General features: G+C 60.4%; 54 protein-coding genes and 1 pseudogene (1 of these 55 running past the window's edge). 22 read left to right on the top strand and 33 right to left on the bottom strand.

Annotated elements, in window-relative coordinates:
- The 3 genes in view from rpsP to ffh are tightly spaced (at most 51 nt apart) and all read right to left on the bottom strand, a layout consistent with a single transcriptional unit that may run on beyond the window.
- Positions 1-246, bottom strand: partial view of a 30S ribosomal protein S16 gene (rpsP, locus tag AKU94_RS13350; RefSeq protein ID WP_050527749.1) — the 5' portion only. Its footprint begins 123 nt before the window's first position; only the first 246 of its 369 coding nucleotides appear in the window; the start codon lies at positions 244-246; the stop codon falls past the left edge of the window.
- Positions 247-297: 51 nt separating this feature from the next.
- The gene (locus tag AKU94_RS13345; RefSeq protein ID WP_050527783.1) at positions 298-594 is read right to left on the bottom strand and encodes a chorismate mutase; all 297 of its coding nucleotides are present in this window, start codon (positions 592-594) and stop codon (positions 298-300) included.
- A gap of 11 nt (positions 595-605) precedes the next feature.
- Positions 606-2,105: a signal recognition particle protein gene (ffh, locus tag AKU94_RS13340; RefSeq protein WP_050527748.1), complete on the bottom strand. Its 1,500-nt coding sequence runs from the start codon at positions 2,103-2,105 to the stop codon at positions 606-608.
- 269 nt (positions 2,106-2,374) lie between these two features.
- Here ffh and AKU94_RS13330 point away from each other — a divergent pair, with 269 nt between their 5' ends.
- Positions 2,375-3,256 carry a LysR family transcriptional regulator gene (locus AKU94_RS13330; RefSeq protein WP_050527746.1) on the top strand — a complete coding sequence of 294 codons (882 nt, stop codon included), beginning with the start codon at positions 2,375-2,377 and terminating at the stop codon, positions 3,254-3,256.
- 9 nt (positions 3,257-3,265) lie between these two features.
- Here AKU94_RS13330 and AKU94_RS13325 read toward each other — a convergent pair whose 3' ends face one another.
- The 7 genes from AKU94_RS13325 to AKU94_RS13295 form a co-directional block, all read right to left on the bottom strand.
- Positions 3,266-4,060 carry an amino acid ABC transporter permease gene (locus tag AKU94_RS13325; protein WP_050527745.1) on the bottom strand — a complete coding sequence of 265 codons (795 nt, stop codon included), beginning with the start codon at positions 4,058-4,060 and terminating at the stop codon, positions 3,266-3,268.
- Complete coding sequence (locus AKU94_RS13320; protein ID WP_050527744.1) at positions 4,060-4,839, bottom strand: transporter substrate-binding domain-containing protein; 780 nt, start codon at positions 4,837-4,839, stop codon at positions 4,060-4,062. Before AKU94_RS13320 ends, AKU94_RS13325 begins: the two co-directional genes overlap by 1 nt.
- Positions 4,840-4,872: 33 nt before the next feature.
- On the bottom strand, positions 4,873-5,925 hold the full coding sequence (locus AKU94_RS13315; RefSeq protein WP_050527782.1) for a HesA/MoeB/ThiF family protein: 1,053 nt from the start codon (positions 5,923-5,925) through the stop codon (positions 4,873-4,875).
- A gap of 51 nt (positions 5,926-5,976) precedes the next feature.
- The gene (dut, locus tag AKU94_RS13310) at positions 5,977-6,432 is read right to left on the bottom strand and encodes a dUTP diphosphatase (RefSeq protein ID WP_050527743.1); all 456 of its coding nucleotides are present in this window, start codon (positions 6,430-6,432) and stop codon (positions 5,977-5,979) included.
- A gap of 68 nt (positions 6,433-6,500) precedes the next feature.
- Positions 6,501-7,697: a bifunctional phosphopantothenoylcysteine decarboxylase/phosphopantothenate--cysteine ligase CoaBC gene (coaBC, locus tag AKU94_RS13305; protein WP_050527742.1), complete on the bottom strand. Its 1,197-nt coding sequence runs from the start codon at positions 7,695-7,697 to the stop codon at positions 6,501-6,503.
- Between the two features lie 81 nt (positions 7,698-7,778).
- Positions 7,779-8,594, bottom strand: a complete 816-nt coding sequence (locus AKU94_RS13300) for a ChaN family lipoprotein (RefSeq protein WP_050527741.1) — start codon at positions 8,592-8,594, stop codon at positions 7,779-7,781.
- Positions 8,594-9,469: an RNA polymerase factor sigma-32 gene (locus AKU94_RS13295; RefSeq protein ID WP_050527740.1), complete on the bottom strand. Its 876-nt coding sequence runs from the start codon at positions 9,467-9,469 to the stop codon at positions 8,594-8,596. Before AKU94_RS13295 ends, AKU94_RS13300 begins: the two co-directional genes overlap by 1 nt.
- Before the next feature lie 62 nt (positions 9,470-9,531).
- Between AKU94_RS13295 and cobU the strand changes: the two genes are divergently transcribed.
- Together cobU and AKU94_RS13285 are read left to right on the top strand one after the other, a co-directional pair.
- Positions 9,532-10,062, top strand: a complete 531-nt coding sequence (gene cobU, locus AKU94_RS13290) for a bifunctional adenosylcobinamide kinase/adenosylcobinamide-phosphate guanylyltransferase (RefSeq protein WP_232295768.1) — start codon at positions 9,532-9,534, stop codon at positions 10,060-10,062.
- Positions 10,059-10,616, top strand: coding sequence for a histidine phosphatase family protein (locus AKU94_RS13285; protein WP_050527738.1), 558 nt, complete (start codon positions 10,059-10,061; stop codon positions 10,614-10,616). The genes cobU and AKU94_RS13285 overlap by 4 nt, the downstream gene beginning before the upstream one ends.
- Here AKU94_RS13285 and AKU94_RS13280 read toward each other — a convergent pair.
- The 6 genes from AKU94_RS13280 to AKU94_RS13255 form a co-directional block, all read right to left on the bottom strand.
- On the bottom strand, positions 10,613-11,440 hold the full coding sequence (locus tag AKU94_RS13280) for a universal stress protein (RefSeq protein WP_050527737.1): 828 nt from the start codon (positions 11,438-11,440) through the stop codon (positions 10,613-10,615). The two genes, AKU94_RS13285 and AKU94_RS13280, sit on opposite strands and share 4 nt — an antisense overlap.
- A gap of 15 nt (positions 11,441-11,455) precedes the next feature.
- A complete protein-coding gene (locus AKU94_RS13275) occupies positions 11,456-12,964 on the bottom strand; it encodes a SulP family inorganic anion transporter (RefSeq protein WP_050527736.1) in 1,509 nt (502 codons plus the stop codon).
- Positions 12,965-13,121: 157 nt separating this feature from the next.
- A complete protein-coding gene (gene purN / locus AKU94_RS13270) occupies positions 13,122-13,709 on the bottom strand; it encodes a phosphoribosylglycinamide formyltransferase (RefSeq protein ID WP_050527735.1) in 588 nt (195 codons plus the stop codon).
- Positions 13,706-14,749, bottom strand: a complete 1,044-nt coding sequence (gene purM, locus AKU94_RS13265) for a phosphoribosylformylglycinamidine cyclo-ligase (protein ID WP_050527734.1) — start codon at positions 14,747-14,749, stop codon at positions 13,706-13,708. Before purM ends, purN begins: the two co-directional genes overlap by 4 nt.
- Positions 14,750-14,873: 124 nt before the next feature.
- Positions 14,874-15,326, bottom strand: coding sequence for a DNA polymerase III subunit chi (locus tag AKU94_RS13260; RefSeq protein ID WP_050527733.1), 453 nt, complete (start codon positions 15,324-15,326; stop codon positions 14,874-14,876).
- A 4-nt stretch (positions 15,327-15,330) separates the two neighbouring features.
- Positions 15,331-16,803 (bottom strand): leucyl aminopeptidase, encoded by a 1,473-nt coding sequence (locus AKU94_RS13255; RefSeq protein WP_050527781.1) that lies wholly within the window; start codon positions 16,801-16,803, stop codon positions 15,331-15,333.
- A 206-nt stretch (positions 16,804-17,009) separates the two neighbouring features.
- Between AKU94_RS13255 and lptF the strand changes: the two genes are divergently transcribed.
- The 6 genes from lptF (at position 17,010) to rsmA (ending at position 24,471) form a co-directional block, all read left to right on the top strand.
- On the top strand, positions 17,010-18,155 hold the full coding sequence (gene lptF, locus AKU94_RS13250) for an LPS export ABC transporter permease LptF (protein ID WP_050527732.1): 1,146 nt from the start codon (positions 17,010-17,012) through the stop codon (positions 18,153-18,155).
- Complete coding sequence (lptG, locus tag AKU94_RS13245) at positions 18,152-19,246, top strand: LPS export ABC transporter permease LptG (RefSeq protein WP_050527731.1); 1,095 nt, start codon at positions 18,152-18,154, stop codon at positions 19,244-19,246. The genes lptF and lptG overlap by 4 nt, the downstream gene beginning before the upstream one ends.
- Positions 19,243-21,378, top strand: a complete 2,136-nt coding sequence (locus AKU94_RS13240; protein WP_050527730.1) for an LPS-assembly protein LptD — start codon at positions 19,243-19,245, stop codon at positions 21,376-21,378. The genes lptG and AKU94_RS13240 overlap by 4 nt, the downstream gene beginning before the upstream one ends.
- A gap of 79 nt (positions 21,379-21,457) precedes the next feature.
- Entirely contained in the window at positions 21,458-22,657 is a 1,200-nt protein-coding gene (locus AKU94_RS13235) for a peptidylprolyl isomerase (RefSeq protein ID WP_050527729.1), read from the top strand.
- Between the two features lie 4 nt (positions 22,658-22,661).
- Positions 22,662-23,648 (top strand): 4-hydroxythreonine-4-phosphate dehydrogenase PdxA, encoded by a 987-nt coding sequence (pdxA, locus tag AKU94_RS13230; RefSeq protein ID WP_050527728.1) that lies wholly within the window; start codon positions 22,662-22,664, stop codon positions 23,646-23,648.
- The gene (gene rsmA / locus AKU94_RS13225; RefSeq protein WP_050527727.1) at positions 23,635-24,471 is read left to right on the top strand and encodes a 16S rRNA (adenine(1518)-N(6)/adenine(1519)-N(6))-dimethyltransferase RsmA; all 837 of its coding nucleotides are present in this window, start codon (positions 23,635-23,637) and stop codon (positions 24,469-24,471) included. Before pdxA ends, rsmA begins: the two co-directional genes overlap by 14 nt.
- Positions 24,472-24,734: 263 nt before the next feature.
- Here rsmA and AKU94_RS20470 read toward each other — a convergent pair.
- The 9 genes and pseudogenes from AKU94_RS20470 to hutI all read right to left on the bottom strand — a co-directional run.
- A pseudogene (locus AKU94_RS20470) lies at positions 24,735-24,964 on the bottom strand (hypothetical protein); the annotation flags it as partial.
- 149 nt (positions 24,965-25,113) lie between these two features.
- The gene (locus tag AKU94_RS13220; protein ID WP_050527726.1) at positions 25,114-26,664 is read right to left on the bottom strand and encodes a TRAP transporter large permease; all 1,551 of its coding nucleotides are present in this window, start codon (positions 26,662-26,664) and stop codon (positions 25,114-25,116) included.
- Positions 26,661-27,161, bottom strand: coding sequence for a TRAP transporter small permease subunit (locus tag AKU94_RS13215; protein WP_050527780.1), 501 nt, complete (start codon positions 27,159-27,161; stop codon positions 26,661-26,663). The genes AKU94_RS13220 and AKU94_RS13215 overlap by 4 nt, the downstream gene beginning before the upstream one ends.
- Positions 27,162-27,216: 55 nt before the next feature.
- Positions 27,217-28,305, bottom strand: a complete 1,089-nt coding sequence (locus tag AKU94_RS13210; protein ID WP_050527725.1) for a TRAP transporter substrate-binding protein — start codon at positions 28,303-28,305, stop codon at positions 27,217-27,219.
- Between the two features lie 364 nt (positions 28,306-28,669).
- On the bottom strand, positions 28,670-30,352 hold the full coding sequence (gene hutU, locus AKU94_RS13205; RefSeq protein ID WP_050527779.1) for a urocanate hydratase: 1,683 nt from the start codon (positions 30,350-30,352) through the stop codon (positions 28,670-28,672).
- Positions 30,353-30,365: 13 nt separating this feature from the next.
- Entirely contained in the window at positions 30,366-31,508 is a 1,143-nt protein-coding gene (locus tag AKU94_RS13200; protein ID WP_050527724.1) for an acyl-CoA dehydrogenase family protein, read from the bottom strand.
- On the bottom strand, positions 31,505-32,692 hold the full coding sequence (locus AKU94_RS13195) for a CaiB/BaiF CoA transferase family protein (protein WP_050527723.1): 1,188 nt from the start codon (positions 32,690-32,692) through the stop codon (positions 31,505-31,507). Before AKU94_RS13195 ends, AKU94_RS13200 begins: the two co-directional genes overlap by 4 nt.
- Positions 32,689-34,203, bottom strand: a complete 1,515-nt coding sequence (hutH, locus tag AKU94_RS13190) for a histidine ammonia-lyase (protein ID WP_050527722.1) — start codon at positions 34,201-34,203, stop codon at positions 32,689-32,691. The genes AKU94_RS13195 and hutH overlap by 4 nt, the downstream gene beginning before the upstream one ends.
- A complete protein-coding gene (hutI, locus tag AKU94_RS13185) occupies positions 34,200-35,396 on the bottom strand; it encodes an imidazolonepropionase (protein ID WP_050527721.1) in 1,197 nt (398 codons plus the stop codon). Before hutI ends, hutH begins: the two co-directional genes overlap by 4 nt.
- A 70-nt stretch (positions 35,397-35,466) precedes the next feature.
- Here hutI and AKU94_RS13180 point away from each other — a divergent pair, with 70 nt between their 5' ends.
- The 3 genes from AKU94_RS13180 to AKU94_RS13170 all read left to right on the top strand — a co-directional run bounded on the left by AKU94_RS13180 (position 35,467) and on the right by AKU94_RS13170 (position 38,519).
- A complete protein-coding gene (locus AKU94_RS13180) occupies positions 35,467-36,825 on the top strand; it encodes a formimidoylglutamate deiminase (protein WP_050527720.1) in 1,359 nt (452 codons plus the stop codon).
- Complete coding sequence (locus AKU94_RS13175; RefSeq protein ID WP_050527719.1) at positions 36,822-37,517, top strand: UTRA domain-containing protein; 696 nt, start codon at positions 36,822-36,824, stop codon at positions 37,515-37,517. The genes AKU94_RS13180 and AKU94_RS13175 overlap by 4 nt, the downstream gene beginning before the upstream one ends.
- A 222-nt stretch (positions 37,518-37,739) precedes the next feature.
- Positions 37,740-38,519, top strand: coding sequence for a Bax inhibitor-1/YccA family protein (locus tag AKU94_RS13170; RefSeq protein ID WP_050527718.1), 780 nt, complete (start codon positions 37,740-37,742; stop codon positions 38,517-38,519).
- Between the two features lie 640 nt (positions 38,520-39,159).
- Here the strand turns inward: AKU94_RS13170 and AKU94_RS13165 are convergent.
- The 6 genes from AKU94_RS13165 to AKU94_RS13140 form a co-directional block, all read right to left on the bottom strand.
- Entirely contained in the window at positions 39,160-39,894 is a 735-nt protein-coding gene (locus AKU94_RS13165) for a DUF4167 domain-containing protein (protein ID WP_050527717.1), read from the bottom strand.
- A 256-nt stretch (positions 39,895-40,150) separates the two neighbouring features.
- A complete protein-coding gene (gene prmC, locus AKU94_RS13160; RefSeq protein ID WP_050527716.1) occupies positions 40,151-40,987 on the bottom strand; it encodes a peptide chain release factor N(5)-glutamine methyltransferase in 837 nt (278 codons plus the stop codon).
- A complete protein-coding gene (gene prfA / locus AKU94_RS13155) occupies positions 40,984-42,036 on the bottom strand; it encodes a peptide chain release factor 1 (RefSeq protein WP_050527715.1) in 1,053 nt (350 codons plus the stop codon). The genes prmC and prfA overlap by 4 nt, the downstream gene beginning before the upstream one ends.
- Before the next feature lie 54 nt (positions 42,037-42,090).
- A complete protein-coding gene (locus AKU94_RS13150; protein WP_232295767.1) occupies positions 42,091-42,507 on the bottom strand; it encodes a DUF1499 domain-containing protein in 417 nt (138 codons plus the stop codon).
- 11 nt (positions 42,508-42,518) lie between these two features.
- Positions 42,519-43,484: an agmatinase gene (gene speB / locus AKU94_RS13145; RefSeq protein ID WP_050527713.1), complete on the bottom strand. Its 966-nt coding sequence runs from the start codon at positions 43,482-43,484 to the stop codon at positions 42,519-42,521.
- Between the two features lie 34 nt (positions 43,485-43,518).
- Complete coding sequence (locus tag AKU94_RS13140; protein ID WP_050527712.1) at positions 43,519-44,682, bottom strand: M20 aminoacylase family protein; 1,164 nt, start codon at positions 44,680-44,682, stop codon at positions 43,519-43,521.
- 61 nt (positions 44,683-44,743) lie between these two features.
- On the opposite strand from AKU94_RS13140, the gene mazG reads away from it, so the two are divergent.
- The 10 genes from mazG (at position 44,744) to AKU94_RS13090 (ending at position 54,251) form a co-directional block, all read left to right on the top strand.
- Entirely contained in the window at positions 44,744-45,574 is an 831-nt protein-coding gene (gene mazG / locus AKU94_RS13135) for a nucleoside triphosphate pyrophosphohydrolase (protein ID WP_157056547.1), read from the top strand.
- Between the two features lie 104 nt (positions 45,575-45,678).
- On the top strand, positions 45,679-46,686 hold the full coding sequence (locus AKU94_RS13130) for a Fe(3+) ABC transporter substrate-binding protein (protein WP_050527711.1): 1,008 nt from the start codon (positions 45,679-45,681) through the stop codon (positions 46,684-46,686).
- A 121-nt stretch (positions 46,687-46,807) separates the two neighbouring features.
- On the top strand, positions 46,808-47,749 hold the full coding sequence (locus AKU94_RS13125; protein WP_050527710.1) for a nucleoside hydrolase: 942 nt from the start codon (positions 46,808-46,810) through the stop codon (positions 47,747-47,749).
- A 189-nt stretch (positions 47,750-47,938) separates the two neighbouring features.
- Positions 47,939-48,745 (top strand): SPOR domain-containing protein, encoded by an 807-nt coding sequence (locus AKU94_RS13120; RefSeq protein ID WP_050527709.1) that lies wholly within the window; start codon positions 47,939-47,941, stop codon positions 48,743-48,745.
- A gap of 49 nt (positions 48,746-48,794) precedes the next feature.
- Positions 48,795-49,949, top strand: a complete 1,155-nt coding sequence (locus AKU94_RS13115) for a D-alanyl-D-alanine carboxypeptidase family protein (protein WP_050527708.1) — start codon at positions 48,795-48,797, stop codon at positions 49,947-49,949.
- Position 49,950: 1 nt separating this feature from the next.
- Positions 49,951-50,583: a dTMP kinase gene (tmk, locus tag AKU94_RS13110; protein ID WP_050527707.1), complete on the top strand. Its 633-nt coding sequence runs from the start codon at positions 49,951-49,953 to the stop codon at positions 50,581-50,583.
- Positions 50,580-51,719, top strand: coding sequence for a DNA polymerase III subunit delta' (locus tag AKU94_RS13105; RefSeq protein WP_050527706.1), 1,140 nt, complete (start codon positions 50,580-50,582; stop codon positions 51,717-51,719). Before tmk ends, AKU94_RS13105 begins: the two co-directional genes overlap by 4 nt.
- A 2-nt stretch (positions 51,720-51,721) precedes the next feature.
- Positions 51,722-52,507 (top strand): TatD family hydrolase, encoded by a 786-nt coding sequence (locus AKU94_RS13100; RefSeq protein WP_157056546.1) that lies wholly within the window; start codon positions 51,722-51,724, stop codon positions 52,505-52,507.
- Positions 52,504-53,322 (top strand): MBL fold metallo-hydrolase, encoded by an 819-nt coding sequence (locus AKU94_RS13095; RefSeq protein WP_050527704.1) that lies wholly within the window; start codon positions 52,504-52,506, stop codon positions 53,320-53,322. Before AKU94_RS13100 ends, AKU94_RS13095 begins: the two co-directional genes overlap by 4 nt.
- The gene (locus tag AKU94_RS13090) at positions 53,319-54,251 is read left to right on the top strand and encodes an AEC family transporter (RefSeq protein ID WP_050527703.1); all 933 of its coding nucleotides are present in this window, start codon (positions 53,319-53,321) and stop codon (positions 54,249-54,251) included. The genes AKU94_RS13095 and AKU94_RS13090 overlap by 4 nt, the downstream gene beginning before the upstream one ends.
- Before the next feature lie 2 nt (positions 54,252-54,253).
- On the opposite strand, the gene AKU94_RS13085 is transcribed toward AKU94_RS13090, so the two are convergent.
- A complete protein-coding gene (locus AKU94_RS13085) occupies positions 54,254-55,165 on the bottom strand; it encodes an ABC transporter permease (protein ID WP_050527702.1) in 912 nt (303 codons plus the stop codon).
- 7 nt (positions 55,166-55,172) lie between these two features.
- Positions 55,173-56,435, bottom strand: coding sequence for an ABC transporter permease (locus tag AKU94_RS13080; protein WP_050527701.1), 1,263 nt, complete (start codon positions 56,433-56,435; stop codon positions 55,173-55,175).
- Positions 56,436-56,497 lie beyond the last annotated feature (62 nt).

The following is a 56,497-nucleotide window of genomic DNA, read 5'->3' as shown; positions in this document are numbered from 1 at the left end:
AACGCCGGCCGCTTCGAGGAAACGTGCAACGCGGTCGGTCGGCTGTGCGCCCTGACCCAACCAGTACTGCACGCGCTCCATGTTCATTTTCACGCGGTCTTCGCTGTCTTTGGCCAAAAGCGGGTTGTAGGTGCCCAGCTTTTCAAGAAAGCGGCCGTCGCGTGGCATACGGCTGTCGGTTGCAACGATTGCGTAATGCGGACGTTTCTTGGAGCCACCACGGGCCAAACGGATTTTCATGGACATTTTGTCGTCTCCTTAGGTTTTGTCATTCCGGAAAAGACCCGGATATTTTGGTTATTTCTGTAGGTTTTCGTGATGCCTGATCACTTCCGAGATAATGAAGGTCAGGAATTTCTTGGCAAACTCGGGGTCGAGGTCCGCCTCTTTTGACAGCCATTCCAGCCGCTCGATCTGGCGGGCCTCACGGCTCGGGTCCGAGGGCGGCAGATCATGTTCCGCCTTCAGCTTGCCCACGGCCTGCGTCTGTTTGAAACGTTCGGCAAGCGTGTACAGCAGGATCGCATCCAGCCGGTCGATGCTGTCGCGGTGCTCTTTGAGCAGCGCCTGCGCGCGGGTCGCATCTGTCGTCATACCCGCCCCGCTCATTTCTTTTTCATCATGCCGGAGAGGCCCGGCGGCAGTGACATACCACCCCCCATGCCCGGCATTCCGCCACGGCCGCCGCCAAGCCCCTGCTGCATCCCGCGCGCGGCCTCTTCCATCTGCTCTGGCGTCATCTTGGACGGATCAGGCAAGCCCTTGCCGCCGATCATCTGCTTGATGGCTTGCTTCATGCCGCCACCCTTGCCCATTTTCTTCATCATATCGGCCATTTGCTTGTGCTGTTTCAGCAAACGGTTCAACTCCTGCACCTCAAGCCCCGCACCCTTTGCGATCCGCTTTTTGCGGCTGGCGGCCAGCAAGGAGGGGTTGGCGCGTTCCTTTTTGGTCATCGAGTTGATCAAGGCGATCTGGCGGCGCAGCATGGTATCATCAAAGCCCGCAGATTCGGCCTGTTTGGCCATTTTGCCCATGCCCGGCATCATGCCCATCAGGCCCTGCATCCCGCCCATCTTGAGCATCTGCTCGAGCTGGCTGCGCAGGTCGTTCATGTTGAACAGACCCTTGGCAAAGCGCTTGGCCATACGCTCGGCGGCTTCGGCCTCAAAGGTTTCTTGCGCCTTTTCAACAAGGGCAACGATGTCGCCCATACCCAAAATCCGGCCCGCAACGCGCTCTGCCTCAAAGGTTTCCAGCGCGTCCATCTTTTCGCCAAGGCCAACAAAACGGATCGGTTTGCCGGTCACGGCCCGCATCGAAAGCGCTGCACCGCCGCGCCCGTCGCCGTCCATCCGCGTCAGGACAACGCCGGAGATGCCAACCTTGCCGTCAAATTCGGTGGCCACATTCACCGCGTCCTGACCGGTCAAACCATCGACGACCAGCAAAGTCTCACGCGGTTGGGCAATATCGCGGACGGCCTGTATTTCGTCCATCAACACCTGGTCGATGTGCAAACGTCCCGCAGTGTCAAGGAACACCACATCATAGCCGCCCATCGCGGCTTGCGTTTTGGCACGTTTGGCAATCTCAACAGCCGATTGACCTTTGACGATCGGCAGGCTGTCAACGCCGATTTGCGTGGCCAAAATCGCCAACTGCTCCATCGCGGCGGGACGGTTGGTATCGAGCGAGGCAATCAGCACCCGCTTACCCATCCGCTCTTTGAGGCGTTTTGCCAGTTTGGCAGTCGTCGTCGTTTTCCCCGAGCCTTGCAGACCCACCATCAGGATCGTCGCAGGCGGGTTGTCGATCTTGAGCGCGTCTGCCTCACCCTCACCGGCCAGAACCTTGATCAGCTCATCATGGACGATTTTCACGACCTGCTGGCCCGGTGTCACCGATTTGGTGACCTGCTGGCCCGCCGCCTTGGCCTGTACCTTTTTGACAAAGTCACGCGCAACGGCCAGTGAAACATCGGCCTCCAGCAAGGCCACGCGCACTTCGCGCAGCGCGGTGGAGACATCATCCTCCGTCAGCGCACCTTGCTTGGTCAGCCGGTCAAAGACACCGCCGAGGCGTTCTGATAGGTTCTCGAACATGGGCTGCCCTCCGTCAGGCTGTTGCAAAAGGCCGGTATAAATGCCGGCGGCGAAAAAGCCAATGCAAGGCGGCACCCGTGGGCGCAACGCGCTGACGGATGGCGATCCCGGCAAAAGCCAAGGGACCGGAAGCTATATACCTCCGGGAATTGCCACGCTGATATGCGCGCAGGCACGCAGAGTCAAGCCTCTCTCCGTTTTGGCCTTTCACCTCGTCGCAATGACGCGCTAATCTGCAGCGAACCGCTGCTACCAAAAGGGTCTTTCCATTGGACAATTGGGACGAAATCAGAACCGCCTATCAGGTCGCGCGCGCAGGCACGGTTTCCGGCGCAGCAGAGGTTTTGGGCGTGCATCACGCCACCGTGATCCGCCATGTTGATGCACTGGAAAAACGGCTGGGCGAAAAGCTGTTTCACCGGCATGCGCGCGGCTATGCCACCACCGAAGCCGGGCGCGACCTGCTGACGGTGGCCCAGATCACCGAGGATCAATTCGCCCAGCTCGCCAACCGCATTCGCGGCAAGGGGGAAACCGTCAGCGGCGATCTGGCCCTCACCTCTATCGCAGATATCTCGGCGCAGATGGTGCAATGCATGGTGGCGTTCCAAACACTCTATCCCGAAGTAACTCCACGCTTTCTGACGGGGCAGCGGTTGTTCCGGCTGGATTATGGTGAGGCCCATGTTGCCGTGCGGGCCGGAGCCGCCCCCGCCCAAGCCGATTATGTCGTGCAACCCTTCATGGATCTGCGTCACGCGCTCTATGCCTCGGCCAGCTATGCCGCCGCCAATGGCCTGCCCGAAACGGATGCCGATCTGGCCGACCACCGCTTTGTTGTCAGCGATGAGACCAGCAGCCGCGCGCCCTATTCGCGCTGGCTGCAGGCGGTGACGCCAACACCCGCACTGCGGTTTCGGGCCTCGGACCCTGCGGCGATGTATCAGGCAATCAGTGCCGGTGCGGGGATCGGCTTCATCTCGCGGGTGGCGGCCAGCAGCTATCCCGATCTGATCGAGGTGATGCCCCCCCGCCCCGAATGGGACGTCCCGCTGTGGCTGGTCACCCATATCGACCTGCACCGCACCCTGAAGGTACAGCGGTTCCTGTCCCATCTGAAAGAGACCGCGGTCATCTGGCGGCGCCTGTGACCCGACGGGTTAGCGTTCCTGTCCGCGACGCATCCGTTTCTCCAATTGCCGCAGCAAAAGCGACAGCGTGATCGTCATCGTCAAATAGACCAGTGCCACAACGTTATAGGTCTCAAAATAACGGAAATTCCCCGCCGCCGTCACCTTGCCAAGTTGGGTAATATCGGTCACCCCCAGCACAGAGACAAGGCTGCTGTCCTTGACCATGGCCACGAAATCATTGCCCAAGGGCGGCAGGATCACCCGCAGGGCCTGCGGGAAAACCACCAGGCGGAACCGTTGCCAGCGCGACAGGCCAAGCGCCTCAGCGGCCTCGATCTGGCCCTGATCGACCGAGGCAAGCCCCGCGCGAAACACCTCGGCCAGAAAGGACGAATAGGCGATGGTCAGCGCAATCACCGCCCGCCACAACAGCGAGAAATCACGGTTGCGGACCGGATCAAACCCAAGGTTGCCCGCACCCCAATTCCACAGCGCCACCAACCCCGGCGCCAACACAAAGGCCACATAGAGCAGCAAGACGATGATGGGCACGCCGCGCACCACCTCGATATAAAGCCGTGCCGCCTGACGGATCACGATAAAGCGTAACCCGGCCGCCACCGCCAGCAACAGCCCCAAAACCGCCGCCATGCCAAAGCCGACAACTGTCACCATTACGGTCGTCCAGATGCCTTTGGACAGCGTCCTCAGGATATCTGCGTAAAGATCATCCGACACCACTTCCCAAAACAAATAGCCGCCAATCCCGATCAGGATCAGCAGCCAATAGGGGAAATCCGCCTTGTTACGCGCGGGCCGCATCAGCCGCCAAAGCTGAAATCAACGAACCATTTCTTGTTCAGCGCATCCATCGTGCCATCGGCCTGCATATCCGCAATCGCGGCATTGACCGCCGCCACCAGATCGGAGCCCTTGGGAAAAATAAAGCCGAAATCCTCGGCGCCAAGTTTCTCGCCCACGATCTTCAGCTTGCCCTCGCTTGCCGCGACATAACCCATGCCGCCGGTGCTATCGGTCAGTGCCAGATCGACATCACCGTTGCGCAGCGCCTGCACCCCTGCGCCAAAGGTCTCAAACATCTTGATCCGCGGATTCGCCTCATCCCCGTCCAGCACCTCATAAACGCCGACATAAAACGGCGTCGTCCCGGGCTGTGCGGCCATCAACAGGTCCGGATCGGCGGCAAAACCGGCGGAATCGGCAAAACGGTCTTCGTCGCCGCGCACCAGCATAACCATTTCCGACCGCATATAGGCATCGGAAAAATCGACCATTTCCTTGCGGTCATCGCGGATGGTGATCCCTGTCATCCCCATATCGAATTGCGCCTCAGACACGGCGGGGATCATCGCATCCCATGAGATCGTCTCATAGACCACCGTCAGGTTCAGCCGCGCCGCAATCTCGGCCAGCGCATCATATTCCCAGCCCATGGCCACACCGTCCTGCACGAATTGCAGCGGCGGATAGGCGTTTTCCGTGACCACCGTAACCTCCTTACCCGCCAGATCCGGCAAATCGGCAGCAAAGGCAGGGGCGGCAAGAACGGCCAGCAGGCCAAGGGACGCGGTCAGTTTCATGGAGGGCGCCTTTTGTTACAGGTTTGGACCAAATTAGCGGCTGGGGTGGGAATGTCCAGCGGATGCGGCGCCACAAACGGGGCAATCAGGGCGCGGCTTTACGCCAATCATACGCGCCTCGGCATAAAGCCCGTCATAGATCATCAAGCGCCCCCGAAGCCCCTCTCCCGCACCCGTCAGCGCCTTGACCGCCTCCATCGCCATCATCGACCCCATCACGCCGGGCAAGGGCGCGGCCACCCCCGCCTCGGCACAGCTTGGGACCATGCCCTCGGCCGGGCGGGTCGGAAAGACACATTCGAAACAAGGGCCGCCATGGGCCGGATCATACAGGCTGATCTGCCCTTCCCATTGGGTTATGGCCGCCGCAATCAAGGGCTTGCCCGCCGCCACACACAGCCGGTTGACCAGATAGCGCGTGTCGAAATTATCGGTCCCGTCAAGGATCAGGTCATAGCCCGCCAAAATATCCGTATCCGCGTCCAGACGTTGCTGATAGGCCTGCACATCCACAAAAGGGTTCAGCGCCCGCATCGCCACAAGCGCGGATTGCACCTTGGGCATGCCGATGCGGGCGTCGGTATGGATCACCTGCCGCTGCAGGTTGGAATTGTCGACCACATCATCATCGATCACCCCGATATGCCCAACCCCCGAGCCCGCCAGATACAGCAACACGGGGCTGCCCAGCCCGCCAGCCCCGACCACCAGCACCCGCGCATCCTTCAGGCGTTTCTGCCCTGTCCCGCCGATTTCGCGCAGCATGATATGGCGGGCATAGCGTTCCAGCTCAACAGGGCGAAAAGCACCGGGGGGGGGCGCAGGCTCTGCCCGCGCCAAAACCTTGCGACGCAGCGCCTGCAAGCCATAGCGGTAAGCTAGAACCGGTACTGCAAGGATGCCAAACAACAGCCACGCAATGAAATCCCCACCCAGAAAACCTGCCGCCGGATTAGGCTGCGGCATCAGCGGTGCATGGGCAAGCACCAGGATCCCCCACCAGAACAGCGCCAGCACGGCCATCAACCTTGGCGCGCCAAAGCGCCCCGCCACAAACAAAACGATGAACCCCAAAATGCCGATCATCTTTGCGCCAAATGCCAAAAATGGGGACGTAGCAGGCAGATGCACATAGGCTCAGCTCCCGGTTGACCCGAACCCACCGGCGCCGCGGGTGGTTTGTTCGGTAAATTCCTCGACAACCTCGAACGTCGGCCGAACAACGGGCACAAAGACCAACTGGCCAATCCGGTCGCCTGCGCGCACCTCGATCGGGGCAGATCCGACCGGATTTCGGTTCCAGACGCTCATCATGATCTCCCCCGAATAATCGGGGTCAATCAGGCCGACGGTATTGCCCAGCACCAGCCCCTTTTTATGGCCGGCACCCGATCTGGGCAACACAAGCCCCGCAACCGACGGATCCCCGAATGAAATCGCAATGCCGGATTTAATGAGGATCGCAGGGGCTTGGGCCTCAATCTGCACAACGCTTTTAACACAGGCAAAAAGGTCCACCCCCGCCGCGCCCTCGGTCTGGAACCGTGGCAGGCCCCAGTCATGCAACCGCGCATCCAACACTTTGATCTGCATCTTCGCTCTCCTATGGATTTACGCCGTTCTTAGGGGGCTGACCTGCCGGTTTCAAGCACGCAGCAGGCCTAGGCCAGTGCCGCGGCGATTTTCGCGGCCAGTCGCTGTGCTACGGCGGATTTACCCATGCGCGCCCAACTCTCTGCACCCTCGCCCGTGATCACCGTCACCGCGTTTTCCGCGCCCCCCATGATCCCCGTTGCAGGCGAGACATCATTGGCCACGATCCAGTCACAGCCCTTGCGCAGACGTTTGGCCGTGGCATTGGCGATCACGTCATCGGTCTCGGCGGCAAACCCCACGACAAGCGCGGGCCGTCCCTGTGACAGCCCCGAGACCTGCGCCAGAATATCGGGGTTTTGCGCGAACTCCAACGCGGGGGCCTTGCCCGATCCGTCCTTTTTCATCTTGGAGGTGGCGGCATTCACTACTCGCCAATCGGCCACAGCCGCCGCGAAAACCGCCGCATCCGCAGGCAGGGCCGCCTCTACTGCACCCAGCATTTGCGCCGCCGTTTCAACCCGCACCACATCCACACCGCTGGGCGGTGGCACACTGGCCGGACCGGTGACAAATGTCACCCGCGCGCCCAGATCGCGCAGGGCGGCCGCAATCGCCGTGCCCTGTGCCCCCGAGGACCGGTTGGCAATGTAGCGCACCGGATCAATCGGCTCATGCGTCGGGCCAGAGGTGACCAGAACATGCCTGCCCGCAAGCGGCCCTTTGGCAAATCCCGCCTCGATCGCGGCCAGGATCTCCATCGGTTCGGCCATCCGGCCGGGGCCATGTTCCCCGCAGGCCATATCGCCCGCATTCGGCCCGACAAAGCGGATCCCATCACCGCGCAGCGTGGCAATATTGCGCTGTGTCGCCGGATGATCCCACATCCGCACATTCATCGCAGGCGCCAGCAAAACCGGCGTATCCGTGGCCAGCAAAAGCGTCGAGGCCAGATCATCAGCACGGCCATGGGACATCTTGGCCATCAGATCGGCTGTGGCAGGGGCCACCACGATCAGATCGGCAGAACGCGACAGTTGGATATGCCCCATCTCGGCCTCATCGGTCAGGTCGAAAAGGTCGCGGTACAGCTTGGAGCCAGAAAGCGCCGCAACCGACAAGGGGGTGACGAATTGCTCCGCCGCGCGGGTCAGGACAGGGGTCACGGACGCGCCGCGTTCGCGCAACCTGCGGATCAGATCAAGCGATTTGAAGGCGGATATCCCCCCCCCGATCACAAGTAAAATACGCTTGTCTGACAGCATTCCGCACCCTTACCCTGTGGTTTGACCCAAGGCTATCCGGTTTACCGACCGAGGTGAACGCCTTTAACAGCAAAAAAACCTTTACGGTTTTGTAAAAGCCGCACAGGGGTCCTCGCGCGGGGTGGGGGCGGCGATGATCCACGCATCATAGGGGGCCTCCGCGCCGGGGTCGGATTCGGTCTGGCCGATGCTGAAAACTGTCGTTTGCGGTGCCGCCTTGGAGAGCGCTGCCGGTATCCCTCGCTGTTTATCCGCATGACCGGAACCGGTGATGACAACCACCGGCCCGCCGGTCTCAACCAAGGCTTGCAGTGCCGTGCGCGCGAATGCCGCGTCACGCAGACGTTGGGCCGCAACCATGCCCGGCAACATCTCGGGCGGAAGCGCATCGCAATGGGCCGCCATCTGGTCTGCCTCCCGCGCGGATTGCTCTGATACAGGCAGGGGGATATCGAGACCAAAGCGCGCCGACTCCGGGCCGAAAACCGCCGCGGCGCCTTCGACCATGGCGCGGCGAACATCGGCACGGTCAAGCGCGGCGCCATAGATCGCAGCCGCGCCAGACGCGGCGAAAATCGGGTGATAGAGGGTATAATCGGGCCAGCCACTGCCCTCCCACGCCAGCGCCTTTGCGATTGCGGCGGCATCCTGACGATCCGGCCCCACGGCAGCGGCCTGTTCAGGCGTCAGCATCTCAAACACCAGCGCCGCTGGGGACCAGCGCGCAACCAGTTCCGCCTGGATCAGGTGATGCGCAGGATTGTCATGCAGTTCGCCGATGATCACAATCTCTGCGGGTACTGCCTCTGGCAGATCAGCAAGGGTAACATCCTGCCCGCAGGCAATACCGCCCCCAAGGGTGCATGCAGCAAAAGTCAGGCGGAAAGCGTTTTTCATTACAAAAAATTATGCACTTCCCTCGCGTCGGTTTCAAGGCTGCGTTTGAGCTTTGCAAATGCAGCGACCTCTAGCTGGCGCACGCGCTCCTTGGAGAGCCCCAACTCTTGTCCCAAGGAGTCCAGCGTTCGCCCCTCTTCGCGCAGCTTGCGCTCGGTTATGATGAACCGCTCACGCGGGTTCAGCCCCGCAAGCGCTTCGACCAGCCATTTGCGCAGATGGGCGCGGTCATGGCGATCCTCAACCAGATCAGCCGCCTGCGCGCCTTCATCCTCCAGCGCGTCAATCCACTCGCGGCCCTCATCCTCGGATGATTGCGTCGCGTTGAGGGAAAAGTCAGAGCCGCCGAGACGACCGTCCATCATCTCCACATCTTTCAGCGGCACGCCGATTTCAATGGCAACCTGCGCGCGCATCTGATGGCCGTCCAATGTCTCGCCACGCTGACCTGCCTCGCGCTCCAACTGCGCCTGCACCCGGCGCAGGTTAAAGAACAGCGCCTTTTGGCTGCTGGTAGAGCCGGTGCGCACCATCGACCAGTTGCGCATGACGTATTCCTGAATGCTCGCCTTGATCCACCATACGGCATAGGTAGAAAAGCGCACACCGCGATCAGGGTCAAACTTGTCCGCGGCTTTCATCAGGCCCAAAGACGCCTCCTGGATCAGGTCGTTCATCGGCGCGCCGTAGCGGCGGAATTTGGCGGCCATGCTGATCGCAAGACGCATATAGGCAGTGATCAGACGGTGCAGCGCCGCCTCGTCGCGTTGATCGCGCCATGCATAGGCAAGGCGTAATTCGGTTTCGGCGTCCAACAACTCCGCCTTCATCGCTTGGCGTGACATGGTTTGATCGCTATATCCGGGTTGTGACATCTTTCTGCCCCCTGCTGCTGTCTCGATGAATACGCAGCGACACTTCGATTGGATCAAACTTGGTGACGCAAAAAATCCTTCCCCCGCTGACATTGGTGACAGGCGGCGCGAAATCGGGGAAATCCCGCTTTGCCGAGGGGCTGGTCACGGGCTCCGGCCTGCGGCAGGTCTATCTTGCGACGGCACAGGTCTGGGATGACGAAATGCGTGCCAAGGTCGATGCGCATAAGACCGACCGCGGAACAGGGTGGCATACCGTCGAGGCGCCGCGTGATGTTGTCGCCGCGCTGCACGGCGCCACTGCGGGCGATGTGATCTTGCTTGATTGCGCAACGATGTGGCTGAGCAATATCATGCTGGCAGAGGCGGATATCGAGTCCGAGACGGCGGCCCTGCTTGCCGCCCTCGCCGCCTGCCCCGCGCCGGTAGTGATTGTCACAAATGAGCTGGGCTGGTCCATCGTGCCCGACAACGCCTTGGCACGCAGGTTTCGCGATGCGCAAGGACGGCTGAACCAAGCGCTTGCCGCACAGGCGGGACTGGTCGTTGCGGTGATCTCGGGACTGCCCATGGTGTTGAAAGGCGCGCTATGACACGGTTTCACTGGGTCCGTCACGGGCCGACACATGCGCGCGCGATGGTCGGCTGGTCCGATCTGCCTGCCGATCTGTCCGATACTTCGGCCCTTGCGCGGCTGTCGGGCTTTTTGCCACAGGCGCCGGTCATTTCCTCAACCCTGTCGCGGGCTGTGACCACGGCGGATGCGATCATCGGCCCGCGAATGCGATTGCCACATGATCCCGACCTGCGCGAGATCAACTTTGGCGCTTGGGAATTACAGCGCGCAACCGAAGTCACGGACCAAGAACATATACGCCGCTATTGGGAGGAGCCGGGCGATATAGCACCCCCCGGAGGCGAAAGCTGGAACAGGATTTGCGCCCGTGTGAACCGCGCGGTGGACAGGCTTCTGGGGCACAGCGATATCATTATCGTCGCCCATTTCGGTGTTATCCTGACCCAAGTGCAGCGCGCCTTGGGCATCAGCGCCTATGACGCCTTTGCCCATAAAATCGACCCGCTTTCCGTGACCGAAGTTTCCTTTGACGGCGCATGGTCAGCGGGGCGGATCAACCACCGGCCCTAGCGCAGCAGCATCACCGGCACTTTGCACGACCGGATCATCTCGGTGGTGGTGGAGCCGATGATCAGGCTGCGGATACGGCTGTGGCCATACGCACCCATGACCAACATCTGGAATCCTTCTTCCTCTACCATCTTGGACAGCACCTTCTCCGGCTGACCCGGCACTTGCCGCGCCTCAACCGTCAGCCCCTCGGCCATCAGCTGTGCGGTTGCATCCTCTAGTCCGGCGGCACCGCCCTCACCCACGTTGACCAGGACCACCTCGCAGTCGGCAAAAAGCGGCGACCCTGCGATATGATCAACCGCACGGCGCGCAGATGGCCCGCCATCGAAGGCCACAAGAACGCGGGCCACAGGCGCAAAGGCGCGTGCCGCGACAAGCACCGGACCCTTTACCCCGCGCACGATCCGCTCCAGATTGGAGCCGAGATGACCCTTGGCATAATCCGCCGCCTCGCCACGTTTGCCCACCACGATCAGGTTATTATCAGTCCCGATTTCGGCCAGAAGGTCCCCTTGACGCATACGGGTTGTCACCTCCCCCACACCGGCAGCGGCCAGAATGGTCTTGGCATCCTCCAAAATCGCGCGGCCTTTCTGGGTGATCAGCTTGGCACGCGCGGCGTCCAGCTCTGCCAACTCCGCCAGCAACGCGGTTCGGGCACCAAGCCGGATGGCACCGGATAAATCCTGCTCACCCACCTCGCGCCGCCCCAGAACATGCAGCGCCTCGACGCCTGCCTCTAGGCGCACAGCAGCCCAGCCTGCCAACTCACAAACCGAACGGGCGTAGGCAGAACCGTCAACCAAAGCGATGATCTTCATACTGTCCACCTTCCTTTAATGAGCAAGCATTTTATCAAGCGCGCCGGGTTTATCGTGCAGCGCCAGTTCGTCCACAATCGTCTCAGAGGCCGCGTTCAAACCAACAACCTGCACCTCGGCCCCGTCACGACGGAATTTCAGCACCGCCATATCCAAGGCCGCAACCGAGGAAATATCCCATATATGCGCATTGGAGACATCGATCACCACGCGGTCCAAGACCTCATGGAAATCAAAGGATGCCATGAAATCCTCAACGCTGGCAAAGAAAAGCTGGCCCTCGACGTGGTAAACCCGCTCTGCGCCATCCGCCGACAGGCTGGAGGTGACACGGAAAAGCTGTGCGATCTTGCCTGCAAAGAAAATCCCCGAGAGCAGCACACCAACAGCAACCCCGATCGCCAGATTATGTGTGTAAACCACAGAGCCCACCGTCGCCAACATCACAATAGAGCTGGAGCGCGGATGCAGTTTCAGGTTCTTGATCGATGACCAGCTGAACGTCCCGATGGACACCATGATCATAATCGCGACCAAGGCGGGCATCGGGATCTGACGTACCAAATCGCCCAAGGCCACGATCAGGAACAACAAGAACACACCGGCCGCAAAGCAGGACAACCGCCCGCGACCGCCGGATTTCACGTTGATCATGCTCTGCCCGATCATGGCACAGCCCGCCATGCCGCCAATAAATCCGGTTGCCATATTGGCCACGCCCTGGCCGACGCATTCCTGATTTTTATCGCTGGGGGTATCGGTCAAATCGTCAATCAGGCTGGCCGTCATCAGGCTTTCCAACAGCCCGACCACCGCGATGGCCGAGGACACCGGCAGGATGATCCAGAAGGTTTCCATCGTCAGGGGGATATCGGGCAGCAGGAAGAACGGCAATGTATCGGGCAGCGCGCCCATATCGCCGACCACGCGGGTCTCAAACCCCAAGGCCATCGACAGCCCCGTCAGAATGACAATCGCCACCAATGGCGAAGGCACCGCCTTGGTCAGATAGGGCAGCAGATAGATAATCGCCAAAGCCGCGCCAATCAGCACAAAGGTCAGCATGGTCACGCCCTCATTGCGCAAATCCATCTCGGGTACCTGCGCAAGAAAGATCAGGATCGCCAGCGCATTCACAAAGCCGGTCATCACCGAGCGCGAGACAAAGCGCATCACCCGCCCCAGCTTCAACACCCCGGCAAACACCTGCAACACACCCGCCAGCACCGTGGCCGCCAACAGGTATTGCAAGCCCAGTTCCGGCCCGTAGGTATCGATCAGGGGTTTCATCAACACCGCCGTCGCCGCCGTCGCCGCCGAGATCATCCCCGGGCGCCCGCCAACAATCGCCGTGATCACCGCGATCGAAAAGCTGGCATAAAGCCCCACCTTGGGATCGACCCCCGCGATGATCGAAAAGGCAATCGCCTCGGGGATCAGGGCCAAAGCCACGACCAGCCCCGACAGCAGATCCGACCGGATGTTGCCAAACCACTGCTGGCGATAAAGATGTGCTGATATCATGAATCCCGCTTCCCCAAGCAAAAGGGCAACGCCCTGCCATCAAAACAAGGGCTCTCCCTACAGCGCGGACCACCTGTTGCCAACCCGTGACGGCAAATTCATCAATGCCCTATGGCCCCCAGACATCAAAGCGTACATCAAGGCAAACATCAAAGCATCAAAGTGCCAGCAAATCACGCTTGCCCGAAGCGAAGCGCCGCAAGACCGCCGGATAGAGCTTATGTTCCTGAACCAGAACTTTGGCGGCCAAAGTCTCGGGGGTTTCCCCCGCATCCACAGGCACCACGGCACGGCCCAGAACCGGCCCGTCATCCAGCACCGCCGTCACCTCATGCACCGAACAGCCCGCCTCGGTATCGCCCGCCGCAATGGCACGGGCATGGGTATGCAGACCGGGATATTTCGGCAAAAGGCTGGGATGGATGTTCAGCATCCGCCCCTCGAACCGCGCGACAAAGGCGGGTGTCAACACCCGCATAAACCCCGCAAGACAAAGGATATCGGGGGCTGCGGCAAGGATCGGTTCCAGCAAGGCGGCCTCAAAGGCGGCGCGGTCTCCCGAAAACTTGCGGTGATCAACGGCGGCGGTGGCGATCCCCATCGCCTCGGCACGGGCAAGCCCGCCTGCCTCCGGGTCGTTAGAGGCGACTAGCACCGGGCGGCAGGGGTGATCCCCCACCATATCCCGGCACAGCGCCACCATATTTGAACCACCCCCCGAAATCAGGATGGCAACACGCTTCACAGCAAGGACCCTTTGTAGATCACGCCCTCTCCGGGCACCACGCGGCCCATGGTAACCACGGTTTCGCCCGCATCGCGCAGCTCTTGGGCCAAAGCCTCGGCACGGTCGGCGCTGACCACCAGCATCATGCCGATGCCGCAGTTAAAGGTCTTGAGCAGCTCTTCTTCGGTCATATTTGCCGTTGTGGCCAACCAGCCGAATACCTTTGGCAAGGGCCAGGCCGAAAGATCGATCTCGCAGGCCAACCCATCAGGCAGCACGCGTGGCGGATTTTCCGTCAAGCCACCGCCGGTGATATGGGCCAGTGCATGCACCCCGCCCGCACGCACCGCCGCGAGGCATTGTTTCACATAAAGCCGTGTCGGCGCCAGCAAGTCCTGCCCAAGTGTGCCCGCGCCAAAGGGGCTGGGGGAATGCCAGTCGAGGCCCGACCGCTCCACCACTTTGCGCACAAAGGAATAGCCGTTGGAATGCACCCCGTTCGATGTCAGCCCCAGCAACACATCGCCTTCTGCCACGCCCTTGGGCAGGGTCTCGCCACGTTCCATCGCGCCCACGGCAAAGCCTGCAAGATCAAAATCACCGCCATGATACATACCCGGCATCTCGGCCGTTTCCCCGCCGATCAAGGCACAGCCGGAGTCTTCACAGCCCGCCGCGATCCCGTTGATGATGCGCTCGGCCTGATCCAGATCCAGCTTGCCGGTTGCGAAATAATCAAGGAAAAACAAAGGCTCGGCACCTTGGCAGACCAGATCATTGACGCACATCGCCACCAGATCGACGCCGATGGTGTCGACATTGCCGGTATCAATCGCGATCCGCAGTTTGGTGCCAACGCCGTCGGTGGCCCCCACGAGGATCGGGTCGACATATCCCGCGGCCTTCAGGTCGAACAGCGCGCCAAAGCCGCCAAGGCCCGACATGGTGCCGGGGCGGCTGGTGCGTTTGGCGGCGGGTTTTATCCGCTCCACCAGCGCGTTGCCTGCGTCAATATCCACACCTGCATCGGCATAGGTCAGCCCATTTTCACCCGTCATATCCGCCCCCGGCTTGTAAGGCCGCAACCGGCCCAAAGGATTCCCGACCCAGATAGACGATCCCCGACCGAGGCACAACAAATCCCGACGCAAAACATGAAACAGATGGCACAGGCGGTGGGTTTTAGCCCGCTTTCTTTTCCCAACTCCCGTTTTCCTCGGACCAATATTGCGCAGCCAGCCCTGCGCCGGTCAGGGTTTTCCACTGAACCCGCGCGGCGGCAACGGCCACATCGTCATGGCCGTTGAACAGGATGAACACACGCTCCAGCCCCCGGGCCTCATCGAGAGAGACCTCCGCGCCCTCAACCGCCATCAGGGCCTTTGCACCATTGGCAATCGCGCCAGTGCCCAGCAAGATGGGCTGTTGCGCGTCATGCGGACCACCGGCCAGACCGTGCGGCAAGAAACTCTCGGCCGGGCCTTGCCACAGGATTTGGTCGAGCCGCTCCAGACCCGCCGCATCCGTACCGCGCAACATCACCCGCCAGCCCGCTTGCAGCGAGCGGGTAAGCAAGGCCCGCGCCGTCTCCTCCATACCAGAGGCGGTGAGGTGATAGAACATCACCACCCCCATCAGATCAGCCCTCGAACTTGTCGCGGATCAAACGGTCAAGCGCCATCACGCCCCAGCCGGTCGCCCCTTTGGGGGCCAATGTGCTCTCGGTTTTCAACAAGGCCGTGCCCGCGATATCGAGGTGGCACCAAGGGGTTTCATCCTTGACGAACCGCTTGAGGAATTGCGCCGCCGTGATTGAGCCGCCATCGCGCCCGCAAGAGTTCATCATATCCGCCACACGGGATTTGAGCTTGGCATCATAGGCATCGCCCATCGGCAAGCGCCACGCGCCCTCACCCTCGGATTTACAGGCCTTGAGGAAGGCATCGCACAAGCCGTCATCATTGCTGAAAACACCGGTGTTTTCATGACCCAAGGCCACGATGATCGCGCCCGTCAGAGTGGCAAGGTTGATCATGCCGCAGGGCTTGAACCGTTCTTGCGCATACCACAGAACATCGGCCAGCACCAAACGGCCCTCGGCGTCGGTGTTGATCACCTCGATGGTGTCGCCTTTCATGGATTTCACCACATCGCCGGGGCGTTGTGCGCGCCCGTCCGGCATGTTTTCGACCAAGCCGACAAGCCCCACCACATTCGCCTTGGCCCGGCGCAGCGCCAATGTGCGCATGACCCCCGAAACAACCCCGGCGCCTCCCATATCCATGGTCATATCTTCCATGCCGCCCGCAGGCTTGAGGGAAATACCGCCGGTATCGAATACCACACCCTTGCCGACCAGCGCGAAAGGCGCCTCATCGCCGCCGCCGTTCCACTGCATGACCACAACCTTAGAGGGGCTTTCGGACCCTCTGCCAACCCCCAAGAGCGCGCCCATGCCCAGCTCTTCCAAGGCCTCTTCTTCGAGGATCTCCACCTCCAACCCCAACTCTTGCATCGCGGCAAGGCGGGCGGCGAAATCATCGGTGGTCAACACATTGGCAGGCTCGTTCACAAGATCGCGGGTAAAGAACACCCCCTCGGCCACAGCGGCCATCGGCTTGGCGGCCAGTGCCACGGCCTCGGGGTCCTTGACCATCATCGACACAGGGCCACGCAGGGTCGGTTCTGCGGTTTGATGGACCTCAAAATCATATGCGCGCAGCGCAAGACCAAGCGACAGATCGGCGGCGCGCTGCATGTTTCCGGCCAGAACCAGAACGCCGACCTTGCCAACCGATTTGCCAATCGCGGCACCGGCCTTGCGGGCCGTGGCCAAATCCGCGCGCCGGTCGGCCTTGACCACCTGCAACGCCTCGGCCGCCAGCCCTGCGGGCCAGGCCATATCGACCGAAGCGCCCTCTTTTACCTTTTCCCACGCATCCGAGGCCAGAAACCGGTTCAGCGCGCCTTTGGTCAGCTTGTTGATCCGCCGCGCGGCGGGGCTGCGGGCTGTGACCTCATCCGGGGCGGCGACCAACGCCAGACGCCCTGCGAATTCGGCAATCGCGTCGAGATCGGTTTCTTGGAACTGGATCGGCAAAGGATGTGTCATGGGTGCAATTTTCCGCTTTGATAAGATTGCAAGGCCGCCCGGCCCTGCCATTCGCGCAAAGACTAGCCGTTGCCACCAGCATTGACCAGACCCAAGCACAAGCCGTATTTCGCGCAGCCGGACCGGATTTTTGTCGATATATCAGTTTTCCCTGACCGCGATCTCGGCTAATGTCAGACGGGTGAGTGGTAAGAGGAAATAAGCGCGTGACCAGATTCGACAGATACCTACTGTCGCAATTCCTTGCGCTATTCGGGTTTTTCTCCCTTGTCTTGGTGCTGGTCTATTGGGTCAACCGCGCGGTGGGGCTGTTCGACCAGATTATCGGAGACGGGCAATCGGCGCTGGTCTTTCTGGAAATCTCCTTGCTGACGCTGCCAAATGTCATTCGCGTGGTTCTGCCCGTGTCGGCCTTTGCCGCCGCAGTCTATACCACCAACCGCCTGACCCAGGACGGAGAGCTGGTGGTAATGCAGGCGACGGGGTTTTCGGCCTTTCGGCTTGCACGCCCCGTGATTTACTTCGGGCTGTGCGTGACCTTGATGCTGGTGCTGCTTTATAATGTCATTGTGCCCGCCAGCCGCACCGTTCTTTCCACCCGTACTGCCGAGATCAGCGCCAATCTGACGGCGCGGCTGTTGGTTGACGGGAAATTCATGCATCCGACGGATGGCATCACCTTCTATATCCGCGAGATCAGCGATAATGGCGAGCTGCATGATGTCTTTCTGACCGATGACCGCAAGGACAGCTCACGCACCACCTATACCGCGCAGCGTGCGCTTTTGGTGCGCGGCGATGTGGAGCCCAAGCTGATCATGTTCGACGGGATGAGCCAAAGCTATAATCTGGCCAACCAGCGGCTCTCGGTTACACATTTTCAGGATTTCACCTATGATCTTGGCGGGCTTATAACGGCTGGTAAGGTCGCGAAACGCTCCCTTGACGAGATGTCGACGGCCGAGCTGCTGTTTCCGACCGAGGCCGTTCTGGCCGAGGCGCGTACAAGTCGCGCGGCCATGCTCGCGGATGGTCATGCGCGCATTGCCCAACCGTTTCTGGCGCTTGCCACGTCCCTGATTGGTTTTGCCGCACTGCTTTTGGGCGCGTTCAGCCGCTTCGGGCTGTGGCGTCAGATCATCGGGGCGATTGTTTTGCTGGTCGTGGTCCAGATGGTCAATAACGCCGGATCCTCGGCCGCGCAGCAATCGGCGATGATGTGGCCACTGGTCTATCTTGCACCGCTCTTGGGGGTGGCGATCTCTGGCGTGATGCTATGGGTTGCCCAACGGCCCCGCGCGCGCCACAATGCAGGCCCCGGCCCTATGAGCAGCGAAAGGGGCACCGCATGACGCTTAGCCTTTATTTCGTCGCCCGCTTCCTCAAGGTCGTGATGCAGGTACTTTTGGTGTTTTTTGGCATCCTGATGCTGACCGATATGGTAGAGCAACTGCGCCGTTTTGCCAGCCAGGGGATCAGCCTGACCGAAGCGGCGGTGCTGTCGCTGTTCAACGTTCCGGCAACCCTTTACACGATCCTGCCCCTGATCTTCATCCTTGCTGCGATTGCGCTGTTCCTGTCCTTGGCCAAAAGCAGCGAATTGGTGGTCGTGCGGGCGGCGGGGCGGTCGGGTTTGCGCTTTTTGATGGCGCCGGTCGGTGCCGCGCTGGTTTTGGGGCTGTTGGTCGTGGCTGTGCTCAACCCTTTGGTTGCGGCCACCTCCAAAGAATATGATCTGCTTTATGCGCGTCAGGCCAGCGGCAGCGAAAATGTTCTATCGCTGAATGATGATGCGCTCTGGTTGCGTCAGGGCAGCATCGAGGGGCAGACCGTGATCAAGGCCGCGCGGGCGGGGCATGACGGCACGCAGCTTTTCGGGGCCAGCTTTATTATCTTTGCTCCAGACGGCACCCCTTTGCAAAGGGTCGAGGCAGAGGAGGCACAGCTGGAGGCTGGCCAATGGGTGCTGACCCGCGCCAAATACTGGGATCTGACCGCCCCCAACCCCGAGCTTGCCGCGACATGGCAAGACAGCGCCACCCTTGCCTCCGAGCTGACCCCCGACCGCATCCGCGACGGATTTGGTGATCCTTCGGCCATCCCGATCTGGTCCCTGCCCAGCTATATCATCAAGCTGGAACAGGCAGGCTTTTCCGCCCGCGCTCACCGTGTCTGGTTGCAGATGGAAATGGCCCTACCGCTGCTTTTGGCCGCGATGGTGCTGGTTGCCGCCGGTTTCACCATGCGCCATGCACGGGGCGGCAAAACCGGCCAAATGGTGCTTTTTGCGCTTTGTGGCGGGTTTTCGATTTTCTTTTTGCGCAATTTCGCGCAAGTGCTGGGAGAGAACGGGCAGATCCCCGTTTCTCTCGCGGCATGGAGCCCACCTGTCGCCGCGGTTCTCTTGTCGCTGGGCCTTTTGTTGCATCTGGAGGACGGATGATACGCCGCTTCGCCCTTATTCTGTCGTTGTTGTTTGCGCCGGTTGCGGGGCATGGTCAGGGTTTGGCATCGCTGGTGGCCGACCGTGTGGCAATCGCGGGCGATGATACTTTGGTGGCCGATGGCAATGTCGAGGTATTCCACAAGGGCAGTCGCCTCAAGGCCAGCAGCATCACCTATGACCGCAGCGCCAACAGCCTGCGCATCAGCGGGCCGATTGTGCTGACCGATGATAACGGCACGATCATTCTGGCCGATCAGGCAGAGCTGTCATCTGATTTCGCCGATGGTGTGCTGCATAGCGCGCGGCTGGTGCTGGATCAGCAGTTACAGCTTGCCTCATCCGAGATGATGCGCATCGGCGGCCGCTATACCAGCCTTGGCAATACGGTGGTGTCATCTTGCAAGGTCTGTGCCAGCAACCCGACCCCGCTTTGGGAAATCCGCGCCAGCCGCGTGATCCATGACGAGCAGGAACGCCAGATTTATTTCGACGATGCCAGCCTTCGTGTCGCGGGGGTGCCTGTTTTCTGGCTGCCACGTTTACGTATCCCTGACCCGACGCTGGAACGTCAGGCCGGGGTTCTGGCCCCCTCATTCCGCACCACCAGCGACCTGGGGTTCGGGGTCAAGCTGCCTTATTTCATCCCGATCGGCGATGACAAGGATCTGACCGTCACCCCCTATATCTCCAGCAAAGAGGGGCGCACGGTTGAGCTGCGCTATCGTCAGGCGTTTGAGACCGGCGCGCTGCAAGTGACAGGGGCGCTGAGTCGGGATCTGTTGCTTCCCGATGAAACCCGCGGCTATCTGGAGGTCGATGGCGGGTTCATCCTGCCACGGGATTTTGTCCTGTCCTTTTCGGGGATTGTGGTCAGCGACGAGGCCTATCTGCTGGATTACGGGATTTCCTCGGCTGACCGTCTGGACAGCCGGATTGAAGTGGCGCGCACAAGGCGCAATGAATACATCTCTACCCGGTTGATCAACTACCGCTCTATCCGGGCGGGGGATGTGAACAGCACGCTGCCCTCTATCGTGACCGATATGACCTATCAGCGGCGGTTTTCACCAGATCTGATCGGGGGAGAGGGCGGGCTGCGTCTGCAAACCCACAGCCATTATCGCAGCTCTGACAATCCTGCTGACAGCGATGGCGACGGAATCGGCGACGGGCGCGATATGGCGCGACTTTCGCTGGCCGCCGACTGGCGACGCAACTGGGTCCTGCCTGTGGGCGTTCTGGGGGCGGTCACGACCGAGGTGAACGGTGATTTTTACCGCGTTCACCAGGACACAACCTATGCAGGCAGCAGCTTTCGCGGCACGGCGTCGGGCGGAGTAGAGCTGCGTTGGCCGTGGGTGCGCGCGGCGCAAAGCGGGGCCAGCCATGTCCTGGAACCGGTGGTGCAACTGATCTGGACCACGCGCAACACGACCAACATCCCGAATGAAGACAGCGCATTGATCGAATTCGATGAGGGCAATCTGTTTTCGATCAACCGTTTTCCCGGTGCCGATGCAGTTGAACGCGGTGCCTATGCCAATATCGGCATCGGCTATACCCGCTATGACCCGGCGGGCTGGTCGCTTGGCCTGACCCTTGGCCGCGTCATCCGCAAAGAGGATTACGGCCAGTTCAGCACCGCCTCGGGCCTGCAAGGCACGCATTCCGATTGGCTGGCCGCGACGCAGCTGTCGCTGGCCGATGGGGTCTCGATGACCAACCGGCTGGTGTTCGATTCCGACTTTGGGCTAACCAAAGGGGAATTGCGGCTGGAGCTGGACCGGGACGACTACAGCCTTTCGTCCTCATATGTGCGGATGCGCGCCGATGCGAGTGAAAGCCGCACCGATCCGGTGTCAGAGCTGACATTGGACGGCAGCTATCGGATCAACCCCAATTGGGAGGCAAGCCTGAATACACGCTATGATTTTGTGGCCGACCGCGCCGCCTCGGCGGGGGTCAACCTTGCATTTCGCAACGAATGCCTGAAGCTTGATCTGGCGATCTCGCGCCGCTTTACCGAATCCACCGCCGTTGATCCGACAACCGATTTCGGCCTTTCCATCGATCTTTTGGGATTTGGCGGCAAGGCCACGCGCGGCCGCGCCGCTGCCTGTAGCGGTTAGGGTGTTGCCATGACCCCGCCCCGCAGAGTACCACATACTGACCAGATCACCCGCTGATCCAAGCCGTGAGAAGAATACGATGATGCGCCCTGCTGTTTTTGCTATTGCCCTTTCCGCCCTTTTTCTGGGGTCCGCTCCGGTGCAGGCCCAAAACCTGTTTGCGCCGCGGATATATGTCAACGACCGTGCGATCACCGAATTCGAGGTGCAGCAGCGCATCCAGATGCTGCGGCTGTTCAACACCTCGGGCGATCTGGAAGAGCTGGCAACCAAGGCGCTGGTTGAGGACCGCCTGCGCATGGACGCCGCCAAGTCCTTGGGCCTTAAGGCCACGCCTGAACAAATCGCCGCCGGGATGGAAGAATTCGCCAGCCGCGTTGAGATGTCGGCAGAGCAATTCATAGCCGCTTTGGGGCAATCGGGTGTTTCCTCCCAAACCTTCCGCGATTTTGTGGAATCCGGTCTTTTGTGGCGCGAGGTCGTGCGCCGCCGCTACGCCGGCAAGATCTTTGTTTCCGATGCCGAGGTCGAAGAGGCGATTGCCCGCGCGGGCCAGAATTCCGCCATGCGCGTCCTGATCTCTGAACTGGTAATCCCGGCCCCGCCCGGTCAAGAGGCTGCTGTCATGGCCCGCGCCGAACAGCTGCGCGCCCGCATCAAGACCGAAGGCGGTTTTTCCGCGGCCGCGCGCGGCAATTCAGCGGCCCCCACAGCTGCTCGAGGCGGGCGTCTGGACTGGATGCCGCTGAAAAATCTGCCCGCACCCCTGGCCTCTTCCATCCTTGGCCTTGCGCCGGGTGAGGTGTCACCGCCGGTGCCAATGAACGGGGCTGTTGCGCTGTTTCAGTTGCGCGGTCTGGAAGAAATCAAGGGTCTGGGCCCGCAAGCCATCGAAATCGATTACGCCCAATATGTTTTGTCCGCCACGGGCGGCGTCGCTGCGGCGGCCAAGCTGCGCAGCGAGATCGACACTTGTGATGATCTTTACGGCATCAACAAGGGTAAACCGGCCGAAAACCTGATCCGGGAAACCAAGACCGCCAGCACCCTGCCTGCCAATATCGGCCGCGCGCTTGCTGATCTCGATCCCGGCGAAAGCGTGGATTACCCTGCCGGTGCCGCGCATATGTTCCTGATGCTTTGCGCCCGCACGCCGGTTCAGGAAACGCCCCCCGATGCGGATGCCGTGCGCGAACGGCTGCTCAATCAACGGGTCGGGGTTTTGGCAAATAGCTATCTCGAAGAACTGCGCTTCAACGCCATTATCCGCGAACCATAAGCGCATGGTACAGGCCCCCATCGCCCTGACCTGCGGCGAACCCGCAGGCATCGGGCCGGAAATTGCGGTGCTGGCACGCAAGGCACTGGGCGGTGATTTGCCGTTTTTTTGGATCGGGGACCCAAGGCACCTGCCTGCGGATACCAAAGTCCAGATCATCAACAGCCCGCAAGACGCCGGTGATGTGGCGGCGGATGTATTGCCCGTACTGTCCCACCCTTTTGCCAGCCCTGCCATCCCCGGCACCGCACGGCCTGAACATGCCAAGGATGTGGTTGCCGTGATCGCCCGCGCCGTGAACTTGGTTCAACAAGGGCAGGCAAGCGCGATCTGTACCGCCCCGATCCACAAAAAGGCACTCAAGGATGGTGCGGGCTTCGCCTTTCCGGGCCATACGGAATTTCTTGCGGATCTAGGCGGGGTGGACCGCGTGGTGATGATGCTCGCCTGTCCCGAATTGCGGGTGGTGCCGGTCACCATCCACATCCCGCTGGCAGAAGTGCCAAGCGCGCTGACGGACAAGGCGCTTGAGGAAACCATCCGCATTACCCACGCAGGGCTGCAACAGGATTTCGGCCTGCCCACCCCCCGCATTGCCGTGGCCGGGTTGAACCCCCATGCGGGCGAAGGCGGCGCGATGGGGGGTGAGGAGATCACAGGCATCACCCCCGTGCTGGAGCGCCTGCGCGCCCAAGGGATGCAGATCGCAGGCCCGCTTCCGGCCGATACGATGTTCCACGCCAAGGCCCGCGCGCAATACGATGTGGCGATTTGCATGTATCACGACCAAGCGCTGATCCCGATCAAGACCATCGATTTTGCGGGTGGCGTGAACCTGACCTTGGGCCTGCCGTTTATCCGCACCTCTCCCGATCATGGCACCGCTTTTGATATCGCAGGGCGTGGAATTGCAGATGCCACCAGCCTGATTGCCGCCCTGCGTATGGCGTATGAGATGGTAAATACGAGGGGCAAAAATGGCCGCGATTGACGGGCTCCCAAGCCTTTCCCAAGTGATCCGCACCCATGATCTGGTTGCCAAGAAACAGCTTGGCCAGAACTTCTTGCTGGACCTGAACCTGACGGCCAAAATTGCCCGTTCGGCGGGGGATCTGACGCAATGCGATGTGCTGGAGGTGGGCCCCGGCCCCGGAGGCCTGACACGTGGTTTGCTGGCCGAAGGGGCGCGCCGCGTGCTTGCCGTGGAAAAGGATGCGCGCTGCCTGCCTGCCTTGGCAGAGATTGCAGCCGCCTATCCCGGCCAGCTAGAGGTGGTGAACGCCGATGCGCTTGCGCTGGATGTTTCGGCCTATCTGACGCCACCGGTGCGGGTGGTGGCCAATCTGCCCTATAATATCGGCACCGAGCTTCTGGTGCGCTGGCTCTCGCCCGATGAATGGCCGCCCTTCTGGCAAAGCCTGACGCTGATGTTCCAAAAAGAGGTGGCGCAGCGCATCGTGGCCAAGCCCGGTGACAAGGCTTATGGCCGCCTTGCCCTGCTGGCCCAATGGCGCACCGATCCGCGTATTGTGCTGACCCTGCCGCCCGAAGCCTTTAGCCCCGCGCCCAAGGTCCATTCCGCCGTGGTGCATTTGACACGGCTTGACGCGCCGCGTTTTCCGGCCAATGCGGTGATGTTGTCGCGGATTACCGCGATGGCATTCAACCAGCGCCGCAAGATGCTGCGCTCCAGCCTGAAGGCGATGGGCCCTGATATCGAGGCGCGGCTAGAGGCCGTCGGCATCGCACCCACCGCCCGCGCCGAGGAAATTTCATTGGAAAAATTCTGCGCCCTATCATCGGGCTACGCCTAACCAGACGATGGGTCGGGACGAAAGAAACGGACATATTGCCCTCAGCGATACATGTAGAAAAGCCGCCTCGTCAACCTTGGCACCTTTTCAAGGATAATGGTTCCTTAATGCGCATTCATGCGCCAAGGCCCACCCTGATTTCAGCCAGATTTCTGTGCTACAAACCTCATCCTGGGCCGAATAACCTCGCATGAGATTTCCCTGATAGAGGCAAAAATCATGACGAGGAAACGCTCCGTTTTTCAAGGCGTTTAAAACTGGAACTACACCGCTATTTGGTGCTGGTTCAGTTTCATAGCGGGCGTGATGCCGCCGTTGCCCCATCGCCGGTCAACCGGTTGAGAGCAAACCGTAAGAGCGATATCTGGGCGATCATTGTCGTGAATCCATAGCCAATGTGGGCGTGATTTTGTACCTCTGAGCCTATATGAAAAATATGAGTTCCCAGCCATTCCTTGCGCGCAGCTCGATTGTATCGCTCTATACAAGCGTTCTAACGCGGCTTTTCCGGCCCGCACCTTTGTAAAATTCGTCCCCCTATTTGCATGGGTTGCAACAGCGAAGACTGATTATGTCGCTGATGCAGGGGCGGCAAAAAACCGCGACGGGTCCACCTTATGGAGTGCGTTATTTACGCGCCCCTTAAAAGATAAGTCTAGGCAACCATGTTGAAAGCGTGGGCAAGGCCCATATCAGCACCATCGCAACCACCTGCAGCACAATAAAGGGTGCCACCCCCTGATAGATCATGCCGGTTGTCACCTCCGGCGGGGCAGCCCCGCGCAAATAGAATAGCGAGAACCCAAAGGGTGGCGTCAGAAATGACGTCTGCAGGTTCACTGCGATCAACACCGCCAGCCAGATCGGATCATGGCCCATCAAAATCAGCGGCGGCACCAGAAGCGGTAGCAAGATCACCGAAATCTCGACGAAATCGAGAAAGAACCCGAGGATAAAGATAAAGGCCATCGCAAAGAACAACGCCCCTGTCGGCCCACCGGGAAGCGATTCCAGAATATCGGCGACGCGGTGCTCTCCGCCAAGGCCAACAAAGACAAGGCTAAAATAGGACGCCATCAGGATCGTCGCAAAGATCATCGAGGTAACGACCATCGTCTGCCCCATCGCGGCAAACATGATCCCCTTGCGAAATGTCGCCTGCAAGGCCGCAACGATTGCCGCAATTCCGATCAGTGCCAGCAATACATAGGCCAAAGCCATCGCATATTCCAACGGTCCCGCATCGGACCTTTGTAACCGCACGGGCGCAAGCCCTGCCGCAAAGGCAAGAACCAACAACGCCGCCGCCCCTGCAAGGATCAGTTTGCGCGGCGCACCCTGACGCATCCCCGCCAGCAAGATCGCCCCCACCGCCCCGACCGAGGCGGCCTCATTCGGGCTGGCAACCCCGCCCAGAATTGCGCCAAGCACGGCAAAGATCAACAAGACCGGCGGGGCGATAGCGCCGAAAATCTCTGCGGCCGATGGCTTTAGGGCCTGCTCACGCATCGCGGGGGCATCGCCCGGAACCAGCCAGGCACGCCCGAGGATATAGAGGATATAGATCACCATCAATAAAAGCCCCGGCACAATGGCCGCGGCAAAGGTCTGGCCAACGGAAATCGTTTCAACCGAAAACTTGCCCTGTTCGTATTGCGCTTGCTGGAATGCCGATGACATCACCTCGGCCAGAATGATCAGCAAGGTGGACGGCGGGATGATCTGACCCAAAGTGCCCGCCGTGGCCACCATTCCCGATGCAAGCCGCGGGTTATACCCGTTGCGCAACATCGCAGGCAGCGCAATCATCCCCATGGCAACAACCGTGGCACCCACAATCCCGGTCGAGGCCGCCAGCAGCGCCCCCACCAGCATCACCGAGACCCCCAAGCCGCCGCGCATAGAGCCGAACAGACGCCCCATGGTTTCCAGCAGTTCCTCAGCGATACGGGATTTTTCTAGCACCACCCCCATCAGCACAAACAAGGGGATTGCCGTCAAAACCGGATTGGTCATCACCCCGAAAAACCGCTGTGCCAAGGCCCCCATCAGCCCAAGGTCAAAAACCCCCAGCGCGGAACCGAGCAGCGCAAAGCCTGTGGCAACCCCTGCAATGGAAAACGCCACCGGATAACCCATCAGGATCACGATGATCAGGGCGGCAAACATCATCAGGTCAAGCGGCAGGGTCATGCTTTATCTCCCAAGCGGATCAAATCCCGCAACAGCGCCGACAGGCCCTGGATCAACAGTAAAATACAAAACGCCGGGATCAGGGTCTTGAGCAAGAAGGACGCAGGCACACCGCCCACCGAAATCGGCCCCTCCATGATCGACCACGACCGTCGCACCGACGGCCAGCTGTAATAAAGCAAAATCCCGAGCGACGGCAGTAACAGGCAGAGGTGGCCGAAGATATCTATCAGCGCCTTCTTGCGCTGGGACAGCGGGGCATAAAAGATATCAACCCGCACGTGGCCATTGACCAAAAGCGTATATCCCGCCCCCAGCATGAACAGGGTGGCATGCAGGTAGAGCACCGATTCATTGATGAAAATCGAGGTGTAACCAAAGACATAACGCAGCATCACAATGCCAAATTGCGCCAAGACCATGATCAGCGCGGTCCACATGACAATGCCCCCAACGCCACGATTTATCAGGTCCAGCCTGTCTGCAAAACGGTCCATCACACCCCCAGAACAAAAGGCGGCCCCGGCAAAAACCGGGGCCGCTGTTTCCAAATCAATCGCCGTAATTGAAAGCAAGGTTACGGGCGTTCATCTGGCCGTTGTCGGCCCATGGCATATATTCCACCATCAGCTTGCGATAGGCGAGGAAGCTTTCAGTGATGCGCTGAACCAGCTCATCGTCCGAATTGCGTAGCTCGTTAATCACCTCGCCCATTGCATTGCCCATGGCGATGGTGATTTCCTCGGGCCATTCGCGCAGGGTAACGCCGTGATCGGCAACCAGCGCGCGCAAGGCAAGCGCGTGTTTGGTGTTATACTCGGTCAGGACCGGGTTATACATCGATTGCGCCGCGGCCTCGACAGCCTGTTTCAGGTCATCGGGCAGATCGTTCCAGGAATTGAGGTTGATGCCACATTCCTCAGCCGAGGATGGCTCCCCCACGCCGGGACCGTAGTAATTGCTGGCAACCTGATAAAGGCCAAGCGCACTATCGCTCCAGGGGCCAATAAACTCACCCGCGTCCAGGGCGCCTGATTGCAAGGCCTGGAACATGGCCGGGCCGGACATCGCCTCAACCGCGACACCAAGTTTGGACATCACCTCGGAATTGAGGCCCGTGGTGCGGTATTTCAACCCCTTCAGGTCATCAAGCGATTTGATCTCATTGCGGAACCACCCCGCCCATTGCGGGCCCGAGTTGCCTGTCAGGAAGGGCTTGAGGTTAAAGCGCGCATACATCTCATCATAAAGCGCTTGTCCGCCGCCATGCAGCATCCAGCCGTGCTGTTCGATCGCGGTCAGACCCAGAGGCTGGCTGCCAAACAGCAAGATACCCTTGGATTTGCTGCCCCAATAGGCAGGAACGGCGTGGTAGATGTCTGCCGTGCCTTCGCTCACCGCGTCAAAGACGCCGGGACCGGGGACGATCTCACCGGCGGCAAACAACTCTACCTCGATGCGGCCGCCTGACAGTGCGGTGATGCGGTCAGCCAAGATCTGGGCGGCCACACCGGGTCCGGGCAGGTTTTTGGGCCATGCCGAAACAAGACGCCATTTGCGAACATCTTGCGCGATGGCAGGGCTGGCAAGGGCCGCGGCCCCCACGCCAGCAGCGGCGGTGATAAAATTACGTCTTTTCATTGCTCTCTCCTTGTTGAATTCGGATCATCACATTCTGTGTTATTCAACCCGGTCCCGGCAGCCTTGCCGGAAATGGGGATGCACCTCCCGACCCTATCCGAAATGCTGTCCTAACCGGAATAGCCCCCCTGTATGAAGAGCCGTTTTTTAAAAAACATCCTTTCCCAATGGGCGCTATTTCAGCACTCAAACCCCGAATGTGCATTCCTTGATCAATGACCAAACCAGCCCCGTCCTGCAAGGAAAAAATTGTTCTTAATCAATCATGTAATACATGTTTCCCTTTGACGATACCGAGGCCGCCCGGGGGAACGTATTGCCCCCCGAACCACAACGGTTTTCACATCGGTATCACCCGTGTTGGTTACTTCAAAATCCCCGGCAGATTCAGGTCATGTTCGCGCGCACAATCCAGCGCAATATCATAGCCCGCATCGGCGTGGCGCATCACGCCCGTCGCCGGGTCATTCCACAACACGTTGTTCAAACGGCGTGCCGCATCCTCGGTCCCGTCGGCGCAAATAACCATGCCCGAGTGCTGCGAAAAGCCCATGCCAACGCCGCCACCGTGATGCAGGCTGACCCAGGTTGCCCCAGAAGCGGTGTTGAGCAGCGCGTTCAGCAATGGCCAATCCGACACCGCATCCGATCCATCCTTCATGGCTTCCGTTTCCCGGTTGGGCGAGGCCACGGAACCCGAATCAAGATGGTCACGGCCGATTACGATCGGGGCTTTCAACTCACCTGAGGCGACCATTTCGTTGAACTTGAGGCCCGCTTTGTGGCGATCCCCCAGCCCGATCCAGCAAATCCGCGCAGGCAGACCCTGAAAATCAATCCGCTCGCGCGCCATATCCAGCCAGTTGTGCAGATGCTCGTTCTCGGGGAACAGCTCTTTCATCGCCTGATCGGTTTTATAGATATCCTCGGGATCACCCGAAAGCGCGACCCAGCGGAACGGCCCGATCCCCTTGCAGAACAAGGGCCGGATATAGGCAGGCACGAAACCGGGGAAGGCAAAGGCGTTCTCCAGCCCTTCTTCCTGTGCAACCTGACGGATGTTATTGCCGTAATCCAGCGTCGGCACACCGGCATTCCAGAAATCGACCATTGCAGCGACATGGGCCTTCATGCTGGCGCGCGCGGCTTTTTCCACGCCTTTAGGATCGGATTCCTGTTTCGCACGCCATTCGGCGACAGACCATCCCTGTGGCAAATAGCCATGCACCGGATCATGCGCAGAGGTCTGATCCGTCACCATATCGGGGCGCGGGCCACCGGCCTTCATGCGGGCATAAAGTTCCGGAAACACATCCGCCGCATTGCCGATCAGCGCCACAGACTTCGCCTCACCGGCCTTGGTCCATTTGTCGATCAGGGCCAATGCCTCATCCAGCGTATGGGCCTTTTCGTCGCAATAGCGGGTGCGGATACGGAAATCGGCGCGGGTTTCGTCGCATTCCACCGCCAAACAGCAAGCCCCCGCCATCACTGCCGCAAGTGGTTGCGCGCCGCCCATGCCGCCAAGCCCTGCGGTCAAGATCCATTTGCCTTTCAGGTTGCCCTCATAATGCTGGCGACCAGCCTCGGCAAAGGTCTCATAGGTGCCCTGAACGATGCCTTGGGTGCCGATATAGATCCACGATCCGGCGGTCATCTGGCCGTACATCGCCAGACCCTTCTTATCCAGCTCGTTGAAATGGTCCCAATTTGCCCAATGCGGCACAAGGTTGGAGTTGGCGATTAGCACTCGGGGCGCGTCCTTATGCGTCTGGAACACGCCGACAGGCTTGCCCGATTGTACCAAAAGCGTCTGGTCATCGTTCAACTCACGCAATGAGGCGCAGATCTGGTCGAAATCTTCCCATGTGCGGGCGGCGCGGCCAATACCGCCGTAAACCACCAGCTCATGCGGATTTTCGGCCACATCGGGGTGCAGGTTGTTCATCAGCATCCGCAAGGGGGCCTCGGTCAGCCAGCTTTTTGCGGTGATCTCGGTTCCGGTTGCGGGAAAAATGTCGCGGGTGTTGTGGCGTGGGTTTGTCATCATAGTCTCCGGTTCAGGCCAGCAGATGCGCGGCGATAATATTGCGTTGAATTTCGGAAGAGCCTTCATAGATGCGCATGATCCGCACATCGCGGGCATAGCGTTCCAGCGGGAAATCGCGGGTAAAACCATAGCCGCCGTGAATTTGGATCGCACCATCGGTCACACGCCCCGCCATCTCGGAGGCGTGAAGCTTGGCCATGCTGGACTGCATCGAAAAACGCGTGCCCTCTTGACGCAGGCGCGCCGCCTCCAGCGCGATCAATTCGGCGGCGCGCAGGTCCAGCGCCATATCGGCAAGCTGCCAACGGATGCCTTGCTTGGCCGCTAGGGGCTCGCCCCCGATGATGCGGGTCTTGGACCATTCGGTCGCAGCCGTCAGCGCGGCAGAAGCGATACCGATACACATGGCGGCAACCTCCAGCCGGCCATTGTCCAGCACCTTCATCGCGGTCTTGAACCCCGACCCTTCGGGGCCAAGCAACGCGCTTTGGGGCAGCTGGCAGTCGAAATCCAGCTCCCAGACATGGCCGCCGCGCAGGCCCATGGTTTTCTCGGCGCGGCCCGGTTGCAGGCCGGGGGTGCCTTTATCCACCACAAAGGCCGAGATCCCGCGATGGGCGGCGGCCGGATCGGTCACAGCAAAGACCACCAGAAAATCCGCAACCCCACCATTAGAGATAAAGCACTTGCGCCCCTTGAGATGCCAACCATCCGCGGTTTTCGTGGCCTTGGTGCGCATATCCGCCGGATCAGAGCCTGCAAAGGGTTCCGTCAGCGCGAATGCGCCAAGGCGGTCCCCGGTCGCGGCATCCGGCAAATAGCGCGCGCGCGCAGCGTCATCCCCGCCCAGCAAAATCGAATCCGTCGCCAGATAATGCGCCGTCAGGGCCGAGACCGTGGACCCACAAGCCCCCGCAATCACCCCGACCGCCCGCAACAGCGCCTGCGCCGAAATATCCGCCCCGCCCCAAGCCTCTGGCAGGTTCGCACCCATCATGCCGGTCTGCGCCAAAGCCCGCAGTTGGGCGTGAACAAACTCACCGCTCTCATCGGTGGCATGGGCGTGGGGGGCCAGCTCTTCGGCGGCAAAACGTTCTAGCTGCGTGATGAATGCGCATTCGGCCTCATCAAGCATATGGTACAAATCGGTCATTCCGTCCTCACAATTCCGGCAGCAATCAAGCCGCTTATCTGTTCTTCACTCAGGCCCAATGAGGCCATAACTGCCTGCGAGCCGCCGCCCAAAGCCGGCGCGCCACTGCTGGCAACTGGCTTCTCGCCATCAAAACGCACCGGCTGACCGATAACCGGCGCGGTCCCCAGCCCGTGATGCGGGATATCGGACACCAGCCCGCGCGCGATGGCATGGGGGCTACTGGCCGCCTCGGCCAGTGTCAGGATCGGCGCGGTGGGAATATGGGCCGCGCGCAGGGCCTCAACCGCCTGCGCGGTCGTCATCTGGCCCGACCACGCCTCGATCAGTGCCTTGAGCGTGGGCTCGTTTTGGGTGCGGGTCTCGTCATTGGCGAAACGCGGATCGCTGGCCGCCTCGGGCGCGCCGATCACCCCGCATAGGGCCGCAAACTGACGATCCCCCAAAACAGCGATAATCGCATGGCCATCCGATGTGGCATAAGCTCCGAAAGGCGTTGACAAGGGATGACGGTTGCCCACCCTCTCCACCGCCGATTTCGCATAGAAATGAATGGCATGGCTGGTCGGCAGCAAGGAAAATAGCGCATCGAACATCGCCACATCAAGGCTTGCCCCCTGCCCGGTTTGCGCGCGCCCCACCAAGGCCGCCGCAATCCCCCAAGCGGCATAGAGACCCGCCATCAGATCCCCCAGTGCCTCGCCCACTTTCAAGGGCGCGCCGCCCTCTTCGCCATTGGCCTCCATCAGGCCCGACATCGCCTGCACCACGATGTCATAGGCGGGCAAATCGCTGTAAGGTCCGTCTTGACCAAAGCCCGAGATGGAACAATAGATCAGCGCCGGATTGTCCTTGCGCAGGGTCTCGGCACCAAGGCCCAGCTTGGCGGCGACACCGGGGCGGAAGTTTTCCACCACCACATCGCAGGTCGCGGCCAGCTGGCGCGCAACCGCCTTGCCCTCATCTGCCTTGAGGTCCAGAACAACCGAGGATTTGCCTCGGTTGGTCAGCGCAAAAAGCGCGGAATGCCCGTCCACAAAGGGGCCGATATGGCGGTAGTCATCGCCATGCGGTGGCTCCACCTTGATGACCTCGGCCCCCAGATCGGCCATAAGGGCGGTGCAAAACGGACCAGCCAGAACGCGGGTCAGATCGAGGACACGGATACCTTGCAACGGCTTCATAACGCCAGACTCACACCGGCGGCATTTGCCAGAACGCCTGCGCGGACCAAACCGGAGGCCGCCTCAATATCCGGCGCGAGATAGCGATCCTCGGCCAAAACCGGCGAAACCTCGCGCAGGGCCGCAACGGCCGCCTGCAACGGGCCAGAGGTCTCCAGCGGTGCGCGAAAGCCGATGCCTTGCGCCGCGCAAAGCGCCTCAACCCCCAAGATCACCGAGAGGTTCGCATTCATCCGCCCCAAGCGCCGCGCGCCATGGGCGGCCATGGAAACGTGATCCTCCTGATTGGCCGAAGTCGGCGTGCTATCGGTGGAGCAGGGGTTGGCCAGATGCTTGTTCTCGCTCATCAAAGCGGCCGTGGTCACCTCGGCAATCATCAGGCCAGAGTTGAGCCCCGGCGCCGGTGTCAGGAACGGCGGCAGGTCATGGGACAGTGTCGGATCGACCATCAAGGCCACACGGCGCTGCCCGATCGCGCCGATCTCTGCCAAGGCCAGCGCGATAATATCTGCTGCAAAAGCAACAGGTTCCGCATGGAAGTTCCCACCAGATATGATGCCCGCCGAGACCACCAACGGGTTGTCGGTCACGGCATTTGCCTCGGTCTCCAATGTGGTGGCAGCAAAGCGCAAGAGGTCCACAGCGGCACCGACAACCTGCGGCACACAGCGGATGCAGTAAGGATCCTGAACGCGGGTATCGCCCTCACGGTGGCTGTCGCGGATCACCGATCCCTCCATCACCGCGCGCAAAGCGGCGGCCACGTCGATCTGGCCACGATGACCGCGCAGGCTGTGGATTTCCGGCTGCAAAGGCGCGGTTGAGCCCATAATCGCATCGGTCGACATCGCCGCCGTCACCAAGGACGCCCGCGCATTCTGCCAGCCCTCAAACAGGCCGACCAGCGCCAGTGCGGTTGAAAACTGTGTACCATTGATCAGGCCAAGCCCCTCTTTCGGGCCAAGCACCAAGGGGGATATCCCCGCCTGCGCCAGCGCCTTATCCGAGGCCATGCGCACGCCCTGATAGACCGCCTCGCCCGCACCGATCATCGTGGCCGCCATATGGGCCAATGGTGCCAGATCACCCGAGGCGCCAACCGACCCCTGAGAGGGCACAACCGGGATCACCCCATGCGCCAAGAGGGCTTCGATCTGTTCGATCACCGCCCAGCGAACCCCCGAGGCCCCACGCCCCAGCGACAGCAATTTCAGCGCCATCATCAGCCGGGTGGTCGCCTCGTCCAGCGGCTCGCCTACACCACAGCAATGCGACAGGATCAGGTTGCGTTGCAGGGTCGCGGTATCTTCGGGCGCGATCTTGACGCTGGCCAGTTTGCCAAAGCCGGTGTTCACGCCGTAAACGGCCACCGTGCCCGCTGCGGCGGCGGCAACCTGAGCACAAGCGGCCTCAACCCCCGTGCGCGCGCTTGGGTCCAGCGTTGCGATCCCGTCACCGCGCCAAAGGGTTTCAAGATTGTCCAGCGTGGTCGCGCCCGGTGTCAGCTTCATTCTTTTCCCCCAAAAATCCGCTGGTGCAGCGGGTTAAATCCAAAACGGTAGGCAAGCTCGGCCGGTGTCTCGACATTCCAGATCGCGAGATCAGCCCGCATCCCCGGCGCGATCACGCCAGTATCCGTCAGGCCCAAAGCGCGGGCGGCATGTTCGGTAACACCGCGCAGCGCCTCATCCGGCGTCATGCGAAACAGGGTGCAGCCCATGTTCATCGCCAGCAAAAGCGAGGTCATCGGTGAGGTGCCCGGATTGCAATCGGTCGCCAGCGCCATCGGCACAGCGTGGGCGCGGAAGGCCGCAACCGGCGGCATCTGCGTTTCGCGGATCGCATAAAAGGCACCGGGCAACAAAACCGCCACCGTACCGCTTGCCGCCAGCAATTTGGCATCTGCCTCTGTGGCATATTCCACGTGATCGACCGACAGCGCGCCATATTGGGCAGCCAAGGCACAGCCCCCGATATTCGAGAGTTGCTCTGCATGCAGCTTCACAGGCAGATCAAGTTCACGTGCTACATCAAAAACACGCGCTATCTGCACGGTATTAAATGCAATTCCTTCACAGAACCCATCCACCGCATCGACCAACCCTTCGGCATGGGCCGCACGCAAGGTGGGGATGCACACCTCATCAATATAGGCATCATCGCGGCCCTTATATTCGGCAGGCGTTGCATGGGCGCCCAGAAAGCTGGTACGGATACGCACAGGACGCAGATCCCCCAAGCGCCGCGCCGCACGCAGCATCCGCAGCTCTACCTCCCGGTCAAGCCCGTAGCCGGACTTCATCTCAACACAGGAAACCCCTTCGCCGATCAGCGCATCCAGACGCGGCAACGCGGATGCGACAAGGCTATCCTCATCCGCATCGCGGGTGGCCGTAACGGTCGAGACAATCCCCCCACCGGCGCGCGCGACCTCTTCATAGCTGGCCCCTTCGAGACGCATCTCAAATTCCCGCGCGCGGTGGCCGCCATGCACGATATGGGTGTGGCAATCAATAAAAGCCGGGGTCAAAAGCCGCCCCTCAAGGTCGAGCATATCCCATGAGGCATAATCACTTGGCAAGTCGGCTTGCGGCCCGACCCAAAGGATGCGCCCTGCATCCACCACCACGGCCCCTTGCGCAATGAACGGTCCGGCACCCGCCACACTGCCCCCAAGGATTACTGTCTGCGCCCCGATTTCCATCTTGATTCCCCTCGTATTTCGATTATTATGTACATACATATTAAATCTGTCAACGCGGGTGGAACCAAAAATGTCGATCATTTATGCAGAGCAAGCGCTTTTACCTGATGGCTGGGCGCAAGACGTTGCAGTCACCCATTCGGGCGGGCGGATCACAGCGGTTGAGGCGGGCGCATCCCCACAAGGCACGCGTGTTGGCACCTTGCTTCCGGCACCCACCAATCTGCATTCCCACGCGTTTCAACGTGCTATGGCGGGGCTGACGGAACGGCGCGGCCCCGACCCACGCGACAGCTTCTGGACTTGGCGGCAGTTGATGTACCGCTTCCTCGACCGGCTGACGCCCGAGGATGTGGAGGCGATCAGCGCATTTGTGCAAATGGAAATGGCCGAGGCGGGCTATGCCGCCGTCGCAGAATTCCACTATCTCCACCACGCCCCCGGCGGCACCCCCTATGACAACCGCGCCGAAATGGCGGCACGGGTTGCGGCGGCCTCGGCGCGGACGGGGCTGGGGCTGACCATGCTGCCGGTGCTGTACCAGTTCGGCGGTTGTGATGGGCGTGCGCTTGGCCCCGGTCAGAACCGCTTTGGCAATACGCCCGAGGAGTTCGTGGATTTGCTGGAGGGGGCCGCTGCGGCCATAAAGACCCTGCCCGCCGATACGGTTCTGGGCCTCGCCCCCCATTCGCTGCGCGCCGTTTCAAAGGAGGCGCTTGCCCTCGCCGCAACCCTGCGCCCTGATGCGCCGATCCATATGCATCTGGCCGAACAAACCGCCGAAGTGGATGAGGTTCTGGCCCATCGCGGCGCGCGCCCGACCGAATGGTTGCTGGCCAATGCCGATGTGGATGCACGCTGGTGCCTGATCCATTGCACACAAATGGAGCCACATGAAACCAAGGGCTTGGCCGCGACCGGCGCGGTGGCAGGGCTTTGCCCGATCACCGAATCCTCATTGGGGGACGGAATTTTTGACGGGGTTGCCTTTGCGCAGGCAGGCGGGCGTTGGGGGATCGGATCGGATAGCAACATCCGGATTTCACTCTCCGAAGAGCTGCGCACGCTTGATTACAGCCAGCGCCTGCGTGACCGTTCGCGCGCGGCATTGGCCACGGCGGATAAGTCCACCGGTCGGGTCCTGTTTGAAACCGCCGCAAAGGGCGGCGCGCAGGCCGGCGGGCGCGATGCGGGCACAATCGAGGTTGGCAAGCTGGCCGATCTGGTGGCGCTTGATGCCTCTAGTCCGGATATGGCCGGGCATCAGGGCGATACCACGCTCGACGCCTTTATCTTTGCGGGCGACGACCGTATGATCACCGACACTTGGTCGGCAGGCCGCCATCTGGTCAGCGGAGGGCAGCACCATGACCACGATGCCATCACCGCGGCCTACACGGCCTGCGTCACCAAATTGCGGGACCTATGACAATCATCACCTGGCAATCCGTTCAAGCCGAAGCGCTGCGCCGCATCCGCTCGCGCGAATGGCCCCCCGGTGGCCAAATCCCGCATGAGGCCGATTTGGCCGAGGAACTGGGCTGTTCACGCGGCACCGTGAACCGGGCGCTGCGGGATCTGGCCGAGGCGGGATTATTGGAACGCCGGCGCAAGGCGGGCACGCGTGTGCCGCTTAACCCTGTGCGCAAGGCCACGTTGGAAATCCCCATCATCCGACAGGATGTGGAGGGGCGTGGGCAAAGCTATAACTACCGTTTGCTGTCCACGCGCGAGGCCACACCCCCGCCCGAGATTTGCGAAAAGCTGTCTTTAAAAAAGCCCGACGCGCCAATGGTCCATGTTCTCGCACTGCATCTAGCAGATGATGCGCCCTTTTGTCTGGAAGATCGCTGGATCAACCTGCAAGTGGTGCCAGAGATTGCCCAGACCGACCTGACCGAGATAAGTGCGAATGAATGGCTGGTGCAAAACGCCGCCTTTTCCGCCGGCAGCTTTGCCTTTGGTGCGATGGCCGCGCCCGAAGCCACAGCGAAATGGCTCGATTGCCCTATTGGTGCGCCGCTTTTCACGCTTGACCGAACCACATGGGCAGCAGCCTTACCGATTACCTCGGTGCGGCTGTGCTATATTCCCGGCTATCAGATGCGCGCGGAAATCTGACGCCACCAATTCAAGCGCCCTGAACCCATCGCTAAACTTTGCCCCAGATTGGCGACCGACGCCCGGGCGCATCCCCGGAATTACGGATTCCAGCAGATTTTCAACCAACCGCTACAAATTCACCAAGAGAAACACTTGATATCGCACCCCCTACACCCGATATTCATTCTAGGTGGCCCGACAAGTTGTCAGGGCTGCAAACAGTTGTAACCGGAGGCTTTAATGGCTGAATATCAAACTATCAATTCGGTCGGCGCCGGCACCCGCTCCGCGCAGATTGATGTCGGGCTTCGCGCCCATATGAACAAGGTTTACGGGCTCATGTCGGTTGGCATGTTGCTGACAGGTGCTGCGGCTTGGGCGATCTCCGGCCTTGCCACAACAACCGACCCGAACCTTGCGACCGTGCAGATGGGCAATGGCACCATGCTGACTTCGCTGGGTCAGGCGATCTATCTGTCGCCACTAAAATGGGTGGTGATGTTTGCGCCGTTGGCGATGGTCTTTGCCTTTAGTGCGATGATCAACCGGCTGTCCACCGGCGCGGCCCAGCTGTTCTTTTACGTCTATGCCGCGCTGATGGGGCTCTCGATCTCTTCGATCTTTCTCGTCTACACGGGCGCATCCATTGCACAGACATTCCTGATCACCTCCATCGCTTTTGCGGGTCTGTCGCTTTACGGCTACACCACAAAGAAGAATCTGTCGGGTATGGGCACATTCCTGATGATGGGCCTGATCGGTTTGATCGTGGCGATGATCGTGAACATCTTCCTTGCCTCTTCGGCATTGGCTTTTGCGATTTCGACCATTGGCGTTTTGATTTTTGCCGGGCTGACCGCCTATGACACCCAGTCTATCAAGAACGAATATATCGCCCACGCACAGCATGGAGATAGCGAGTGGTTGGGCAAATCGGCCATCATGGGTGCGCTGCGTCTTTACCTCGACTTTATCAACATGTTCATGTTCTTGCTGAGCTTTTTGGGGAACAGAGAGTAAATTCTCTCCCACTTTTGCTAGGGAACATCGACCCTGCCGAGCACATGACTTGGCAGGGTTTTTCTATATCTGACCGTCTGTTGCATGACGCAGGCCCGCGTCGAATAGCCATGTCGCGAACGTGAGGATGGGAAACGCCCGATGCTCGCCCCTGTTCTCAACGATATGGACGCCCAGGACTTTTCATCAAAGCGACTTCAGGACTGAAACACAGAGCCGCAGTTAACCTGTATGATGGGTTAAAGGTTCTGAAGATGGCGATATCCTATTCGGACGAATGCCGCAGGCGCGTCTAATTCGGAAACCCAATGTGATATTCCAAGGCAGGTAATGACGTAACATGCACAGCTGAAAGGCGACTGGGCCAGGAACCACACGCCAACCACACGCAGAATGTAGACCTCACTGGCGCTTTGGTGACTCGACATAGCGGCCGAACATTTTCACGGTTTATCCCTCCATCAATCACCAAGAGCGCCTCCAGCCGGGTGTTTTAGCCGTGTTTGTCCCGACTGAAAATTTTTGATAAAAGCAAGCGCAGTCAGATGGTTGGCCACAAAGAAAACACCCCGCCAGACGATTGACGGGGTGCAAGACATTTAAAACTGTCGCATGGGCTTAAATCCTGCCCTGCTTTTCCTTATTCGGCGGCCTCGGCATCAGATGCCGACGACAGGGCCGACGTCTCAGCGACCTCGGCTTTGGGCTTGCGCGGTGCACGTGGTTTGCGCGCAGGTTTTACTTCTGCAGCGGGCTCGCTCGCTTCTGGACCGTTTTCCGGGGCTTCAACCGCGGCAGCTTCCGGCTTCATTTTCGGCCGACGCGGCGCCCGAGGACGACGCGTTTCCGGTGTGTCGACCAGACCGCCTTCATTCTCATCCGATTTGGAATCGATGACCTCCGACGATGCCGACTCTGCCGGACGGTTTAGCTGCCTGTTGCGGCGATCATCACGACGGTCGTCACGCACGTTCTCATCTCGCGAGGCTTCACTGCGATCCTCACGGGCATTTGGCTGCGCGCCGTCACCCCGATCAGAGTTGCGATCCCGGTTTTGATTTTCACGGTTCTGATTTTGCTGCTGGTTGTGGCTGTCTTGCTGACGCCTAGCCTCCTGCTCGGCTGCCAGCTCCCGCTGCGCCTCGGCCAGCAGGCGCGTGTAATGCTCTGCATGCTGCAAGAAATTCTCGGCGTTTACGCGGTCATTCGACAGCTGCGCATCACGCGACAAAATCAGGTATTTATCAATGATTTGCTGCGGCGTACCGCGAACCTTGCCATCGGGGCCGGAGCTGTCGAAGACACGGTTCGTGATATTACCGAGGGTGCGCGGGCGGTTCGATTTCGAACGCGAGCGGGACTTGGAAGATCTCATCTTGTCCTTTGATCCAGATCAATCTGGCTTTGCTATGCTCCGGCGGTCTGGAAAGACACGTCTTACCTGTCGTCGGCAGCATCGGGCATTTTTGGCATTGCGCGCGGGGATGAGAGCCGGATTTCACCGGAGCAAGCCCCTGTCACACCCATTTGTCTAACGATGCCATGGCGGCCTGACAAGTGAAAACTGCTGCTTTTTTGGGTTATATTGCTAAAGAACAAGCGATTTCCTGCCTGTTTGTCGCAAAACCGGGTTAAACCGCATTTGGAAGGTACCCCAAAACCACACGATCGCGCCCGTCCAGATCCAAGAGAATCTCTACACGCTCAAAACCTGCTGCCTTGAAAAGCGCCGTGACCGCCGCACCCTGACTTGGGCCTATCTCTACCAATAACCTGCCTCCTGCGGTCAGATATTCGGGTGCGGCGGCGCTGATCGTGCGGTAAGGGGCCAGCCCGTCCCCGCCGGGGGTCAGGGCCAAATGCGGCTCCCAGCCCTGCACCTCGGGGGAAAGGGCCGCCATCTCATCGGCGGCGATATAGGGCGGGTTCGAGACGATCAGATCAAAGCGCCCCTGCACCGGATCAAACCAACTGCCCTGCGCCCATTCGGCCGAGCCCCCAAGCCGCGCCTGATTGCGCGCCGCAACCGCCAGCGCGGGCGCCGAGATATCCACCCCCACACCGCGCGCATCTGCGCGCTCTGCCAGCAGGCTCAGCAAAATACAGCCCGATCCGGTGCCAAGGTCCAGCACCGAGGCAAAGGGATGCGTAAGCGCGGCGGCGATCAGCGTCTCGGTTTCGGGGCGCGGGTCCAGTACATCCGGCGTCACGACAAAAGACCGCCCCCAGAACAGCCGCTGACCGGTAATATGCGACAAGGGCTGGCGTGCGGCACGGGCCGAAATGGCGGCCTCAAACGCGGTGATTTGCGCAGGCGACAGCAAGGTTTGCGGCGACAGCAGCGCCAGATCCGCCCGCGATGCCCCCAAGACATGCGCCAGCAGTATCGCCACATCTTGCGCGCCGTCCGGCACGCCCGCCGCTGCCAGCCGCGCCACTGCGGCCCGGCGCGCCGCCAGAATGTTCATTCCATCTCTGCCAGTTTTCGTGCCTGATCATCCGAGATCAGCGCATCAATCACCCCATCCAGATCACCACCCATAATCTGCCCCAACGAATAAAGCGTCAGGTTGATACGATGGTCGGTCATCCGACCCTGCGGAAAATTATAGGTGCGGATGCGCTCTGATCGATCACCGGACCCCACCTGTGCCTTACGATCGGCGGAACGGGCGGCATCTACGCGGTCACGCTCTGCCTCAAACAGCCGCGCGCGTAGCACCTGCATCGCGGCTACACGGTTCTGGTGTTGTGATTTCATTGCAGAGACCACGATAATTCCGGTCGGGATATGGGTGATGCGTACCGCACTATCGGTGGTGTTGACGTGCTGGCCACCCGCCCCACTGGCGCGCATCGTGTCGATGCGAATGTCCGAGGCGGGGATGTCGATATCCACATCCTCGGCCTCGGGCAACACGGCCACGGTCGCCGCCGACGTATGCACCCGCCCGCCGCTTTCAGTTTCCGGCACCCGCTGAACACGGTGCACACCGGATTCGTATTTCATCCGCGCAAAGACGCCTTCGCCCTTGATATGCGCCGTCAGCTCACGGATCCCGCCCAGATCGCTTTCCTGCAACTCGAGGATCTCAAAGGTCCAGCCGCGCGTCTCGGCATAGCGGCGGTACATATTCAGCAGATCACCGGCAAAAAGCGCCGCCTCGTCGCCACCCGTACCGGGACGGATTTCCAAAATCGCGGGGCGCGCGTCGGCGGCATCTTTCGGCAAAAGCGCCAGTTGCAGGGCGGTTTCCATCTCTTCGATGGCCGTGCGCAGGCTGGGGATTTCTTCCTCGGCCAAGCCGCGCATCTCGGGGTCTTTGAGCATCAACTCGGCCTCGGCCAGATCATCGAGTCCGGCCAGATAGGCGTTGATCTGGGTGACCACGGGTTTGAGATCGCCGTATTCACGGCTCAGCTTGGCGATTTCCGCAGGCGGCGCACCGGCAGAGAGCTTTGCCTCGATGAACTCAAAGCGTTGGGTGATTTGGGCGAGCGTATCTATTGGGACCATTTTTCAGGGTGTGTCCTAAGGCTTGGCGCAGGTCAAGAGGGCATGGGCGTTGCGCTAAAGTTTCGACTGCCATTCACGCAGACGTGCCGCATTGACCCCCATATCCGATTTGCCAAAACGCAGCCGCCCCAGAATACGCACGCCATCCGGCCCCGCTTGCGCCGTGATGTAGTCGGGAAAGCCCCAAAGCGCCGAGCGGGTGATCCATGTGATGCGCCCCTCGTCCACACCTCCGGCCAAACGGGTGGTGCGCGGGGTGGCCATGGCCACGGCATCAACCTGTGCAAGGCTGACATCGGGAAGGTAAAGCGTGGCGCTGCCAATCTGGGCCTGCACGTCATCTGGCGGCGCGGCTTGCGGCCACAGCGCGCTGCTGGTGGGTTCGATATGCCAGCGCGCCACGTCAGAGGGCGCGAAACGGATATACCCGAACAGCCCTGCAAGGACCAACAGGAAAACGGCGATTATCATGATGGATCCCTTCATTTGCGGTGCTGCGCCCAGTGGTAAAGGCAGATCAGCTCATGCGCGACATGTGCGCCTGCAATCGCGGTAGCGCCCGATGTGTCATAGGCCGGAGAGACCTCTACCACATCGCCGCCGACCATATTGATACCGGCCAGATCACGCAGACAGGCCGCCGCCTGCCAGGTGTGCAAGCCGCCCCAGACCGGCGTGCCCGTACCGGGGGCGGCCGAGGGATCAAGGCAGTCGATATCAAAGGTAACATAGGTCGGGTTTTGGCCCACGATCTCTTTGGCGCGGGCAACCGTATGGGCGACGCCCTCTTCATGCACCGTGCGCGCATCGATATATTCCACCCCGAGATAGTCGTCACAATGGGTACGAATGCCGATTTGCACGCTGGTTTTCGGATCAATGATCCCGCTTTTCACCGCTTTGTAAAAGAAGGTGCCATGGTCGATACGCTCCATATCATCATCGGCCCAAAGGTCGGAATGGGCATCGAAATGGATAACCGACATTGGCCCGTATTTTTCGGCATAGGCCCGCAGGATCGGTAGGGTGATAAAGTGATCGCCGCCAAGGGTGATCACCCCCGGCCCAGCCCTGAGGATCCCCGCAATATGCGCCGTCAACAGCCCCGGAAAGCTGGGCGTATGGGCATAGTCAAAGGCCAGATCGCCGTAGTCCACAATCGCCATATCCTCAAGCGGAGAGGTCGGCCAGCCGTAGGGCGGATCGAAAGGCTGCAGGGCGCTTGCCTCGCGGATCGCGCGGGGGCCAAAGCGGGTGCCGGGGCGGTGGGTGACGGCTTGATCAAAGGGCACGCCGGTGATCGCCAGATCGACGCCCGCCAGATCCTTGGTATAGCGGCGGCGCAAGAATGACGTAGCACCGGCAAAGGCATTCTCAAAGGCCAACCCGCGCATGTCCTTGCGGGTAAAAGCGCCGTCCACCTCGTTTTTCGCATCTTCCAGTGCCATCGGTTTTCCTTTTGATCCTAAGGGTTTTGGCCAATCACGCCAAGGGCTGTGCGCGCTCTACCAAACGGGCAAAGAAACTGGCGCCGATCGGGGCGGCTTGGTCGTTGAAATCATAGGCAGCATGATGCAGCCCCGCGCCCTCACCCGTGCCAAGGAACAGATAGGCACCGGGGCGCGCCTCCAGCATATAGCTGAAATCTTCGGCCGTCATCTGGCGGGCCGCGTCAGGGTTGATGCCGGCCTCTCCTGCGATCTCGGCCGCGACAGCAAGGGCAAATTGCGCCTGATCGGCGTGGTTGATCGTGGCCGGATAGCCCCAGTCATATTCCACCTCGGTCTCTACCTCATAAGATTGGGCTTGCCCCGCGATAACCTCATGGATGCGCCGCTTGATCAGGGCGCGGACCTCGGGGTTGAAACAGCGGATCGTGGCACAGAACCAGCCGCTTTCGGGGATGATGTTATTAGCCGAACCGGCATGGATTTGCGTCACCGAAATCACCGCCTCATCCAGCGCATAGACATTGCGCGAGACGATGGACTGAAGCGCCTGTACCATGCCGGTGATCGCCACCACCGGATCAATACAAACATGCGGCGTGGCGGCATGGCCCCCCTTGCCTTTGACCATCACAGTCACCGTATCGACCGAGGCCATAAGCGCCCCTGATGTGGTATCAAACTGACCAAAGGGCATATTGGGCATATTGTGGATGCCGTAAACTTGGGCGATATTGAACCGGTCCATGATGCCCTCTTGGACCATCACCCCGCCACCGCCGCCGTTCTCCTCGGCCGGCTGGAATATCAGCGCAACCTTGCCCGAAAAACGCCGCGTCTCACAAAGGTATTTCGCCGCCCCCAAGAGCATGGTCACATGGCCGTCATGCCCGCAGGCATGCATCTTGCCCGGATGGGTTGAGGCATATTCCGCCCCCGTCTCTTCGGTGATGGGCAGGGCATCCATATCGGCGCGCAGACCAATGACCGGCCCCTCGGCACCGCCATTGATAATGGCAACGATGCCACTGGTGGCAATGCCGTCATGCACCTCGTCCACGCCGAAGTCCTGCAAGCGCGCCTTGATAAAGGCCGCCGTTTCCTGACACTCGAACCCCAATTCCGGATGCCGGTGCAGATGATGGCGCCAGCCCTTCATCTCCTCGGCAGCGCCTGCAATGGCATTCAACACGGGCATGGTTTCCTCCTTCGGGGGCATGGTATATGCGCCACAAGACCGCAATTTGAAAGGAACCGCAATGGCCCAACCGCGCCTGTCCCGCCCGCAAAGTGAAGCCCTGATCGCGGACCCGCAAGGTGGCCTGCCGCGCCTGCTTGAAATCATGGCCCGCCTGCGCGATCCCGATACCGGCTGCCCTTGGGATATTGAACAGGATTTCGCCACCATCGCGCCCTATACGATCGAGGAAGCCTATGAGGTCGCCGATGCGATTACCCGCGAGGCCTGGGACGAATTGGAAGGGGAGCTTGGCGATTTACTGCTGCAAACGGTTTATCACGCCCAGATGGGCGAGGAGGCCGGTCTCTTTTCCTTTGACAGCGTCACGGCGGCGATCTGCGACAAGATGATCGCACGTCACCCGCATGTGTTCGGTGATACCGCACGCGACAAAACCCCGGAACAACAAACCACCGATTGGGAAGCGATCAAGGCGGCCGAGCGCGGCCCCGCCGGAGTTCTGGACGGGGTCGCCCTTGGCCTGCCCGCGCTGACCCGTGCGGTCAAGCTGCAAAACCGGGCGGCGCGGGTGGGGTTTGACTGGCCCTCTACCACCGGCGTTCTGGATAAGATACTCGAGGAATCGCGGGAATTGGTTGAGGCACGCGACACGATGGGTTCGCAGGAACAGGCCGAGGAGTTTGGCGATCTGATGTTCGTCATGGCCAACCTTGCCCGCCACCTCGACATTGATCCTGAGGCAGCCTTGCGCGCGGCAAACCAGAAATTCACCCGCCGTTTTGGCCGCATCGAACAGCTTTTGTCCGAGGCAGGCAAAACCCCGGCGCAAAGCGATCTGGCCGAGATGGACACCCTTTGGGACCGCGCAAAGGCCGAGGAAAAGAAATGACTTAAAACACTGCGTACTCATCTTGATAAATAAAGTCAGCCATTGACCGGAGTAAAAGAGTCGGGTTTAAGGAGTTCAGAAAATTCAGACTAAAGAGGTCAACAATGTTTCTTCGCTTGTCCACCGCCGCCCTCGCGCTTGCCAGCACCGCACTGCCCGTGCTTGCCGATGAGGTAAACGTCTATTCCCACCGCCAGCCAGAGTTGATCCAGCCCTTGGCCGACGCCTTTACCGCAGAAACCGGCATTGATGTAAACATCGCCTTCGTTGGCAAAGGTATGGCCGAGCGTCTGGTTGCCGAGGGCGACCGTAGCCCCGCCGATCTGGTGATGACAGTTGATATCGCCCGGCTGACCGAGATCGTCGATGCAGGCGTGACCCAGCCCGTAACCTCGGATGTGCTGAACACCAATATCCCCGTCGGATTGCGCGATGCCGATAATCATTGGTTCGGCGTCACCTCACGTGCGCGGATCGTCTATGCCTCCAAGGACCGGGTCGCGGATGGCGAAGTCACCACCTATGAGGATCTGGCCTCGGACAAATGGAAGGGCCGCATCTGTTCCCGTTCCGGCACCAGCGACTATAACATCGCGCTGCTGGGGGCCGTTATCGCCCATCACGGCGAAGAAGCTGCGAAAACCTGGGCCGAAGGCGTGAAGGCTAATCTGGCGCGCAAGCCCGTCGGCGGCGACCGCGATCAGGTCAAGGCGATCTGGGCAGGCGAATGTGATATCTCCATCGGGAACACCTATTACATGGGCAAGATGATGGATGATGCGGAACAGCAAGAATGGGCAAATTCTGTCCGTATCGTGTTCCCTACCTTTGAAGGCAGCGGTACGCATCTGAACGTTTCCGGTGTGGCGATGACGAAATCCGCGCCGAACAAGGAACAAGCCTTGCAGTTCATGGAATGGCTGACCGGTGATGAGGCACAGCAGATCTATGCCGAAACCAACCACGAATTCCCCGTCAAGGACGGCGTTGCCCGTTCGGAAATCGTGCAAAGCTGGGGTGACTTCACCGCCGACAGCATCAACCTGACCGATGTGGCCAAGGCACGCCCTGCCGCCCTGCACATCATCGAAGAGATCGATTTCGACGGCTGATCAGCGGCCGAACCAACATCAAATTACTTCACGGGACCGGGGGCGTACATGCCTCCGGTTTTTGGCATGGACAAGGCATCCTTCCTGCGGTCTGTTGGCCCAAAGAATTCTGAGAGGGTTTATGGCAGCGCGTAAAATCATCATCGACACCGATCCCGGCCAAGACGATGCCGTCGCCATCCTGCTGGCGCTGGCCAGCCCGGCAGAGCTGGAGGTGCTGGGAATCACCGCCGTTGCGGGCAATGTGCCGCTGGCACTGACCGCCAAGAACGCCCGCATCATATGTGAACTGGCGGGCAAGCCCGATACCAAGGTCTTTGCCGGTTGCGACGCGCCCCTGACGCGCAAGCTGGTCACCGCCGAGCATGTTCACGGCAAGACCGGGCTGGACGGGCCACAGCTGCCCGCGCCTCAAATGCCCCTACAAGAGCAGCACGCGGTGGATTTCATCATCGACACCCTGCGGGCCGAGGATGCGGGCGCTGTCACGCTTTGCGCGCTAGGGCCGCTGACCAATATCGCCACCGCCCTCCAACGCGCTCCTGATATCGCACCGAAAATCGCCGAGATTGTGCTGATGGGCGGCGCCTATTTCGAGGTGGGCAACATCACCCCCACAGCCGAGTTCAATATCTACGTCGACCCCGAGGCCGCTGCTGTCGTGTTCAAATGTGGCACGCCCCTGACGGTGATGCCGCTGGACGTCACCCATAAGGCCCTGACAACCGCCCCGCGTGTTCAGGCCTTTCGTGATATGGGCACGGAACCGGGCCGGATGGTCGCGGAATGGACGGATTTCTTTGAACGTTTCGACAAGGAGAAATACGGATCAGAGGGCGCGCCTTTGCACGACCCTTGCGTGATTGCCTGGCTGCTTCAGCCCGGGTTGTTTTCCGGTCGCAAGGTCAATGTCGAAATCGAGACGCAATCCGCACTGACATTGGGCATGACCGTGGCCGATTGGTGGGGAGTGACCGACAGGGCGGAAAATGCGCTGTTTATCGGCGATGTCGATGCCGAGGGCTTTTTTGCCCTTTTGACCGAACGCATCGGCCGTTTTTGATAACAGGCGCGATTAGCCCCGCAAAAACCGGATGCCAATTTTTGCCGAAATCCTCTGTGGCACTTCCCACGCAAGGCGCATCGCGATATGGTGCGCCAAGGGGGTTAACGCGCGCGCGGTACAGATCGCAGCCCCCGAACAGAACCAAACAAACGCGGCACAGAATTCGCGTGGGAATAAAGGCAGCACATGGCACGAGCAACAATCAGGGTTATTCTTTTGGCTTCGGCGGCGGCACTTGGCCTGACCGCCTGTCAAAGTGTCGGCAACCCCTTTGCCAGCAAAGATAAAAACGCCGATGAGGTGACTTCTGCAACCTCTATCCGGCTGGTTGACCGCGATGTCGAGGCGCCGCAGGTCTTTCAGGTCAGCGATGAGGCCCTTTGGGACGGTCGCCCCTCGCTGGGGGGTGTCTGGGTCGCCTCGCCCGATGCGGTTGATCCAGAGCGGGTGATCCTGCGCAACCCGGCCAATGGCAAATTTGTGATCGGCGCGCTGTTCCGGCGTGAACGCATTAACCCCGGCCCTGCGTTGCAAATATCATCTGATGCGGCGACAGCTTTGGGCATTCTGGCCGGGCGACCAACCGCGATTAGCGTAACCGCATTGCGTCGTGAGGAAGTCCCCGTCGAGACCCCCGATGCCGCCCGCCCGATTCTTTCGGCCAATGAAACGGTGGAAACCAGCACAATCGATCCGGTTGCCACCGCCAGTGCCGCACTTGACAATATCGCTCCGAAACCCGCCGCACGGCCCGCCGCCAAAAGCGCCAAGAACCGTGTCCAGATCGGGATTTTCAGCGTTGAGGCCAATGCAACCCGTGCCGCTTCTACCTTGGAAAAAGCCGGGATTGCGGCCACTGTCACCAAAGACAGCAGTCAGGGCAAGACCTTTTGGGGTGTGACAGCCGGCCCCGTCGCCGCTGCAGATCGCAACGCAACCTTGGCAAAAGTAAAATCACTCGGCTTTAGCGATGCATATTTCGTTTCGCGGTAATCCGGCTCCGGGCCTGCGCGCCCGGCTTTTAAACCGAAAGGACCCCAAGATGCTGTTCAAACGCCTTCTTTGCCTGCTTGTCATGCTGCCATTGATCGGTCAGGCACAGGCGTTCGAGACGCGCGCACAGGCGGCCTGGGTCTATGACATGGCAACCGAAACCGTGTTGATGGACAAGAATGCCGATGTTTCACTGCCACCTGCCTCCATGTCCAAGCTGATGACCCTGAACATGCTGTTTGAGGCGTTGCGCGACGGGCGCGTCACGATGGACACCGAGTTTTCGGTTTCGGCCCGTGCGCAGGCGATGGGCGGATCGACCATGTTCCTCAACCAGCGCGACCGGCCCACGACCCGCGACCTGATCAAGGGGATCATCATCAATTCGGGCAATGACGCCTGCGTGGTGGTGGCTGAGGGGCTTTCAGGCACCGAAGAGGCCTTTTCCCATCAGATGACCGAACGCGCCAAGGCATTGGGGATGAATAATTCGACCTTTGCCAATTCTTCTGGCTGGCCTGATCCTGCGCAACGCATGTCCATGCGCGATCTGGGCATTCTTGCCAAACGGTTGATCGAGGAATTTCCCGACCTCTATCCCATCTTTGCGGAAACCGAGTTCAACTATGCCGATCGTGCTGCGGCCAACCGTCATAACCGCAACCCATTGTTGAAACTTGGCGGCGGTGCTGACGGGTTGAAAACCGGCCATACCTCTGAGGCGGGCTATGGGCTGGTCGGATCGGCCAAACAGGGCGACCGGCGGGTGATTTTCGTCATCACCGGCATGACCTCCGAAGAGGCCCGCGCCGAAGAGGCCGACCGCATGATGAACTGGGCCTTTCGTCAGTTCGTGATGAAAACCGTGATCAAAGCGGGGCAGCGTGTCGCCTCGGCCGATGTCTGGCTGGGCAGTGCGCCCGAGGTCGGTCTGGTCGCCGCCGAGGATATCACCATGCTGGTGCCGGCCCTTGTCCAAGACGGGGTAAAGGCCGAGGTCAGCTATACCGGCCCGCTCAAGGCGCCTTTGGCGGCGGGGGCTGAGGTTGGCACGTTGACCATTTCCGTGCCCGACCTGCCACAGCGCGAGGTTCCGCTTCTGGCTGAAAACGGCGTGACGGCGGCAGGCTTTTTGCAGCGATTGGAAAAGGCGGCGCTGGTGTTGCAAAAGCGGTTCCTGACGGACGCAGAGCCAGCGACCTGAAATGACACGCGACCAAGGGCTTTTCATCAGCTTTGAGGGCATTGACGGCTCTGGCAAAAGCACGCAGGCGCGACTTTTGGCCGATGCGTTGCGCGCGTTGGGGCATAAGGTTTTGCTGACGCGCGAACCCGGCGGCAGCACCGGCGCCGAGGAGATCCGCCGCTTGGTGCTGGAAGGGGAACCCGACCGCTGGTCGCCTGAAACCGAGATCCTTTTGTTCACCGCCGCGCGCCGGGACCATCTGGAGAAAACCATCCGCCCCGCCCTTGCCCGTGGCGAGATCGTTATCACCGACCGTTTCGCCGATAGCACCCGCATGTATCAAGGCATCCGGCGCGGCGCGGGTGCGGATCTGCGCGCGATGGTCGATGACCTGCACAAGCGCATGATCGGGGTTGAACCCGACCTGACCCTTCTGATCGATATAGACGCAAAGACCGGCCATTCCCGCGCGGTATCTCGCGCAGGCACCGAGCAACGCTTTGAGGATATGGGCACCGATCTTCAAGCCCGCATGCGCGCAGGGTTTCTGGCCCTCGCAGCATCAGAATCCCGTTTTGCCGTAATCGACGGGGCGCGGGCGCCCGATCAGGTCGCAGCCGACGTTCTGGCCACCGCGCAGGCCGCCCTATGAGCCGCGCGCCCAAACCCGCCCTTGAGGACCTCCCCGAACCCGACCGCGTCAAGGATGCCCCCCACCCGCGCGAAACGCTGGCCCTGATCGGCCACCACGCTGCCGAGGCCGTTTTTCTGGATGCCTTTAACAGCGGCAAGCTGCATCACGGCTGGATGATCACCGGGCCTTTGGGGCTTGGCAAGGCCACGCTGGCATGGAAAATCGCGCGGTTCTTGCTGGCCACGCCCGAAGATAACGGTGGCATGTTTGCGGCCCCGCGCCCCGACAGCCTCGATATTCCGGCCGATCATCCCGTTGCCCACCGGATTATGGCGTTATCGGAGCCGCGGCTATATCTTTTGCGGCGGGCTTGGGATGACAAGGCGCGCAAGCTCAAATCCATGATCACCGTGGATGAGGTGCGCAAGCTCAAGGCCTATTTCGCGCTTTCGGCGGCGGATGGCGGGCGGCGTGTGGCCATAATCGATACGGTAGACGAGATGAACTTGGCTGCGGCAAATGCCCTGCTCAAGCTGCTTGAAGAACCGCCGCCGAATGTCACCTTGCTGCTGGTCAGCCACCAGCCCTCGCGCCTGCTCCCGACCATCCGTTCGCGGTGTCGGGAATTGCGCCTGACACCGCTCAACCCCGAGGATATGGCAACCGCGCTTGCCGCCACCAATGATGCCCCCGCCAATCCTGTGCCTTTGGCAGAGCTTTCGGGCGGATCGGTGGGAGAGGCGATTCGAATCCTCAACCTTGACGGGTTAAAGATTTATGCCGGGCTGATTGCGCTGTTTGCCACATTGCCCCGGTTGGACCGGACCCGTGCCGCTGCCTTGGCCGAAACGGGGGCCGGACGCGGCAAGGAAGAAACATTCGATCTGATCCTGATGCTAATCGATCTTTTTCTCGCCCGCCTTGCCCGTGCAGGCACCCTTGGCCATTGCCCGCCCGAGGCCACCAAGGACGAGGCAGAGCTGATCGCGCGGCTTTCCCCCAACGCAAATGCGGCCCGTCAATGGGCTGATCTTGCGCAAGGTCTGGCCACGCGTGCGCGTCGCGGGCGGGCCGTCAACCTTGACCCTGCCGCGCTTCTCATGGATATGGTTCTACAGATTGATGAGACGGCGGGAAATCTCGCCCAGAGGTGACCATGACCCTTCCGCAGATCGTAGACAGCCATTGTCATTTGGACTTCCCTGATTTCGAAGGTGAACTGCCCGAGATTATCGCCCGTGCCCATGCTGCCGGTGTGATGCGCATGGTGACCATCTGCACCAAGCTGAAAAATGAACCAGCCGTGCGCGCCATCGCCGAGGCGAACCCTTCGGTCTATTACGCCGCGGGCACCCACCCGATGAGCGTGGCAACAGAGCCAATGGCAGGCGTGGACGATTTGATCGCCCTCGCCCAACATCCGAAATTTGTGGGCATCGGTGAAAGCGGTCTGGATTACCACTACACGGCGGAATCAGCCGCAGCACAGCGTAAGAGCCTGCACATCCATATCGAGGCCGCACGCGAAACCAAGCTGCCGCTGATCATCCACGCACGCGCTGCTGATGAGGATATGGCGCAAATACTGACCGATGAACACCGCAAGGGTGCCTTTACTTGCGTCATGCATTGCTTTTCCTCCAGCGCGGAACTGGCACGGGCCAGCCTTGATCTGGGGTTCTATTTGTCGATGTCGGGCATCGCTGCCTTTCCCAAATCCAAGGACCTGCGCGATATTTTTGCCGCGGCCCCGCTGGACCGGATCTTGCTGGAAACCGACAGCCCCTATCTGGCACCGCCACCCCATCGGGGGCGGCGCAACGAGCCAAGCTATACCGCCCATACCGCCAAGGTCGGGGCCGAGGTCTTTGGCCTCTCATTGCCTGACTTCGCCAAAGCTACGACCGAAAATTTTAACCGTCTGTTCTGGAAAGCCAAATGACCGACACGCTGCGCTATACCATATTGGGGTGCGGATCATCGGGCGGGGTGCCCCGGATTGGCGGGCATTGGGGCGATTGTGACCCGACGAACCCGAAAAATCGCCGTCGCCGGTGTTCGATGCTGGTGGAACGGGTGACGGATCAAGGCACCACCCGCGTGCTGATCGATACCTCACCCGATATGCGCGAACAGCTTCTGGCGGCCGATGTGGCCACGCTGGACGGGGTGGTCTTTACCCATGCCCATGCAGATCATGTGCACGGTCTCGACGACCTGCGGCAGGTGGTGTTCAATATGCACGGGCGCTTGCCGGTCTGGGCGGATGCCCCCACCCGCACCGCGCTGTTTGACCGCTTTGGCTATGCTTTTGTGCAGCCGCCCGGCTCATCCTATCCGCCGATGTTGGATATGAACCCGATAGACGGGCCCGTGACCATTTCCGGTGCCGGCGGGGATATCACCTTTCAGCCCTTCCTTGCCCATCATGGTGCGATGGACGCCTTGGGCTTTCGCATCGGCAACCTTGCCTATCTGCCCGATGCGGTTGAGATCCCCGAAGCGGAATGGGAGCTGTTAAAGGGGTTGGAGGTCTGGGTCGTGGATGCCCTGCGCCGCAAACCGCACCCGACCCATGCCCATCTGGAAATGACCTTGGGCTGGATTGAACGCGCGGCCCCTGCGCGTGCGGTTTTGACCAATATGCATATAGACCTCGATTACGCGACCTTGCTGGCGGAAACCCCGGACCATATCACCCCCGCTTATGACGGGATGGTGATAGAGCTGGATACGCCGACAGGTCGCGCACAATGAATGCCCTTCTTGATGTCATCTTACCGGTATTTCTGATCATCGGCGCCGGCTATGTGGCCGCATGGCGCGCTATCGTGGATGAGGCCGCCGTCGACGGGCTGATGAAATTCGCGCAGAACTTTGCCGTGCCTTGCCTTTTGTTCCGCTCGATCAGTCGGCTCGATCTGGCGCAAAGCTTTGATCCCAGTCTTTTGGCAAGCTTTTACATCGGGGCGATCGGCGCTGGGGCAATCGCCTATTTCGCGGCGCGGATCTTTTTTGATCGCAGCCCGCCCGAGGCAGTTGCCATCGCCTTTGTCGCCAGCTTTTCGAACTCTCTGTTGCTGGGATTGCCGATCACGGAGCGCGCCTATGGCCCCGATGCGCTGACCGCCAACTATGCGATTATCGCGGTGCATTCGCCGATCCTTTATTCTTTGGGCATCACCTTGATGGAGGTGGCCCGCAGTCAGGGTGTCAGCAAATTCGCGCTGTCCCGACGGGTCGTGGATTCTATCCTGCATCAGCCGTTGGTGATCGGTATTCTGGCGGGCTTTATTGTCAATATCGGCGGGTTACCCTTGCCGAATGTAGTCAATTCGGCGGTGGATATGATGGTACGCGCGGCGATCCCCGCAGCCCTTTTCGGGCTTGGCGGAATATTGCTGCGCTATCGCCCCGAGGGGGACATGAAAACCATCACCATGCTGTGCAGCCTGACGCTTTTCGTTCATCCCATCATCACCTATGGGCTTGGCCGTTTCGTCTTTGCCCTAAGCCTTGATCAACTGCGCTCGGCGGTGGTGACGGCTGCGATGGCGCCGGGGGTCAATGCCTTCCTCTTTGCCAATATGTACGGGGTGGCCAAGCGGGTCGCTGCCTCCACCGTGTTGATTGCCACGGCCGTGTTGATCCTGACGGCTTGGGGCTGGCTGCATATATTGCCGTAAACTCAGGCAGGCGTCACGCCCCGCAACCGTTCGGACCGGCGGCGCAGCAGTTCGACCACCGCCAACAAGCAGATCGAGAAGATCACAAGGATCGTCGCCACCGCCAGAATTGACGGGCTGATCTGTTCGCGGATGCCGTTCCACATCTGGCGCGGGATGGTTTGCTGTTCGTGGCTGCCGATGAACAAGACCACGACCACCTCATCAAAAGAGGTGACAAAGGCAAAGAGCGCCCCCGAGACCACCCCCGGCGTAATTAACGGCAGTTGCACCTTGAAAAACGTCGTCACCGGCCCCGCACCCATATTTTGCGCGGCGCGGATAAGCGAGCGGTCAAACCCCATCATCGTGGCGGTGACCGTGATGATCACAAAGGGAATACCCAGCGTGGCATGGGCCATGACCAGCCCGAAATAGGTCCCCGAAAGCCCGATGTCGGAGTAAAAGAAAAACAACCCCGTCGCGGTGATGATAATCGGCACGATCATCGGCGAGATCAGGATCGCCATGATCAGCTTGCGGTAGGGCATTTCAGGCCGCGACAGGCCCATTGCCGCGATGGTCCCCAGAACCGTGGCCACAATCGTCGCAAAGAACCCCACGACAATAGAGTTCTTGGCCGCCTGCACCCATCTTGCATTGGCCCAGACATCGGCCCACCAACTGCCATCGCGCAGCGCATCGGGTGCAGCCATCCCGAAAGTCAGCAAATTGTCATACCAGCGCATCGAATAGCCGTCCGGGTCCAGCCGCAGCATTTCCGGCGTAAAGGTGAAATAGGGTTCAACGTTGAACGACAGCGGCATGATGATCAGGATCGGCGCAATCAAAAAGATAAAGATTAGCGCGCAGAGCACCCGATAGGTGTAATACCAGATGCGCTCAAGACGGTCTGCATATACAGGAAGTGCCATATCTCGATTACCCTAACTTCATGTTATCAATGCCGATAATCCGGTCATAGGCCCAATAGAGGATCAAAACCGCCGCCAGCAGCATCGAGGCCAGCGCGGCCGCCAGCGACCAGTTCAGCGATTTTTGCATATGGAATGCGATCTGGTTGGAAATCAGCGTCCCATCCGCGCCGCCAACAAGGGCCGGTGTGATGTAGTACCCAACCGCCAGAATAAAGCACAAAATCCCGCCGGCCCCGATACCCGAAACCGTTTGCGGCAAATAGATCCGACGAAAGGTGGTCCAGCTGGTCGCGCCCAGACTGCGGGCCGCACGGGCATAGCTCGGCGGGATCGTCTTCATCACCGAATAAAGCGGCAAGATCATGAAGGGTAGCAGGATATGCGTCATCGCGATAATCGTGCCAAGCTGGTTGTACATCATCTGCAAACGCCCCTCCTCCGAGACGATGCCTAGGCTGACCAAGACATCATTGATCACCCCCTGCCCTTGCAGCAGCACCATCCAGCTGGTCGTGCGCACCAAAAGCGAGGTCCAGAACGGCAAAAGCACCAGAATCATCAACAAGCTGGCGTGACGCAGTGGCAAAACCGCCAGCAAATGCGCCACCGGAAAGCCCAGCAAAAGACACAGGCCGGTAATAACCACCGACAGAATGAACGTCCGGATGAACAGTTTGACGTAAATCCGGCTGTTCTCGGGGGCGGCTTCAAACTTGCCGCTATCCCCGATCTGGCGATCAAGGGCGGCTTGATAGAAATTCAACGTGGCCGCCGCCGAGGCAGAGCGCATCGCCGCCCAGATATCGGGCCGTGCCCATTTTTCATCGGCCGCCAAAAGTGCCTCTTTATAGGGCGGCTCCAACCGGTCGGCACGGCGCGCGGTCGAGGTAAAGAGCGACCGTGTGCCCGGAATTTCATAGTTGATCCGCGTACCGATGCTGCCCGCAGTCCGCGCCTCGGACGCGGTTTTCAGATCGGCGGCAAGGGCGGCATAGGCTGCCTCATCGGGGGTGGCGGCGCCATTCGCATCAAACCATTTTCCCAGTTCCACCATATTGGCGGAAAACTTGTCATCGGTGAAGGACCGTGACAGCATTTGTCCGATTGGCACTGCGAATGTCAGCAGCACGAAAATCAAAAGCGGCACCACCAGAACGAAGGCGCGGATGCGGGCCCGACGTGAGGCACGGGTCAGCGCGGCCTTCAACGGTTGCCCGTCCACGGTGCGCAGCACCTCGGTCTCGGTGGTTATATCGGGGTTTGCCATGGCGGTTTTGTCCCTGTGATTAAGTCGCTATCACCCTCTGCCGGGGCTTTCTGGAAACGGTG

Origin of the sequence: Pseudorhodobacter aquimaris (assembly GCF_001202025.1) — a bacterium.
Taxonomy (GTDB): Bacteria; Pseudomonadota; Alphaproteobacteria; order Rhodobacterales; family Rhodobacteraceae; genus Pseudorhodobacter; species Pseudorhodobacter aquimaris.
Note: the sequence above shows the minus strand (reverse complement) of the source record. Positions and strands in the feature narration are given on the sequence as shown.

Excerpts from the sequence above, each read along its gene's own strand:
- AKU94_RS13345 (WP_050527783.1), bottom strand. The coding sequence starts at position 594 with ATGACGACAGATGCGACCCGCGCGCAGGCGCTGCTCAAAGAGCACCGC.
- ffh (WP_050527748.1), bottom strand. The coding sequence starts at position 2,105 with ATGTTCGAGAACCTATCAGAACGCCTCGGCGGTGTCTTTGACCGGCTG.
- AKU94_RS13325 (WP_050527745.1), bottom strand. The coding sequence starts at position 4,060 with ATGCGGCCCGCGCGTAACAAGGCGGATTTCCCCTATTGGCTGCTGATC.
- AKU94_RS13320 (WP_050527744.1), bottom strand. The coding sequence starts at position 4,839 with ATGAAACTGACCGCGTCCCTTGGCCTGCTGGCCGTTCTTGCCGCCCCT.
- AKU94_RS13315 (WP_050527782.1), bottom strand. The coding sequence starts at position 5,925 with ATGATCGGCATTTTGGGGTTCATCGTTTTGTTTGTGGCGGGGCGCTTT.
- dut (WP_050527743.1), bottom strand. The coding sequence starts at position 6,432 with ATGCAGATCAAAGTGTTGGATGCGCGGTTGCATGACTGGGGCCTGCCA.
- coaBC (WP_050527742.1), bottom strand. The coding sequence starts at position 7,697 with ATGCTGTCAGACAAGCGTATTTTACTTGTGATCGGGGGGGGGATATCC.
- AKU94_RS13300 (WP_050527741.1), bottom strand. The coding sequence starts at position 8,594 with ATGAAAAACGCTTTCCGCCTGACTTTTGCTGCATGCACCCTTGGGGGC.
- AKU94_RS13295 (WP_050527740.1), bottom strand. The coding sequence starts at position 9,469 with ATGTCACAACCCGGATATAGCGATCAAACCATGTCACGCCAAGCGATG.
- AKU94_RS13285 (WP_050527738.1), top strand. The coding sequence starts at position 10,059 with ATGACACGGTTTCACTGGGTCCGTCACGGGCCGACACATGCGCGCGCG.
- AKU94_RS13280 (WP_050527737.1), bottom strand. The coding sequence starts at position 11,440 with ATGAAGATCATCGCTTTGGTTGACGGTTCTGCCTACGCCCGTTCGGTT.
- AKU94_RS13275 (WP_050527736.1), bottom strand. The coding sequence starts at position 12,964 with ATGATATCAGCACATCTTTATCGCCAGCAGTGGTTTGGCAACATCCGG.
- purM (WP_050527734.1), bottom strand. The coding sequence starts at position 14,749 with ATGACGGGTGAAAATGGGCTGACCTATGCCGATGCAGGTGTGGATATT.
- AKU94_RS13260 (WP_050527733.1), bottom strand. The coding sequence starts at position 15,326 with ATGGGGGTGGTGATGTTCTATCACCTCACCGCCTCTGGTATGGAGGAG.
- AKU94_RS13255 (WP_050527781.1), bottom strand. The coding sequence starts at position 16,803 with ATGACACATCCTTTGCCGATCCAGTTCCAAGAAACCGATCTCGACGCG.
- lptG (WP_050527731.1), top strand. The coding sequence starts at position 18,152 with ATGACGCTTAGCCTTTATTTCGTCGCCCGCTTCCTCAAGGTCGTGATG.
- AKU94_RS13240 (WP_050527730.1), top strand. The coding sequence starts at position 19,243 with ATGATACGCCGCTTCGCCCTTATTCTGTCGTTGTTGTTTGCGCCGGTT.
- AKU94_RS13235 (WP_050527729.1), top strand. The coding sequence starts at position 21,458 with ATGATGCGCCCTGCTGTTTTTGCTATTGCCCTTTCCGCCCTTTTTCTG.
- pdxA (WP_050527728.1), top strand. The coding sequence starts at position 22,662 with ATGGTACAGGCCCCCATCGCCCTGACCTGCGGCGAACCCGCAGGCATC.
- rsmA (WP_050527727.1), top strand. The coding sequence starts at position 23,635 with ATGGCCGCGATTGACGGGCTCCCAAGCCTTTCCCAAGTGATCCGCACC.
- AKU94_RS13220 (WP_050527726.1), bottom strand. The coding sequence starts at position 26,664 with ATGACCCTGCCGCTTGACCTGATGATGTTTGCCGCCCTGATCATCGTG.
- AKU94_RS13215 (WP_050527780.1), bottom strand. The coding sequence starts at position 27,161 with ATGGACCGTTTTGCAGACAGGCTGGACCTGATAAATCGTGGCGTTGGG.
- AKU94_RS13210 (WP_050527725.1), bottom strand. The coding sequence starts at position 28,305 with ATGAAAAGACGTAATTTTATCACCGCCGCTGCTGGCGTGGGGGCCGCG.
- hutU (WP_050527779.1), bottom strand. The coding sequence starts at position 30,352 with ATGACAAACCCACGCCACAACACCCGCGACATTTTTCCCGCAACCGGA.
- AKU94_RS13200 (WP_050527724.1), bottom strand. The coding sequence starts at position 31,508 with ATGACCGATTTGTACCATATGCTTGATGAGGCCGAATGCGCATTCATC.
- AKU94_RS13195 (WP_050527723.1), bottom strand. The coding sequence starts at position 32,692 with ATGAAGCCGTTGCAAGGTATCCGTGTCCTCGATCTGACCCGCGTTCTG.
- hutH (WP_050527722.1), bottom strand. The coding sequence starts at position 34,203 with ATGAAGCTGACACCGGGCGCGACCACGCTGGACAATCTTGAAACCCTT.
- hutI (WP_050527721.1), bottom strand. The coding sequence starts at position 35,396 with ATGGAAATCGGGGCGCAGACAGTAATCCTTGGGGGCAGTGTGGCGGGT.
- AKU94_RS13180 (WP_050527720.1), top strand. The coding sequence starts at position 35,467 with ATGTCGATCATTTATGCAGAGCAAGCGCTTTTACCTGATGGCTGGGCG.
- AKU94_RS13175 (WP_050527719.1), top strand. The coding sequence starts at position 36,822 with ATGACAATCATCACCTGGCAATCCGTTCAAGCCGAAGCGCTGCGCCGC.
- AKU94_RS13170 (WP_050527718.1), top strand. The coding sequence starts at position 37,740 with ATGGCTGAATATCAAACTATCAATTCGGTCGGCGCCGGCACCCGCTCC.
- AKU94_RS13165 (WP_050527717.1), bottom strand. The coding sequence starts at position 39,894 with ATGAGATCTTCCAAGTCCCGCTCGCGTTCGAAATCGAACCGCCCGCGC.
- prmC (WP_050527716.1), bottom strand. The coding sequence starts at position 40,987 with ATGAACATTCTGGCGGCGCGCCGGGCCGCAGTGGCGCGGCTGGCAGCG.
- prfA (WP_050527715.1), bottom strand. The coding sequence starts at position 42,036 with ATGGTCCCAATAGATACGCTCGCCCAAATCACCCAACGCTTTGAGTTC.
- AKU94_RS13150 (WP_232295767.1), bottom strand. The coding sequence starts at position 42,507 with ATGATAATCGCCGTTTTCCTGTTGGTCCTTGCAGGGCTGTTCGGGTAT.
- speB (WP_050527713.1), bottom strand. The coding sequence starts at position 43,484 with ATGGCACTGGAAGATGCGAAAAACGAGGTGGACGGCGCTTTTACCCGC.
- AKU94_RS13140 (WP_050527712.1), bottom strand. The coding sequence starts at position 44,682 with ATGCCCGTGTTGAATGCCATTGCAGGCGCTGCCGAGGAGATGAAGGGC.
- mazG (WP_157056547.1), top strand. The coding sequence starts at position 44,744 with ATGGCCCAACCGCGCCTGTCCCGCCCGCAAAGTGAAGCCCTGATCGCG.
- AKU94_RS13130 (WP_050527711.1), top strand. The coding sequence starts at position 45,679 with ATGTTTCTTCGCTTGTCCACCGCCGCCCTCGCGCTTGCCAGCACCGCA.
- AKU94_RS13125 (WP_050527710.1), top strand. The coding sequence starts at position 46,808 with ATGGCAGCGCGTAAAATCATCATCGACACCGATCCCGGCCAAGACGAT.
- AKU94_RS13120 (WP_050527709.1), top strand. The coding sequence starts at position 47,939 with ATGGCACGAGCAACAATCAGGGTTATTCTTTTGGCTTCGGCGGCGGCA.
- AKU94_RS13115 (WP_050527708.1), top strand. The coding sequence starts at position 48,795 with ATGCTGTTCAAACGCCTTCTTTGCCTGCTTGTCATGCTGCCATTGATC.
- tmk (WP_050527707.1), top strand. The coding sequence starts at position 49,951 with ATGACACGCGACCAAGGGCTTTTCATCAGCTTTGAGGGCATTGACGGC.
- AKU94_RS13105 (WP_050527706.1), top strand. The coding sequence starts at position 50,580 with ATGAGCCGCGCGCCCAAACCCGCCCTTGAGGACCTCCCCGAACCCGAC.
- AKU94_RS13100 (WP_157056546.1), top strand. The coding sequence starts at position 51,722 with ATGACCCTTCCGCAGATCGTAGACAGCCATTGTCATTTGGACTTCCCT.
- AKU94_RS13095 (WP_050527704.1), top strand. The coding sequence starts at position 52,504 with ATGACCGACACGCTGCGCTATACCATATTGGGGTGCGGATCATCGGGC.
- AKU94_RS13090 (WP_050527703.1), top strand. The coding sequence starts at position 53,319 with ATGAATGCCCTTCTTGATGTCATCTTACCGGTATTTCTGATCATCGGC.
- AKU94_RS13085 (WP_050527702.1), bottom strand. The coding sequence starts at position 55,165 with ATGGCACTTCCTGTATATGCAGACCGTCTTGAGCGCATCTGGTATTAC.
- AKU94_RS13080 (WP_050527701.1), bottom strand. The coding sequence starts at position 56,435 with ATGGCAAACCCCGATATAACCACCGAGACCGAGGTGCTGCGCACCGTG.